This window comes from Fluviicola sp., from assembly GCF_039596355.1.
Taxonomy (GTDB): Bacteria; Bacteroidota; Bacteroidia; order Flavobacteriales_D; family Crocinitomicaceae; genus Fluviicola.
Map to the genome: position 1 here is coordinate 57,672 of NZ_JBCNJW010000010.1, position 57,671 is coordinate 115,342.

The 57,671-nt window shown below is 44.3% G+C and carries 55 protein-coding genes (2 of these 55 cut by a window edge); 18 read left to right on the forward strand and 37 right to left on the reverse strand.

The genetic code is table 11. From position 1 onward, the window contains the following. Positions 1–416, forward strand: the 3' portion of a protein-coding gene (locus ABDV94_RS16180; RefSeq protein ID WP_343748253.1) for an HAD family phosphatase. It extends 214 nt beyond the left edge of the window; only the last 416 of its 630 coding nucleotides appear in the window; the start codon falls outside the window, past its left edge; the stop codon is at positions 414–416. Between the two features lie 27 nt (positions 417–443). Here ABDV94_RS16180 and mce read toward each other — a convergent pair whose 3' ends face one another. Both mce and ABDV94_RS16190 read right to left on the reverse strand, forming a co-directional pair. Beyond that, positions 444–845 carry a methylmalonyl-CoA epimerase gene (gene mce, locus ABDV94_RS16185; RefSeq protein ID WP_343748254.1) on the reverse strand — a complete coding sequence of 134 codons (402 nt, stop codon included), beginning with the start codon at positions 843–845 and terminating at the stop codon, positions 444–446. A gap of 116 nt (positions 846–961) precedes the next feature. Beyond that, positions 962–1,759 carry a hypothetical protein gene (locus ABDV94_RS16190; protein WP_343748255.1) on the reverse strand — a complete coding sequence of 266 codons (798 nt, stop codon included), beginning with the start codon at positions 1,757–1,759 and terminating at the stop codon, positions 962–964. Between the two features lie 264 nt (positions 1,760–2,023). Here ABDV94_RS16190 and ABDV94_RS16195 point away from each other — a divergent pair, with 264 nt between their 5' ends. Together ABDV94_RS16195 and ABDV94_RS16200 are read left to right on the forward strand one after the other, a co-directional pair. Beyond that, positions 2,024–3,742 carry a peptide ABC transporter substrate-binding protein gene (locus tag ABDV94_RS16195; protein ID WP_343748256.1) on the forward strand — a complete coding sequence of 573 codons (1,719 nt, stop codon included), beginning with the start codon at positions 2,024–2,026 and terminating at the stop codon, positions 3,740–3,742. Positions 3,743–3,772: 30 nt separating this feature from the next. Continuing rightward, positions 3,773–6,217: a carboxypeptidase-like regulatory domain-containing protein gene (locus tag ABDV94_RS16200; protein ID WP_343748257.1), complete on the forward strand. Its 2,445-nt coding sequence runs from the start codon at positions 3,773–3,775 to the stop codon at positions 6,215–6,217. Positions 6,218–6,277: 60 nt separating this feature from the next. On the opposite strand, the gene ABDV94_RS16205 is transcribed toward ABDV94_RS16200, so the two are convergent. The 8 genes from ABDV94_RS16205 to ABDV94_RS16240 form a co-directional block, all read right to left on the reverse strand. After that, positions 6,278–7,627 carry a SpoIIE family protein phosphatase gene (locus tag ABDV94_RS16205; RefSeq protein WP_343748258.1) on the reverse strand — a complete coding sequence of 450 codons (1,350 nt, stop codon included), beginning with the start codon at positions 7,625–7,627 and terminating at the stop codon, positions 6,278–6,280. A gap of 136 nt (positions 7,628–7,763) precedes the next feature. Beyond that, positions 7,764–8,303 carry a hypothetical protein gene (locus tag ABDV94_RS16210; RefSeq protein ID WP_343748259.1) on the reverse strand — a complete coding sequence of 180 codons (540 nt, stop codon included), beginning with the start codon at positions 8,301–8,303 and terminating at the stop codon, positions 7,764–7,766. Further along, positions 8,300–8,872, reverse strand: coding sequence for a DUF1990 family protein (locus ABDV94_RS16215; protein ID WP_343748260.1), 573 nt, complete (start codon positions 8,870–8,872; stop codon positions 8,300–8,302). The genes ABDV94_RS16210 and ABDV94_RS16215 overlap by 4 nt, the downstream gene beginning before the upstream one ends. Beyond that, positions 8,869–9,474 carry a CHAP domain-containing protein gene (locus ABDV94_RS16220; protein ID WP_343748261.1) on the reverse strand — a complete coding sequence of 202 codons (606 nt, stop codon included), beginning with the start codon at positions 9,472–9,474 and terminating at the stop codon, positions 8,869–8,871. Before ABDV94_RS16220 ends, ABDV94_RS16215 begins: the two co-directional genes overlap by 4 nt. A gap of 11 nt (positions 9,475–9,485) precedes the next feature. Next, on the reverse strand, positions 9,486–10,571 hold the full coding sequence (locus ABDV94_RS16225; RefSeq protein ID WP_343748262.1) for a YARHG domain-containing protein: 1,086 nt from the start codon (positions 10,569–10,571) through the stop codon (positions 9,486–9,488). 16 nt (positions 10,572–10,587) lie between these two features. Then, positions 10,588–11,370: a fatty acid desaturase gene (locus ABDV94_RS16230; RefSeq protein ID WP_343748263.1), complete on the reverse strand. Its 783-nt coding sequence runs from the start codon at positions 11,368–11,370 to the stop codon at positions 10,588–10,590. Between the two features lie 167 nt (positions 11,371–11,537). Continuing rightward, positions 11,538–12,500, reverse strand: a complete 963-nt coding sequence (locus ABDV94_RS16235) for an SRPBCC domain-containing protein (RefSeq protein WP_343748264.1) — start codon at positions 12,498–12,500, stop codon at positions 11,538–11,540. Continuing rightward, entirely contained in the window at positions 12,497–12,817 is a 321-nt protein-coding gene (locus ABDV94_RS16240) for a metalloregulator ArsR/SmtB family transcription factor (protein ID WP_343748265.1), read from the reverse strand. Before ABDV94_RS16240 ends, ABDV94_RS16235 begins: the two co-directional genes overlap by 4 nt. Before the next feature lie 137 nt (positions 12,818–12,954). On the opposite strand from ABDV94_RS16240, the gene ABDV94_RS16245 reads away from it, so the two are divergent. Beyond that, complete coding sequence (locus tag ABDV94_RS16245) at positions 12,955–13,161, forward strand: YwbE family protein (RefSeq protein ID WP_343748266.1); 207 nt, start codon at positions 12,955–12,957, stop codon at positions 13,159–13,161. Positions 13,162–13,165: 4 nt separating this feature from the next. Here ABDV94_RS16245 and ABDV94_RS16250 read toward each other — a convergent pair whose 3' ends face one another. Both ABDV94_RS16250 and ABDV94_RS16255 read right to left on the reverse strand, forming a co-directional pair. Further along, entirely contained in the window at positions 13,166–14,002 is an 837-nt protein-coding gene (locus ABDV94_RS16250; RefSeq protein ID WP_343748267.1) for a hypothetical protein, read from the reverse strand. A 124-nt stretch (positions 14,003–14,126) separates the two neighbouring features. Continuing rightward, entirely contained in the window at positions 14,127–15,683 is a 1,557-nt protein-coding gene (locus tag ABDV94_RS16255; RefSeq protein ID WP_343748268.1) for an aldehyde dehydrogenase family protein, read from the reverse strand. Between the two features lie 554 nt (positions 15,684–16,237). Here ABDV94_RS16255 and ABDV94_RS16260 point away from each other — a divergent pair. Further along, positions 16,238–16,711 carry a T9SS type A sorting domain-containing protein gene (locus tag ABDV94_RS16260; protein ID WP_343748269.1) on the forward strand — a complete coding sequence of 158 codons (474 nt, stop codon included), beginning with the start codon at positions 16,238–16,240 and terminating at the stop codon, positions 16,709–16,711. Then, the gene (locus tag ABDV94_RS16265) at positions 16,681–18,219 is read left to right on the forward strand and encodes a hypothetical protein (protein WP_343748270.1); all 1,539 of its coding nucleotides are present in this window, start codon (positions 16,681–16,683) and stop codon (positions 18,217–18,219) included. The genes ABDV94_RS16260 and ABDV94_RS16265 overlap by 31 nt, the downstream gene beginning before the upstream one ends. 388 nt (positions 18,220–18,607) lie before the next feature. Here ABDV94_RS16265 and ABDV94_RS16270 read toward each other — a convergent pair whose 3' ends face one another. From ABDV94_RS16270 to ABDV94_RS16290, 5 genes are read right to left on the reverse strand one after another with little or no spacing between them, the layout of a single operon-like run. Then, on the reverse strand, positions 18,608–19,939 hold the full coding sequence (locus ABDV94_RS16270) for a DUF58 domain-containing protein (protein WP_343748271.1): 1,332 nt from the start codon (positions 19,937–19,939) through the stop codon (positions 18,608–18,610). Then, on the reverse strand, positions 19,939–21,057 hold the full coding sequence (locus tag ABDV94_RS16275) for a MoxR family ATPase (protein WP_343748272.1): 1,119 nt from the start codon (positions 21,055–21,057) through the stop codon (positions 19,939–19,941). Before ABDV94_RS16275 ends, ABDV94_RS16270 begins: the two co-directional genes overlap by 1 nt. Then, positions 21,054–22,742 carry a hypothetical protein gene (locus ABDV94_RS16280; RefSeq protein WP_343748273.1) on the reverse strand — a complete coding sequence of 563 codons (1,689 nt, stop codon included), beginning with the start codon at positions 22,740–22,742 and terminating at the stop codon, positions 21,054–21,056. The genes ABDV94_RS16275 and ABDV94_RS16280 overlap by 4 nt, the downstream gene beginning before the upstream one ends. Further along, positions 22,739–23,614, reverse strand: a complete 876-nt coding sequence (locus ABDV94_RS16285; RefSeq protein ID WP_343748274.1) for a hypothetical protein — start codon at positions 23,612–23,614, stop codon at positions 22,739–22,741. The genes ABDV94_RS16280 and ABDV94_RS16285 overlap by 4 nt, the downstream gene beginning before the upstream one ends. Further along, positions 23,607–25,532, reverse strand: coding sequence for a stage II sporulation protein M (locus tag ABDV94_RS16290; RefSeq protein ID WP_343748275.1), 1,926 nt, complete (start codon positions 25,530–25,532; stop codon positions 23,607–23,609). Before ABDV94_RS16290 ends, ABDV94_RS16285 begins: the two co-directional genes overlap by 8 nt. A gap of 326 nt (positions 25,533–25,858) precedes the next feature. Here ABDV94_RS16290 and ABDV94_RS16295 point away from each other — a divergent pair, with 326 nt between their 5' ends. The 5 genes from ABDV94_RS16295 to ABDV94_RS16315 all read left to right on the forward strand — a co-directional run bounded on the left by ABDV94_RS16295 (position 25,859) and on the right by ABDV94_RS16315 (position 31,929). Next, a complete protein-coding gene (locus tag ABDV94_RS16295) occupies positions 25,859–30,031 on the forward strand; it encodes a DUF4157 domain-containing protein (protein WP_343748276.1) in 4,173 nt (1,390 codons plus the stop codon). Further along, positions 30,032–30,409, forward strand: a complete 378-nt coding sequence (locus ABDV94_RS16300) for a hypothetical protein (protein ID WP_343748277.1) — start codon at positions 30,032–30,034, stop codon at positions 30,407–30,409. It abuts the gene before it with no gap. 9 nt (positions 30,410–30,418) lie between these two features. After that, positions 30,419–30,916 carry a hypothetical protein gene (locus tag ABDV94_RS16305; protein WP_343748278.1) on the forward strand — a complete coding sequence of 166 codons (498 nt, stop codon included), beginning with the start codon at positions 30,419–30,421 and terminating at the stop codon, positions 30,914–30,916. Positions 30,917–31,047: 131 nt separating this feature from the next. Continuing rightward, entirely contained in the window at positions 31,048–31,350 is a 303-nt protein-coding gene (locus ABDV94_RS16310; RefSeq protein ID WP_343748279.1) for a hypothetical protein, read from the forward strand. A 117-nt stretch (positions 31,351–31,467) separates the two neighbouring features. Continuing rightward, positions 31,468–31,929, forward strand: a complete 462-nt coding sequence (locus ABDV94_RS16315) for a SitI3 family protein (protein ID WP_343748280.1) — start codon at positions 31,468–31,470, stop codon at positions 31,927–31,929. Between the two features lie 26 nt (positions 31,930–31,955). Here the strand turns inward: ABDV94_RS16315 and ABDV94_RS16320 are convergent, their stop codons facing one another. Both ABDV94_RS16320 and ABDV94_RS16325 read right to left on the reverse strand, forming a co-directional pair. Continuing rightward, positions 31,956–33,026, reverse strand: coding sequence for a hypothetical protein (locus ABDV94_RS16320; RefSeq protein WP_343748281.1), 1,071 nt, complete (start codon positions 33,024–33,026; stop codon positions 31,956–31,958). Next, the gene (locus ABDV94_RS16325; protein WP_343748282.1) at positions 33,023–33,508 is read right to left on the reverse strand and encodes an RNA polymerase sigma factor; all 486 of its coding nucleotides are present in this window, start codon (positions 33,506–33,508) and stop codon (positions 33,023–33,025) included. The genes ABDV94_RS16320 and ABDV94_RS16325 overlap by 4 nt, the downstream gene beginning before the upstream one ends. 138 nt (positions 33,509–33,646) lie before the next feature. On the opposite strand from ABDV94_RS16325, the gene ABDV94_RS16330 reads away from it, so the two are divergent. Next, positions 33,647–34,096, forward strand: coding sequence for a hypothetical protein (locus tag ABDV94_RS16330; RefSeq protein ID WP_343748283.1), 450 nt, complete (start codon positions 33,647–33,649; stop codon positions 34,094–34,096). 79 nt (positions 34,097–34,175) lie between these two features. Here ABDV94_RS16330 and accC read toward each other — a convergent pair whose 3' ends face one another. The 13 genes from accC to ABDV94_RS16395 all read right to left on the reverse strand — a co-directional run bounded on the left by accC (position 34,176) and on the right by ABDV94_RS16395 (position 48,996). Next, positions 34,176–35,510 (reverse strand): acetyl-CoA carboxylase biotin carboxylase subunit, encoded by a 1,335-nt coding sequence (gene accC / locus ABDV94_RS16335; RefSeq protein ID WP_343748284.1) that lies wholly within the window; start codon positions 35,508–35,510, stop codon positions 34,176–34,178. 51 nt (positions 35,511–35,561) lie between these two features. Continuing rightward, the gene (accB, locus tag ABDV94_RS16340; RefSeq protein ID WP_343748285.1) at positions 35,562–36,050 is read right to left on the reverse strand and encodes an acetyl-CoA carboxylase biotin carboxyl carrier protein; all 489 of its coding nucleotides are present in this window, start codon (positions 36,048–36,050) and stop codon (positions 35,562–35,564) included. A 35-nt stretch (positions 36,051–36,085) separates the two neighbouring features. After that, positions 36,086–37,075: a beta-ketoacyl-ACP synthase III gene (locus ABDV94_RS16345; RefSeq protein ID WP_343748286.1), complete on the reverse strand. Its 990-nt coding sequence runs from the start codon at positions 37,073–37,075 to the stop codon at positions 36,086–36,088. Between the two features lies 1 nt (position 37,076). Beyond that, positions 37,077–38,018 carry a phosphate acyltransferase PlsX gene (plsX, locus tag ABDV94_RS16350; protein WP_343748287.1) on the reverse strand — a complete coding sequence of 314 codons (942 nt, stop codon included), beginning with the start codon at positions 38,016–38,018 and terminating at the stop codon, positions 37,077–37,079. Between the two features lie 27 nt (positions 38,019–38,045). Beyond that, on the reverse strand, positions 38,046–38,237 hold the full coding sequence (gene rpmF, locus ABDV94_RS16355; RefSeq protein WP_309281773.1) for a 50S ribosomal protein L32: 192 nt from the start codon (positions 38,235–38,237) through the stop codon (positions 38,046–38,048). Between the two features lie 21 nt (positions 38,238–38,258). Continuing rightward, positions 38,259–38,879 (reverse strand): DUF177 domain-containing protein, encoded by a 621-nt coding sequence (locus ABDV94_RS16360; protein ID WP_343748288.1) that lies wholly within the window; start codon positions 38,877–38,879, stop codon positions 38,259–38,261. A gap of 143 nt (positions 38,880–39,022) precedes the next feature. After that, positions 39,023–40,138 (reverse strand): 4-hydroxythreonine-4-phosphate dehydrogenase PdxA, encoded by a 1,116-nt coding sequence (pdxA, locus tag ABDV94_RS16365; protein ID WP_343748289.1) that lies wholly within the window; start codon positions 40,136–40,138, stop codon positions 39,023–39,025. Position 40,139: 1 nt separating this feature from the next. Then, a complete protein-coding gene (locus ABDV94_RS16370) occupies positions 40,140–41,537 on the reverse strand; it encodes a leucyl aminopeptidase family protein (RefSeq protein WP_343748290.1) in 1,398 nt (465 codons plus the stop codon). Between the two features lie 103 nt (positions 41,538–41,640). Beyond that, on the reverse strand, positions 41,641–42,522 hold the full coding sequence (locus ABDV94_RS16375; protein WP_343748291.1) for a DUF4349 domain-containing protein: 882 nt from the start codon (positions 42,520–42,522) through the stop codon (positions 41,641–41,643). A gap of 86 nt (positions 42,523–42,608) precedes the next feature. Beyond that, complete coding sequence (locus ABDV94_RS16380; RefSeq protein WP_343748292.1) at positions 42,609–43,067, reverse strand: MarR family transcriptional regulator; 459 nt, start codon at positions 43,065–43,067, stop codon at positions 42,609–42,611. Between the two features lie 136 nt (positions 43,068–43,203). After that, positions 43,204–47,073 carry a hypothetical protein gene (locus ABDV94_RS16385; RefSeq protein ID WP_343748293.1) on the reverse strand — a complete coding sequence of 1,290 codons (3,870 nt, stop codon included), beginning with the start codon at positions 47,071–47,073 and terminating at the stop codon, positions 43,204–43,206. Positions 47,074–47,145: 72 nt separating this feature from the next. Next, positions 47,146–48,096: a hypothetical protein gene (locus tag ABDV94_RS16390; protein WP_343748294.1), complete on the reverse strand. Its 951-nt coding sequence runs from the start codon at positions 48,094–48,096 to the stop codon at positions 47,146–47,148. A gap of 147 nt (positions 48,097–48,243) precedes the next feature. After that, positions 48,244–48,996 (reverse strand): glucose 1-dehydrogenase, encoded by a 753-nt coding sequence (locus ABDV94_RS16395; RefSeq protein ID WP_343748295.1) that lies wholly within the window; start codon positions 48,994–48,996, stop codon positions 48,244–48,246. Positions 48,997–49,201: 205 nt separating this feature from the next. Between ABDV94_RS16395 and ABDV94_RS16400 the strand changes: the two genes are divergently transcribed. Beyond that, positions 49,202–51,151, forward strand: coding sequence for a YgiQ family radical SAM protein (locus ABDV94_RS16400; RefSeq protein ID WP_343748296.1), 1,950 nt, complete (start codon positions 49,202–49,204; stop codon positions 51,149–51,151). An 80-nt stretch (positions 51,152–51,231) separates the two neighbouring features. Here ABDV94_RS16400 and ABDV94_RS16405 read toward each other — a convergent pair whose 3' ends face one another. Then, positions 51,232–51,438 carry a DUF3606 domain-containing protein gene (locus tag ABDV94_RS16405; RefSeq protein ID WP_343748297.1) on the reverse strand — a complete coding sequence of 69 codons (207 nt, stop codon included), beginning with the start codon at positions 51,436–51,438 and terminating at the stop codon, positions 51,232–51,234. Between the two features lie 227 nt (positions 51,439–51,665). Between ABDV94_RS16405 and ABDV94_RS16410 the strand changes: the two genes are divergently transcribed. Genes ABDV94_RS16410 through ABDV94_RS16425 form a run of 4 tightly spaced genes read left to right on the forward strand, consistent with a single transcriptional unit; the run spans position 51,666 to position 54,070 of the window. After that, entirely contained in the window at positions 51,666–51,995 is a 330-nt protein-coding gene (locus ABDV94_RS16410) for a hypothetical protein (protein ID WP_343748298.1), read from the forward strand. Between the two features lie 4 nt (positions 51,996–51,999). Next, on the forward strand, positions 52,000–52,647 hold the full coding sequence (locus tag ABDV94_RS16415; RefSeq protein ID WP_343748299.1) for a hypothetical protein: 648 nt from the start codon (positions 52,000–52,002) through the stop codon (positions 52,645–52,647). Next, positions 52,620–53,426, forward strand: coding sequence for an ATP-binding protein (locus ABDV94_RS16420; protein ID WP_343748300.1), 807 nt, complete (start codon positions 52,620–52,622; stop codon positions 53,424–53,426). Before ABDV94_RS16415 ends, ABDV94_RS16420 begins: the two co-directional genes overlap by 28 nt. Next, positions 53,390–54,070 (forward strand): response regulator transcription factor, encoded by a 681-nt coding sequence (locus ABDV94_RS16425; RefSeq protein ID WP_343748301.1) that lies wholly within the window; start codon positions 53,390–53,392, stop codon positions 54,068–54,070. Before ABDV94_RS16420 ends, ABDV94_RS16425 begins: the two co-directional genes overlap by 37 nt. 110 nt (positions 54,071–54,180) lie before the next feature. Here the strand turns inward: ABDV94_RS16425 and ABDV94_RS16430 are convergent, their stop codons facing one another. Genes ABDV94_RS16430 through ABDV94_RS16440 form a run of 3 tightly spaced genes read right to left on the reverse strand, consistent with a single transcriptional unit; the run spans position 54,181 to position 56,068 of the window. Further along, on the reverse strand, positions 54,181–55,035 hold the full coding sequence (locus ABDV94_RS16430; RefSeq protein ID WP_343748302.1) for a class I SAM-dependent methyltransferase: 855 nt from the start codon (positions 55,033–55,035) through the stop codon (positions 54,181–54,183). Positions 55,036–55,041: 6 nt separating this feature from the next. Further along, complete coding sequence (locus ABDV94_RS16435; protein WP_343748303.1) at positions 55,042–55,626, reverse strand: DUF2892 domain-containing protein; 585 nt, start codon at positions 55,624–55,626, stop codon at positions 55,042–55,044. Positions 55,627–55,633: 7 nt separating this feature from the next. Then, positions 55,634–56,068, reverse strand: a complete 435-nt coding sequence (locus tag ABDV94_RS16440) for a Rid family hydrolase (RefSeq protein ID WP_343748304.1) — start codon at positions 56,066–56,068, stop codon at positions 55,634–55,636. Positions 56,069–56,184: 116 nt separating this feature from the next. Between ABDV94_RS16440 and ABDV94_RS16445 the strand changes: the two genes are divergently transcribed. Further along, positions 56,185–57,186, forward strand: coding sequence for an NAD(P)H-dependent glycerol-3-phosphate dehydrogenase (locus ABDV94_RS16445; RefSeq protein ID WP_343748305.1), 1,002 nt, complete (start codon positions 56,185–56,187; stop codon positions 57,184–57,186). A 112-nt stretch (positions 57,187–57,298) separates the two neighbouring features. Here the strand turns inward: ABDV94_RS16445 and ABDV94_RS16450 are convergent, their stop codons facing one another. After that, positions 57,299–57,671: the 3' end of a helix-turn-helix transcriptional regulator gene (locus tag ABDV94_RS16450; protein WP_343748306.1), read on the reverse strand. Its footprint extends 500 nt past the window's final position; 373 of the gene's 873 nt are visible here — the last part of the coding sequence; its start codon lies beyond the right edge, outside the window; the stop codon is at positions 57,299–57,301.

The window sequence follows — 57,671 nt, forward strand, 5'->3', positions numbered from 1 at the left end:
CTGCGGGTTCGAATGGAAACCAGGTGGTTCACGCCTGGGATGCCATGATTCTGGATTTTCCGGCGGAACGTTTGGAAAAACTGGAAAAGTTGTCTTCCAGATACCGCTTATTTCTGCTGAGTAATACCAATGACCTGCACATTGATGCGGTGCGAAGATCGTTGAATAAAACTGTCGGACACCGGGAGCTGGAGCGTTATTTCGAGAAAACATATTTCTCTTCTGCAATCGGGATGCGAAAACCGAATCCGGAAATCTTTGAATTTGTGTGCAGGGAAAATCAACTGGATCCATCCAAAACGTTGTTTATCGACGATAGTCCGCAACACGTGGAAGGTGCTAAAAAAGCCGGTTTGGATGCGCTGCTGCTCGGAAAAAACGAAGAAGTTTTTGATTTACCCTTTTTTCGGACGTAATTCTACCAGGATCCTGCGGGGAGATGGTTATTTTTTCTCCTGACAAAGTTCTACCAGCACACCATTCGAAGATTTCGGGTGCAGGAATGCGACCAGTTTATTGTCTGCGCCGTTTTTAGGCTGCTCGTTCAATAATTGAAATCCTTTGGAAGCAAGTTCCTTCATGGAGGTTTCGATGTTTGTTACATCAAATGCGATGTGGTGGATTCCTTCGCCTTTCTTTTCGATGAATTTGGCAATCGGGCTATTCTCGTTACTGGCTTCAAGTAGTTCGATTTTGGATTCTCCGACCTGGAAGAATGCGGTTTTCACTCCTTCGCTTTCTACCGCTTCTGTTTTATAACATTCGGTTCCCAATAATTCGGTGTATGTCTTGATTGCCTCGTCCAGGTTTTTGACTGCAATTCCAATGTGTTCGATTTTGTTCATGAACCAAAATTACGAATTCCCAATTACGAATGCCGGATTGTTTGAAAAGTAAGCATAAAAAAACCGGCCACTGAGCGAAGTCGAAGTGCCGGTTTTGAATATCTATTTGTCGGATTTTATCCTTTAAAGAACTTCTCTGTTTTGTTGTCGAAATTGATGTAATATGCTCCTTTCAGGAGGTTGGAGCAGGGAACGGAAGAACCGATGCCTTTCTTGACAATGTTTCCGTAGGCATCGTAAATCTCGTACCTGGTTTCAATCGGTTTGCCTGCGGCAGTGAAATTGATTTGATCTTTGACCTTGACCGGATTTTTGGTCACGATCGGAACACTGGAAGTAAATTTCACTTCTTTGGAATTTCTTTTCGCTCCGGAATGGTCGATCTGAACGACGCGCACCGTATTTTCTCCGGAATGTGGAGTTACCAGGAATTCATACGAGTTTGTTCCGGGAGTTCCTTTTCCCTGAACTTCCCCGATTTTCACCCATTTGTTCCAGCGGTATTGTTCGATAATGAACGGAAGTTTTCCTTGTTCGTTATTCGTTTTCCAGGTCAGCATCCCGCTGTTCTGAATTTGAATATCGAGTGTGTTGAAGGTACTGCGTGGAAGCAATACTTCCGGGTTCAGGATTTTTGGTTTACACCCGTCGTTATGTTCGATAACGATAAAAACAGGTTCGCCAATTTCAATGTTAAAAAGGGAAAAATCGATTTCAAATGCGGAGATGGCTGTGCCACCAGGTAAGATATCTCCGTTAACAGTTACTTTCGTTGCGCAAAAGCCGAAACCATCCCCGTCTTCAGGATTCTGAACGTATAAGTTTTTGCCCTGATAGCTTCCTTCAATGGATAGAACTGCTGAACTTGAAAAGCTTAGCAACGTTAAGAAAGAGCAAAGTAGGAATAATTTCAACTGTTTCATTTTTATTTAGTAGCTACACTAAAAATCGTGGCAAGTATACTAGCTATTTTTTACATTACCAACAATTTACAATGCGAAAGTACAACTTTTTTTTCTCTTCAACTATCTAATGAGTTAATTTATCATGAAATTATATGCATTCGTCGATGGAGAGACTCCCTAACTTAACATTTTCAATACATTAATTTTGTTTTTTTAAGTTATTTTAGTAAAAGATTTTTTCTATTCTTGTAGTGATAAACGCATACTTCTACTATGAAATTAGTTACCGCAACTTTCCTGGTTCTTCTTCTCGTTTCGTGCAGCTCAGACAAAAAGCAGTTTGAGTATGCTGGCGGGAGCTTTAGAATGGCAATCGATAATACACCTACCACTTTTATTGCGCGAGAAGTTACAGATGTTTATTCCTTTGAATTGCTTTCCCAGGTCATGGAAGGATTGGTGAGCTTTAACCCGGAAGATTTGTCGTTGCAACCTCAAATTGCTGAAAAATGGAGTGTTAGCGGAGACGGAACGATTTTTACATTCACCATCCGGGATGATATTTTGTTTCATGAAAATGACGTGTTTAAATCCGAAGAAGACCGGAAACTGACGGTGGAAGATGTTTTGTTTACGTTTGAAAAAGCGTGTAAGCCGAACGAAGAAGGAAACCCGACTGCCGCTTATTTGTCATTGCTTGCAGACCAGGTGAAAGGTGCGAAACAATTCTACGAAGGAAAAGCAAAAACGATCAGCGGAATCAAAATCAAGAAGCAGCAGATCGAAATTACCTTGCTCAACCCGGATCAGAATTACATCAATAAACTGGCAAACCTCAGTGCGAGCATCATTTCCAAAAAAGTGGTCGAAGCGAAGAAGGAAACGGATGTGGTGGGAACAGGGCCTTTTTGTTTTACAAAACCAACCGATGAATCGTCATTCATATTGCTGAAGAACCCGGATTATTATATGGTCGACAACAAAGGAAATGCACTTCCGTATCTGGATTCGGTTGTTTTCTACGTGCAGTCGCGCAAACTGGAGCAGCTCGAATTGTTCGAAAAAGGGAAGATTTCCATGATTAACGGTTTGCCGACATCGCGCATTACGGAAATGCTGGAAGGCCGCATCTCTGATTTCAATGCACAACCTCCGCTGATGGTGTTGTACAACAATCCGCTGCTGACAACGCAGTACTACTTCTTCAATATGAACGAACCGCGTTTCCAGGATGTGCGTGTGCGCCAGGCATTCAATTATGCGATCGACCGGAAGCGCCTGGCAGACAATGTGCTTCGAAATCAATATTACGAATACGGAATTTACGGAATCACGCCGCCGATCAGTTCCGTATTCAAAGGCTATGATTTCTTCGGAATCAAAAAATACGGCTACGATTACAATCCCGAACTGGCAAAACAACTGCTTGCTGAGGCGGGTTACCCGGATGGAAAAAGTTTCGGAAGCGTAGATTTGCGTATAGACATTAGTGACTTGAATACTGCCGTAGCGGAAGAAATCTCAGACCAGATTTACCAGACGCTGGGGATCAATGTGAACATTGATGGGTCTAACTTTGAACAACGGAACGAAGACGGAAACATGGCACGCGGGGATATTTTCCGTACAGCCTGGATTGCAGACTACTCAAGCCCGGAAACATTCCTGATGAATTTTTACGGAAAACTGGTTCCGAAAGATCACAAGATGCCCTCTGCCGGAAATCAGTCACGTTATATGAATCCCTTGTTTGACAGCTATTTTGAACAGGCGCGTGCTGCCGGGCAAAAGAGAAGGCTGGAGTTGTTTTCAAAGGCAGAAGTTGAACTGCTCAAAAACCCGCCGATGATTCCGCTCTGGTACGCCAATGACTTTACGTTGAGTTATTCCAGGGTTCGCAATCTGAAGAATAACCCGATGGAATTTTTGGATTTGAGACGTGTATACATTAAGGACTGGACGAAGGAAGAATATTTGAAGTCGATTCAATAAGTGTATATTTACGCCTGATATATTCAAAGAATGAAAGCTATCCTTACCGTATTGTTCTGCGCGTTTGTGTCAATCCTGATCGCGCAACCGACTCAAACCGTGCGTGGTACAATCCTGGACTCCGAGTCCGACTTTCCTGTTTCAGGTGCTCATGTATTCATTACACTTTCAGATAGTTCGAAGTTGAAAACGATGACGAATGTCAATGGTGTTTTCGAGTTTTTAAATGTTCCGGTAGGAAAGCACCGGCTGGATGTGAAATCGAATATTTATGAAAACTATTCGTCTTCGGTTGACGTGAATTCCGGAAGACAAACGGTCGTGGAGATTAAGGTAAAGGAACGCATCAGCGAAGTAGAAGAAGTGGTGGTGGTAGCACAGAAGCCGGGCGAAGTGAAAAACGAGATGGCGATGGTTTCTGCTCAGCAGTTTTCGGTGGAGGAAACAGAGCGCTATGCCGGTTCGAGAGGAGATCCTGCACGTATGGCGAGTAATTTTGCCGGAGTTCAGGGAGCAGATGATTCCCGGAATGATATCGTGGTTCGTGGAAACTCGCCGCTTGGAATCGTTTATAAAGTAGAAGGAATCGATATTCCGAACCCGTCGCACTTCGCTATTTCAGGAAGTTCGGGCGGACCGGTTTCGATCATCAATAACAAAAGCCTTGCAAACTCGGATTTCTTTATGTCTGCTTTCCCTGCAGAATACGGGAACTCGGTTTCCGGGATTTTCGATTTAAAATTGCGAAACGGAAACTACAAGCAGCACGAGTTTACCGGGCAATTCGGTTTCCTGGGTACGGAAGTGCTTGCCGAAGGACCTTTGAGTAAGAAATCAAATGCGAGTTACCTGGTCATGGGACGTTATTCGACCCTGAGCCTTTTCCAGTTTATGGGAATCAGGATCGGGACAGATGCCGTGCCGGTTTATGGAGACGGCGCATTCAAGTTTAATTTCCCTTTGAAAAAAGGCGGGCAGTTGTCTTTGTGGGGAATTGGCGGAAAGAGCAATATCAAAATCCTGATTTCGGAACAGACAGAATATACGACCGATTTATACGGTGAGGGAGATCGCGACCAGTATTTCGGTACGGGAATGGCAGTTGCCGGATTGACGTACAAGAAATCACTTTCCGAAAGAACGTTCCTCACGACCACTTTTTCCGGAAGTATCGAAGACCAGCATTCACACCACGATTACCTGGTTCGTTCACTCGATACAACGTACAACGGGGGACAACAGACGATCAATATCCGTGTCGACAGCATTTACCGCATCATGGGCTATTCCTACAAGATCGCACATTATTCCGGGATGTTCAGCATCAACCACAAGATCGGGAAACAACACGTGATCAAAGCCGGTTTGAATGCAGATTTCCTCACCTTCAACATGATTGACAGTGTGTTGAATACGGCTGGAACGGCATTTATCAACCGCTGGGATTACAAAGGTCAGGGTGGAGTGCTTGTTCAGCCTTTCTTCCAGTGGAAATACCGGATCAAAGAAAACATGGATTTCACGGCTGGTTTGCACGCACAGTATTATTCGTTCAGCAATTCACTGAGTCCGGTGGAACCGCGTTTGGGTTGGAAATGGGCGATGAAAGGAAACCAGAAACTATTTGCAGGCGCCGGTTTACATAGTCAGACACAGCCTTACTACATTTATACCTACCACCAGTTTGATGCAAACGGGAACAAGGTGTATCAGAATAAAGACATGGGGTTCACCAAGTCGATGCACTCCGCGCTGGGGTATGAAAAGAACTTCAAAAAAGGATTCCAGTTCAGAACGGAAATCTACTACCAGTACCTTTACCAGGTTCCGGTAACAGTGACTCCTTCGGCTTTTTCAATCATCAACCAGGGAAGCGGGTTTTCACGTTTCTTCCCGGATTCGCTTCAAAATACTGGAACAGGTGTGAATTACGGCTGGGAATTGACCCTTCAGAAATTCTTCGACAAGAGCTTCTACATTCTCACAACGGTTTCCCTGTATGACAGTAAATACAAAGGAAGCGACGGTATTACGCGAAACACAAGCTACAACGGATTGTATACTGCCAATGTGTTGTTCGGAAAAGAATTTAAACTGGGCAAGAAGCACGTTTTGGGACTCGGAGGGAAAGTAACCGTTGCCGGAGGAAAACGCTACGGGTATATCAACCTGGCGGAAACAAACTTGCAGAAAGAATTGATCTTTAGTGATTCCCTCTTCAACGAGCGCCAATTCAAGGATTATTTCCGCGCCGATTTGAAGATCAGCTGGAAGATGAACGCGCGGAAAGTCACACACGAAATCGGGTTGGATTTGGTCAATATTTTCAATACCCGGAATATTTTAGGTCTGGCCTATGCTCCGGATCTGGCAAACCCGAACAAGGAACCGTTGGTTGAAAAAACACAGTTGGGCTTCCTGCCGATTTTCTATTACCGGATCAGTTTCAAACTGGCAAGTGGAAAGAAAGAGTAAGGAAAGGTTTCAATAGTTCAATAGTGATTTTAAGCGATTCAACTCTTTCAACCTGTTTTATCAGAGTCTGATTCCGAATACAGATACGTCGTCTACCTGCTCCAGGTCTTTTTTCCAGGAGTGGAAAGTGTTTTCCAATGCCCTTTCAAGGTCGCGGTTGCGGTATTCTACCAGGAGTTCCTGGAACGATTTGTAGCGGAACTTTTTGTTTTTAGGCCCGCCGAACTGGTCTGCAAATCCATCGGTGAACAAGATCAGGATATCCCCGTCTTCATAGGAAAAATCCTGCTGGGTAAATGGCTTGGACTGATGCGAGAAGCCTACGGGTTGTTTATCTGCCCTGCGTTCCTGCAAATGCGTTCCGGATAAGTGGTACATGTCGTTGTTTGCCCCGGCAAAGGAATAAGTCTTCACTTTCCGGTTGATGCGGATAACTGCTATGTCCATTCCGTCCTGGTGATCTGCGTTTTTCCCGTCTTTGTCAAAAGCCAGCAGAATACCGTTTCGGAGTTCATTCAGAATAGCATCCGGTTGACTGATCTGTTTATTCTCCACGATCTCGGTCAGTAGGTTGATTCCCAATACACTCATCATACATCCCGGAACACCGTGTCCGGTGCAGTCGCCTACAGCCAGGAATTGGTAATCTTCGTTTTCAAACACCCAATAGAAGTCTCCGCTCACGATGTCTTTGGGCTGGAAAAACAGGAAATAATCGGGGAAAATGTTCCTGATGACTTCCCGGCCCGGAAGCATGGCGTTTTGAATACGTAGTGCGTAGCGGATGCTATCTGTGAGGTCGCGGTTCTTCTCTTCGATGAGGTTTTTCTGTTCTGTAATGCGCTTGTGCGATCCGATCATTTCACCTTTGAAAAACAAGATAAACAGGGAACAGATCAGGAATAACAACAACAGGTTGATGTTTCCCAGCAAAGCCTCCATTGTTTCGGTTTGCTTCGGTATTTTTAAAAGTGGTTCGTGGAAATGAAACCAGATCACCAGGGAGAAAAACGACACGATGGCCAACGTAACAAAAAAACGGATCAGTTGCTGGTTGTTGAAAACCACTACGCTGACCATACAGATCACGAGCATAAAGAAATGCAGGTTGGAAGCCGTTCCGTAAACAAACGTAGTGATCGTGAAATAGAGAAAACCGGAGCACACATGCAGGAAGAAAGCTGCCAGGAAGTGCTTTTGATGAATGAGGAAGAAGGTTAGCAGTCCGGAGAAAAAGAATAACCCGTTGATGGTAATCCCGACCGGTTGTTCGAAATACACGTACATGGGAGTGTAGCAGATCATTACCGCAACGACCAGCAAAGCAATGAGATTACTGATCCGGATTTTCCGATTCAGCGAGTCCGTGTTGTTAACCGAAATCCCGTTATCAAGTATTCGATTTATCATTCAATCAAATATACTATTCTATCGGAAATGGGCAAAACATTTTTACAAGTAAAAAGAGTCCGCGAATCCTGCTGCTGCAACTAAATTTGAAGACTGGCTCATGTGCTGTAAACACTCATTTTGGCGGTTCAACGGTTTAATTCGAGCGGGGTTCCGCTTCAAACAGCAAATCCAGTTCTTTTTTACTTTTCTTCGCTTCCAGTTTAAAAGGCAAAAGCATCAACAAGTAGCCGAAAATGAACATCCCTACCGGGATGAATGCCAGGGGTTCCATGATGTGAATGCGGCCTCTGAATAATAGGTTTGCAGCAATTATGAGGACAACTAGTGAGGCAAGCCCTGCCAATGAAAGCCAGATGATCATAAATACTTTCACAAAAAGTTGAAGCTTCATCGTAATACGGATGTCTGTTTTGTCTGTTTGAGGCTCCATGTTTCCCCGGATGATGGGGATAAAGGAGTTTTGGTATGAAATGTAGCGCGAAAGCTTAAAACCCGTTTTTGAAACGTCTCCGCGATAGGTCGAAATGTTCTTTTGGGATTGGGGAACCCGGATTTTTTTGCCCGAAAGATTGGTAAGCAGGTAAAGGCGCTGAGCGATTTCGTCTGCAGAAAGAGCTGTTGAAATAGTATATTGCTCCAGCGGAATCAAGTCAGAGGATTGGAGTTTTTTCATTTGGATTGTTCCAGTTTTAATTTGACAAAATGCAGTGCTTTCCGGGTACAGTAATTTTGATACGGATTAGAAAAAAGCGGGCCGGCCAGCTTGCTGAGTATGTTTCCAGGTTTGGAAAAGGTATGAATGCTGAAAACGATGTGTCCGGCGCTTTCTTCGATGAGGAAGTAGGAAATGCCCTTTTCAACATGCCCTTTGAGTGTTTCGTAACTGAACCCGATTCGCTTTTCCTCGCGGAATACTTCTTTGATCCGCACCCCGAAAATGATTTTCTGTGAAAAGACCGGGAACGGAGGCAAGGTTGCCTGTTGTACAATCGTATCTCCGGGCTGGATCATTCGTTGTTCGGCAATCCACTGCGGATAGCCGTTCAGGATGTGTTTTGGGAAAATTTCGTACCTGAAAAAGGAGTCCGTATTCAGGGAATCCAATGTGGAAAAACCTTCAATCCCGATGGAACTGCTTTTTTCCGTGAGCTGCTGTTTGTCATAGGGCATGACTTCTGTTTTTTTGAGCGCTTCCAGGTGTTTCTGAAACCGGCTGCTCTGATCCATCAAACGAATCTTCATCGTGCGTTATTTTTTCTCAGCCAACCCAACACCCGGGAGTGGTCAATTTGCCATCTCCCTCTTTGGGAAATGAGCCCGTAAGTGACCCTGCTTTTCGCATGTTTTCCGCCGTTTTGCTGAATGATTTCTATCGTATGGTCACTTACTCCGGAAATAATGGCAACATGTCCGTAACCGTTCAGTGAGGTTGCATCCAGGACGATCAGGTCTCCCACCCGGGGTTTGCTGCTGCCAGGATTCGAATATTGCGTGAGTCCGCGGTCGGGATTCCAATTCCCGTCGGAGAGTGATTTGTTGTAAAAGTCAACCGCATTTCCATACGGATTGGGCATTTTGTGGTTGTAATGCTGGTAATAGTAACGCTTTACAAATTCAACACATTGATACTTCAATCCGATGTTGTAGCCGTCGGGAGCGGTATTGCGTCCTGAAACGTTCCCGGTTCCGGAATTGTAGTAAACGACGACATGATTCAGGCTGTCGATCGGATCGCCGATTTCAACCGAAGTGAACAAAAAAGGATTGTTCCGGTAAACGAAGAAACCGAGTACGGCGATTGCAGCCACTATGACAACTGTAAGAGATACGATCCATTTTTTCATGGGGTTACGAATTAACGTTTTTCGCGGGATTGAATCTCTTCGATGAACGCTTCCACGTTTTCCGGGAGCTTTAAGTCTTTCGATTTCAGGTTCGGATTCGGGATGTACCAGTCAAACTGCCTGAAATAGGTGTTTAAATCTGCATCGGAAAAGACATAGCCAAGTTGCGCAAAAAAGGTGTTCCGGATGAGTTTCAGCTCGGTCTTCGTATAAGGTGTTTCCAGTAAATCCAAATTGAGCGAACAAACTGCGGTCATGACACGGTCGGGCTTCGGGTCACCGAAGGAAAAACCGGTTCCGAAACAGTTGGTATTGATGATGCCGAATTGCAGGTTGTGCTCCGGGTTCCAGTTTTGAACCCGGATTTGCAGGGTTCCGCTGAGCATCCGGATCAGTTTGCAGTCGGTTTCGTAGTTGTTGTAAACGTCGCGGGTTACCTTTCCGATTCCATGAACGATCCAGGAAGCTTCTTTCCCGAAAATGTCGCTGACATAAAAATACGGGGTATTTCCCAGGTCGAGATTCACCGTCAGGTCGTTGATTTTTCCTCCGGCCCATTTTGCGCCGGTTTTCAGGATGTACGAGTAAATCTGGTCGGTCATCACGGCATCTCCGGCACGAAAGCGATAACTGTGATCCAGTTCCGTAATTCCAGGCTTAAATTCGACCTCAAAAAGATACACGAATACGTATTCCCCGGCTTGTGTTGACTGAATGGTCTGCTTGTCGATCAATTCACAGTCCTCGCAGGCTGCTGTTTTGAGCTGGTAGGGAAGGAGCGTTTGATTCTGACTAACCATGAAATCAAAAATCTGCGAATGATTGATCTCGTCATCCGTTACATCTCCCACGGCTTGCGGAGCCTGGAATCCCACAAGAAGTTTCTTGCTTTCTTTTCCCGGATTCAGGAATTCGAAATGGATCGTTACATGACACATCCCGTCAACCACCCGGAAAGAAAGGATTTCCTTGTTCATGGAGATGTTACTCTCTTTGACCGGGTAAATGGTTCCTCCACCCGAAAAATAGGCCCCGTCATTGGCAAATGTCAACAGGGAAAGAACCAGGAAGTAACTAAATAGAATGTGCTTTTTCATGCAATGAACGAAACGGTTAAAAGGTGTTTTTCTTTTCAATCTCCGGAAGAACTTCATCGATTCGTTTGGCCAATTCCGGTAGTTTGATGGTTGGAACGGCAGGAAACAAATGATGCTCCAGGTGATAGAACATACTGAATGTGATCTTGTTTTTCCAGCCCACGCGCTGTGTGCGTGCAAACTCCGGACTTTCATCGGTGTCATGGTGTACCGTCCAAACGGCAAAAAATGCCATCAGCAATTCGCCGAAAAACATCACGCAAAGATGATAAATCAGGAAATCGAGCTGAAAATAGAGGATCACTGAAACAAAAGCTGCAATAGCAGCGAGTTCCAGGAGCAGGTTTTTGCGGTATGTTTTATTTCCCAGCTGCCAGGTTACTTTGTGAATCAGAAAAATGTGAACCGGGCCATACAGAATTGCACCATACCAGCTCATTCGTGCTGCTTTTCCCTCATAATCGTTTTCAGACAAGCAGTATTTGTGATGCCGGATGTGGTTGAATTTCACTGCATGGATGGAAACCATCATCAGGATGCTGTTTGAGAACAAGGTAAACCAGGTCAGAAACCGGTTGGTGCCGAGTGAATTGTGAAAACCGTTGTGCACCTGCCTCAGTGCGGTGAGAAAGAAAAAAGCCGAGAAGGGCAAAGCAATCAGGTAATAGCCGAAATAGGCAAAGGAAATCGAAAGAATGAACCACGGAATGGTCAGGTTGTTTTCAATGAGCATTTCTTTCAGGTTGAGTTTTTTCAGGTCTTTCCATTCGACCTGTCGAACGACTTCTTGATGTGTCATAACGTATTTCTTTTAGATGAAGAACGATGCGTCGTCGTTTAGGCTGGCGCAGGATAAATGTACTCAATAAATGGATTGCTGATGCTTTCAATCACCGTTTTTTGATCAATAAAAAAGGGTGCCCGATTGACCAGACACCCCATTTTGATTGTATGCTTTTCCCGATCTTATTTCGGCTGGTAATTGACCATCCAGTTGATACCGAAACGATCCGTGAAACTTCCGTAGTAAGCTCCCCAGAACATGTCCTGAAGCGGCATGCTGATGTTTCCACCAGCCGACAGCGCGTTAAAAATGCGCGTTGCTTCTTCGCGGGAATCCGGTTCCAGGTTGATGTGCATGTTGTTCCCGGAAGTGAGCGTGAATCCCATTTCTTTTGGAGCATCCGTTCCCATCAATACATGGTTTCCGATCATTGGAAGTTCGACATGGAGAATCATTTTTTGGATGTTCTCTGCTACCGGAGGTGTTTCGGTACTTGCCGGAATATCTCCGAAACGCTGCAAGCCGTTCACAAATTCGGTTTGGAATACTTCCCGATAGAAGAGAAAGGCTTCTTCCGTATTTCCCGGGAAGTTGACGTAAGACGAAACGCGCGGCTGGTTGTCCGGCTTTTTGTCGAGACGCAACTGAAATTGTGCACGGATAAATTCGTCCAGGTTTTCCATTGCGGCGAGGAACCCTTCTTTGAATCCCATTTGGATAATGCCTTCCAGGTCTTCCAGCTTGTCAAAGCTCAGGGTCACGTTTACCATCGTTTGTTCTTCCTGCGCGTTGAAACGGACATCCCAGTTCGTTCTCGGAAACGCTTCGTTGATATTTCCCTCCGGATCACAGAACGCATCCAGTCCGGTATATCCCTTGAGGGTGTCGATTGTTTTGTAATCTGCCCGGCAGAAATGTTCTTCATGCGCCGGCCCGAGCATGGAGTACAACCAGGTTCCTCCCGGTACGAAATTCATGGATTTCGTTTTCGTTTTCCAGGGACGTGGTGCCCACCACAGATCCAGGATTTCGGGTTTGGTCCAGGCATCCCACACCAACTGTACGGGAGCATCGAATTCGCGTTCGACCAAAATTTGGTTGTTCACCTTGTCCGCGGTGAAATTCAATAATAAGCTGCTTTTCATTTTTTCTCGTTTTTTAATCGGGTTAATACTTCGTCCAATTGATTGAAACGGTCTTCCCACAGTTGTTTGAACTGTTCCAGCCACTGATCAACTTCTTTCATTTTGTGTGCATCTAAACGGTAATAGATTTCTCTTCCCTGTTTGCTGGAAATCAGCACGTCACATTCATTCAAAAGCTGGATGTGTTTGGAGACTGCCTGGCGGCTGGTGTCGAAATGCTCGGCCAGGGCATTCGGTGTCATTGCCTGAGTTGCCAGAAGTACCAGGATCGCTCTCCGCGTGGGATCGGCAATTGCCTGAAAAATGTCTCGTTTCATACGTTCTTGAATTTAAATGCAATCGATTGGTTGCAAATATATGCAACTTTTTGGTTGCGAAACAATTTTTTGAATTTTTTTTCGGATGGAAATAGATTGAGTATGCTGAAAGTGCCTGTTTTCAGTACTTTTGATGCATGAAGCCGACAAGAAAAGAGTTGAAACCGGGAATGCTGGTTTTATTTGTACAGAAAAAACACCAGGCAAGCGGAGAACTGACGGAAGGGATTATCAAATCCATCCTCACCAGCGCACCGTCGCATCCGCACGGGATCAAGATCATGACCGTGGATAAACTGGTCGGAAGAGTGGTGGAAATTGTGGACGGAGAAGTAGATGAATAACTGCTTATTTGTCTGAATTGAGTGTTTCTGTGAGTGGGTTGTCCTGCTTCAAAACCAGTTTTTGATTGTTGACTTCAACGACTTCATATACCAGGATGCTTGATCCGTAATACAGGAAAAGCCGTCTTTCGGTGGTGTCATAAAATGCATATGCATTACTCCCGAAAAAAGATTGGAATGATTTAGTGGGTTTCTGAACAGCCCAATTGATGTGATCACGCGTTTGACTGAAATTCAAACAGCCTTGTGCGATACTGCATAGCCCGGTTTGGAGAGAATCACTGTAGAACGTAAAGGTTTCTGCTGATTTCAGTTTCAAAAACTCTTCGTTTTCATCCATGCAGTAGAACCAGTTTTGTCCCAATAAAAGCTCGTTGGTATTTTCGAAGCGCTTGAAAACATACGTTATTTCAAACGAAGGTGTCCCGATTCCGTCATCCAGTTCCACATCCGAGGAAATGATGAGTTCGTCAAAATTGCGGAAGTGAATCCGGAATTTATTGTAACGTGTATACTTCTTGCCTTTCTTTTGATAAATCTCCAGTTGGAACTCACCTGATTTTTGATCCGTTTTGGTGTTGTAGATGTATTCGCCGAGATCTTCTCCCAGGAGTCTTTTCTGCTTAGTGCTCACCTGGAAAAGCGAATCTTCTGTGAATTTTAACCGCCCTGTTCCCTTCGGTTGTTTCACTTTGGAATCGAGAATATGGGTTTCGACCAGGTTCCAGTCGCCCTGGATGAGCAGGTTGATAGGGTAGTGTTTAAACAAGCGCTGATTGGCGGAAGTGTTTTGAGCCAGACAGTTTGCCGAAAACAAGAGCAGGAAAAGACAATATTTCATGGTGTAGATTTGTGATTAGGAAGAAACGGTCAAAGGATCGTTTTATTTTGAATTGTCTGTAAATGAGAAGAGGTACGCGATTTCTCGCATACCTCTTCCGGTTGTTATCTCTTGAAAGATTTTCTTACAAATCAAATTTGATTCCCTGTGCCAATGGCAAAGAATCAGAATAGTTGATCGTGTTTGTCTGACGGCGCATGTATACTTTCCATGCATCAGAACCTGACTCACGTCCACCTCCGGTTTCTTTTTCACCACCGAATGCACCACCGATCTCAGCACCCGAAGTACCGATATTCACGTTTGCGATTCCACAGTCAGATCCTGCATGAGACAAGAATGCTTCTGCTTCGCGCAGGTTGTTGGTCATAATTGCGGAAGACAATCCTTGCGGAACACCGTTTTGAAGCGCGATTGCGTTTTCAACTCCACCTGTATATTTCATCAGGTACAATACCGGTGCAAACGTTTCGTGCTGTACGATTTTGAATGAGTTTTGTGCCTCAGCGATTGCTGGCTTCACGTAGCATCCGGATTCGTATCCTTCACCGGAAAGAACGCCTCCTTCTACCAGGATTTTACCTCCTTCTTCAACTACCTGTACCAACGCGTTCTGGTAAGCTGCAACTGCATCCGTATCGATCAGCGGCCCCACGTGGTTGTTCTGATCCAATGGATTTCCGATACGCAGCTGACCGTATGCTTTCACCAAAGCGTCTTTGACTTTATCGTAGATTGAATCGTGGATGATCAAACGACGTGTGGAAGTACAGCGTTGTCCGGCAGTTCCTACAGCACCGAATACAGCACCCGGAACAACCATTTTCAAATCTGCACTTTCCGTGATGATAATTGCGTTGTTACCACCTAATTCCAACAGGGATTTCCCTAAACGGCGTCCAACTGCTTCACCAACTGCTTTCCCCATGCGGGTAGAACCTGTTGCAGAGATTAATGGAATGCGCGCATCGTTTGACATCAGTTTCCCGATCTCAGCATCCCCGATCAACAAACAGGAAACTCCTTCCGGAACTCCGTTTGCTTCAAATACTTCTTGTGTAATTTTCTGACAAGCAATTGCTGTCAAAGGTGTTTTTTCAGATGGTTTCCAGATACAAACGTCCCCACAAACCCAAGCCAAAGCCGTATTCCAATTCCAAACAGCCACCGGGAAGTTGAACGCAGAAATGATTCCTACGATCCCCAGCGGATGGTATTGTTCGTACATTCTGTGTCCCGGACGCTCAGAGTGCATCGTTAAACCGTATAATTGACGGGAAAGACCTACTGCAAAATCACAGATATCGATCATTTCCTGAACTTCACCCAAACCTTCCTGCAGCGATTTTCCCATTTCGTAGGAAACCAACTCACCCAAAGCTTGCTTCTTTTCGCGGATTTTTTCAGCCAGTTGGCGCACTACCTCACCACGTTTTGGTGCCGGGATCATTTTCCAGTATTTGAATGCTTCCTGAGCTTTCAAAACAACTGCTTCGTATTCAGCTTCCGTTGCGGAAGAAACAGAAGCAATGATCTGTCCGTCTACCGGCGAAACCGAATCAATTTGAAGCCCGCGCGTATTGAACCAATATGCTCCGGTTGAAGCACCGCGGTTGATAGCTTCAATCCCTAATGTTTTTAATGTTTCCTGGATTCCAGGAGCTGTTGCTGTTGCTGACATTCCTTTTCGATTAGTTTGTGCAAAATTACACAATTTTAATCAGTTAATCTGTAACTTATGTTAAGGTTTACAAGAGTACTGATCTTTTGGAAAGTGCTATTACTCGGATTTGGATGGATTAAGCCAAATTGTCCGAATCTGAAGGATGCAGCGATGAGATCAAAAACATGGATGATTACCGGCATTTGCAGCATTTTGTATTCTTTAGTTCGTGTAAGAACTACCAACTCTTCCAACAGGATCAGGCCAAAACAAATGGATGCAATCCGTTGAACATGTTTAACGCACTAAAATGAACCAAATGGTTGATTGACTCACCTGCTTTTCCAAACTAATTTTGTTTAAAAGAAAAGAAAGATACAAGAACACAACCTCCTCTAACAACAAACTGTAACATTATTGAAGGAAATACCAGCATTACGACTGCAACTATATGAACTAACGGAAGTGCGCATGTTGTAACGATCGGATTCACAATTCTGAACCCTTAGTGATTGAATCCGCCAGAAAATGGGAATTGGTCAAAAAAGCAGACAATTAAATTTAAAACGAATATGAAGAAGAGTCTTTTTTTATTTGCGCTTTGTTGTACAGGAATCCTGCAACTTCAGGCACAGGAGGCGGTTTTAAGTTCAGGAAGCGATGCTTTTGGTAACGGAGGCAGTGCTTCATATAGTGTTGGGCAAATTGACTTTCATGTGAATGGCAGTAACAACGAAGTAATAGAGGGTGTACAGCAGCCATATGAGATTTTTTCGCTTTCCGTAGGAAATTTTGACGACTTGGGTAACAACATTTCACTTTACCCTAATCCGGTGGATAATCTACTGTTTGTTGATGTTGATAGTGAATTGCCGAACAACGTGTCATTTGTTTTGTATGATACGCAGGGCAACCAACTAAACACAGGAGTATTTGACCAAAACAATAAGGAATTCAATTTAAGTGCACTACCTGCATCCGTATATTTTCTTGACATTCTTGTAACGAACAAAAGATGCAAATCATTCAAAATCATAAAAAACTAATCAGCATGAAAAAACTATTGTTAACAGCAGGAATTTTACTGGGTATCGTTTCCGCGCAGGCACAAACTCCCAAGCAAATGAGTTATCAATCGGTAATACGTAATTCGTCAGGAGCATTATTACAAAACCAAAATGTAGCACTAAGAATAAGTATTATACAAAGTTCTGCGTTTGGCCCGGTAGTTTATTCCGAACGGCTGACAGGGATCACCAATTCCAATGGTCTGGTGAGCCTGGTAATCGGTACAGGTACCGTTCTTTCCGGGGATTTTACCACGATCAACTGGTCAACGGGTAACTATTACCTGAAAACGGAAACGGATCCTGCAGGTGGAACGAATTACAGCATTACAGGAACGAGTCAGTTGCTGAGTGTTCCCTATGCATTTTATTCAGATTTATCGGGGGAATCAGCAGGTATTTCCGGAACAGCGAATACAATTCCTAAATTTATTACAGTGAATACGCTGGGAGATTCGCAAATAAAAGATGACGGCACTTCGGTAAGCATAGGCATAATAGATTCGACCTTAGGTAAATTAGATGTCAGGGGTTCTGCTTCTAATAATTTTGCCACCATATTTGGGTATTCATCTTCTGCGCAAGCTTGTTTGAAAGGAGGAGTTGCCGGATATTATAATAGTGCAAATTACGGAACGGGTGTACAAGGAATTGGATATAACGGCGTAAGTAATCCCGATGTAAATGCAATTTTTGGTACCGGGAACCAGGATTTGGGAGTTTACGGTTCTGCGAATACTGCCGGTGTAATGGGGGCTTCTGTAGCTGGAATCGGTGTAGTCGGATATAACAAGAACTCTTCTTTTGCCGCAACTACGGGTATTGGTAATACGTATGGTATATATGGGAATTCACAAACAGTTGGAGGAGCCACAGTACCAGGTACACGATATGGTATTTATGGCTTTGCAAGCGGTGCTGCAACCAACTATGCCGGCTATTTTTCGGGGAATGTACAGGTTACAGGGTCGATAGCTAAAGGTAGCGGTACTTTCAAAATAGATCACCCGCTTGATCCCGAAAACAAATACCTCAATCATAGTTTTGTAGAAAGCCCTGATATGATGAATATTTATAACGGAAATATTGTAACAGATACTTCAGGGAATGCTACTGTCATGCTTCCCGATTATTTTGAAGCATTGAATATGGATTTTCGTTACCAGCTTACTGTTATCGGAACTTTTGCACAAGCAATAGTTGCGGAGGAAATCACTAACAATAGTTTTACCATCAAAACGGATCAGCCGAATGTAAAAGTTAGCTGGCAGGTTACAGGAGTTCGCCACGACAAGTACGCGGAAGCGCATCGTGTAGTTCCCGAAGTGGAAAAAGAACCGGAATTTAAAGGAAGGTACCTGCACGCTGCGGAGTGGGGCAAAGACGCTTCCCTGAATATAGACGAACTTACCCGCCCGAAAACAGAAATTTCAAAAGAGACAAAAACGTTAATTTTATTGGAATCGCCGGGCAAAACCGGGAAGTAGCTAAAAAGGTCTTGTACCAGAATTTAGAGAAGTAGTTCATCAGGTCATTGACGAATGTTACAACTCTTCCCCGATCCATGCAGTGTAATATTCCAACTACTTTGGCGATCGGTATTGTTTGATTTCACCGGCAATAATAATGGCTATTTCCCCGATGGTTAATGTGCGTTTATTTCTTTTGGAATACACTTTTGTGTCGGTAGAGTCTCCGAAATGTCCCCTTAGATAAGGAAGAATTTCAATGCCGCTATTGATGAGTTTTTTGCCGGATTTACATGATTTGATCTCATCAGATGTGCTTATTTCATTATTAATTGCTGAAAGGGATTCTGTTATTTTGAGAAAAGCATTTTTGATGTTTGACGAGATCAAATTGGAAACTCCCTGCTTAAATCACCCCTTTCGCCTTTAGCTCCAGGTATTTATTAATCGAATTGATCGATAGGTCTTCCGGCTTGGAAAGAATGGTTTGGATTCCGTTCTGACGCAATTCGCGGGCAATGTTCCACTTCACGTTCGACATCTTGTCCGCAACGGTGGCTTCAATGAGTTCTTTGTGGGTATGAACAGGCTGTTGAGCCAATTCCTGCAATTCGTTGTTCTGAAAGAAGATTACCACCAGTACGTGTCGTTTGTTGAGACGCTGCAGCATCGGCAGGGCACGACGCATGGCGAATTCACTTTCGAAATTGGTGTAAAGCAGTAAGAGGGAACGTGTTTTGACCTGTTTGCGGATTGTTTGGTACAGCAATTCGAAATTTGCTTCCTTGAAGAGTGTTTTCTGGTTGAAGAGGCTTTCCAGGATGCGTTTCAGCTGTCCCTGGTTTCGTTCGGCAGGAATGATCGATCCCATTTTGTCGGAAAAGGTAATCAATCCCGCGCGGTCGCCTTTTCGCAAGGCAATGTTGGTAAACACAAGTGTCGAGTTGACGGCATAATCCAGCATCGTCATTTTGTTGAATGCGAGCTGCATCGGGCGGCTTTTGTCAATGACGCAGTAAACGGGTTGTGAGCGTTCTTCCTGGTATTGGTTCACCATCAGTTCGTTCTTACGGCTGGTTGCTTTCCAGTTCACGGTGCGTACATCGTCTCCCTGAACGTAGTTGCGGATTTGTTCAAACTCGCTGGTGTTACCGATCCGGCGCACCTTTTTGATTCCCTGGGAAACTGTTTGCTGGTTAAACACCTTCAGCTCGTATTGCTTCATCTGCAACACGGAAGGATAGACTTCTATCTTCTCAACCAACGGAATCACAATTCTTCGCTGAGCAAGGAACAGGGTAGAGCGCACGAAAATCACCACGTCCCGGAATTCGTATTCGCCGCGTTCCGTCGGAGTGAATGAATAGGTAAAATCACGTACTTTCTTCGGAAGCAGCACCGTGTTCCAGACGCGGGAACGCTTTTGCATGAAGATCGGGTAACCTTCATAAATTCCCACCTGAAGCGGCTGAGCTGTTTGGTTCAGAACCGAAACAACCACTTTATTCTCGTCTCCGAGGTTCATGCGCTGCATGTATTTACGCTGCACACGAATCGGTTCTTTATACAGGTTCACAAGCAATACATCCAGGATAACGGCAAAAAGCAATACAAACAGGATTGTTTTCCCGATAATTCCCAGGAAAGGGAGAAAAAACGCCCCTCCGATCAACGCAATTCCGATTCCTGCAACGAGGAAAAAGAAACGGGTGAGATGTAAACTTGCAAATAGTTTCATTAACGTGGTACTTCGATGGTTTGAAGAATTTCACGAATCACCTCTTCGATATGAGTTCCTTCCATTTCCGCTTCCGGAGTCAGGATCAAACGGTGGTTCAATACATGGATTGTCACGAACTGGATGTCATCCGGAGTCACAAAATCACGTCCGCGGATAGCCGCAAATGCCTTGGAAGCTTTCAGGATCGACAACGAAGCACGCGGTGAACCTCCCAGGTATAATTTGGAGTGGTTTCGCGTTTTGTTCACGATTTGAGCAATGTATTGAATCAAACGATCTTCGATGATGATCTTTTCGACAACCGTCTGTACCTTGCGAAGTTCGTCGGCTGTGAAAACCGCTTTGATCAGGTCCAGATCCGGAGCTGTGATCTGCTCTTTGTAACGCGTCAGGATCAGGGTTTCCTCATCCAAAGTGGGGTAGTCGAGTTTAATCTTGAAAAGGAAACGGTCCAGCTGTGCTTCCGGAAGGTTGTAAGTTCCTTCCTGCTCAACCGGGTTCTGCGTTGCGATCACCAGGAACGGGAACGACATTTCGTAACGCGTTCCGTCGTATGTAATCTGTCTTTCTTCCATGACCTCGAACAATGCGGCCTGTGTTTTTGCCGGAGCACGGTTGATCTCGTCAATCAATACGATATTGGAGAAAACCGGTCCTTTTTTGAAGTTGAAGGAACTGTCTTTCATACTGAATACCGAAGTTCCGATCACGTCGGAAGGCATCAGATCCGGCGTAAACTGAATCCGCGAAAAATCGATGTGAAGCACTTTCGAAAGCGCTTTGGAAGACAAGGTTTTTGCTACTCCCGGCACACCTTCCAGGAGAATGTGTCCGTTGGAGAAAATTCCTGCCAGCAAGAGTTCAATCATCTCGGATTGCCCGATGACATATTTGCGCATTTCTTCGCGAACGCGGTTCACCTTATCGGCAACCCACAGCAGTTCGGTCTGGTCGCGCTGTACAAAAGAAGCGGTTTCTTCTGTCCGCAATGCCGATTCTTCATGCGACAAAGGACTTACCTGTTCCTCCTGCGGAGCGGCGTTTGATGAAGATTCGTTTGAATGATCTTCGTTGGGCATGTAAGCCGATAAATCGTCATTTCCTTCCTGGTTCATGATTTATGAAGTTTAATGAATTCTACAAATTGGTTCAAGGCAGATTTGGCTCTTTTGGAGAGCACAGTCCGACGGATACTAAAGATATTTCCATCTTCACATTCGAAGACGACATGTGTTTTTTCAACTCTGCAGCGGATCGTCTGATCCAGTGAGTAAGTACGTTTCCCGATCAGCAGACCATACACCACGATTTCGTGTGCACGGATTGTTGCCGCCGGAATACGAATATAACGCGAAGCGAAGTAAATCAGAATGATTCCCGGCATCACGAGTGCCATCCCGACACCTCCTCCAAGTGTTAAGAGATAAAGTCCGCGGATCAAAATCAGGATGGAATTCAATAAGATCAGCGAGCCTGCAATCAGGGATTTGTTGAGTGAAATTTCTTTGTCAGAAGCCACAAACTTTTCCGTTGGATGAACGATTCCTGTTGCCAGGTAGAACTCCCGGATTTTATTGTAAACCAATCCCAGGTGTTTGTTGTTGACATCATTCTTTCTCGGGTCGAGGCTTTGTACAATGTCTACAATCTTTTCCGAATCATACGGAACTTTCGCGATGAGTTTCTCCAGGTTTTGTTCCAGACTTCCTTTCTTCGACAGGTCAATGTAGAAATGCTTGTTGATCGTTGCATAGAAGTTTTTCCGCATGACCTGCAACACTCCGATCGGTGAGTTCCGTGAAATGTAGATCGAACTCAGTGTTTCCACAAAGGCAAGCGACATGTTTCGTTTCTCGGTATACCCCGGAAGGATTTCTTCTTTCCGCTTGGCTCTGAAAAAGACGTAGAGCAGCAAGAGCAGGATCAGTAGCAAAAACGACAGGCGCAGTGCCGGGTTCTTCAGGATAAACTGGATGAGGGAAGTGTCTTCCTTTTCCGCTCCGTCGGAGTCTGCATCTTCGTCGGAAATAATCTGCGCCTGGCTGGAATTGTTGATCCCGCAGGTGAGGAAAATGACCGGTTTGTCTTTCGGAATTTTATTCAGGATGATGCGTGTGTGGGCGTAACCATTCGGTTGAATGACCTGGTAATTTTCAAAGAGATCCGGAACGGAATGGAAGTGAACCCTTCCCTTGTTGTGTTGCTCATAAAACGCGATCGGGTGTTTCATGGCAAACATGTAGGAACGGTAGTTGGTATCCAGGATTTCCGTTTCGGAGAAGGAATACCAGTCTTCGTTGATCGTGTCGTTTTCGTATACGTGGTAAAAAGACAACGTCGTATCCCCGATCCAGGCAAAAAGCACTTTGCTGTAATCCCAGTAGAACGCATTTTCATCAAAATGTTTCCGGTACAAATTCGACGTGAGGTGATTGAAACTGATGAAAACAGTAGCTCCGCTGTCGGCATAGTGCATGATTGAATCGTAGGAATTATCGCCCAATCCGAATTCATCCCCGATAAAGAGGTACGTCGCTTCCTGGTGGTTCGGAATCTTCTCCAGATCCGACCAGTGCTTTAAGTTGTAAATGGAATCTTTGACGTGAACATCCAGTAAGTCCATGAAGAAAGAGATATTCCGCGGATTCCGGTCCTTCAGGTCATAAGTCTTTTTCCAGTCCGAACTGTATTGTTTCGGCCGGTGTTTGGAAGCCATCGTTTCGCTGCCGTCCATGATCCAGACCAGCAGTCCGATCAAGAGCGCAAAAGCTAAAAATGATATGATGACTTTTCTGTTCATCGGGCGTTTTCAATGTGTTGGAAAGCTTCTTTCAGTTGGGGTTCGATCTCCTGGTAGCTTTGTGCGTCGATGGTATAATCTCCGTACCAAACCAGGTCATAAATGGAAACGATCTGCTCAAAATCCCAGCATGCCGGACGACCCTGCATCTCGATGATGTAATGCATATTGGTTTTTTCCTTTTTCCAGAAAATCCATCTGCGCTGGATCAGTTCCTTCATAGCAAACAGGAAATAGATGCGCACACATTCTTTGTAATTGCCCTGAACAGTTGCTTCTTCCAGGCGCAGTTCCAGTTCTGTTTTTGGAATTTCCGCCGGGTTCAAATCTTCTGTCAGTGCTTCAAACGGAATGGTTTTGATCTGAGGAGTGCGGTTCTTGATGAGGTAATAAATCAGGATGGCCAATGCTGCAATAAGCAGGATGATTCCCAGGATTTTCCAGAAATTCGTGGAGATATCCGGAGTGTCCATATTCGGGCCTTTCGGAGCATCAAAATCCGGAACGTCGACCGGTTCGGAAGGCTCAATATTCGGGTCTTCCTCAATCGATCCTGTTCCGCCGTCACCGTCGTTTTTACTTTTCCCGTCTTTTAAATCCTGCGGAGAATAAGGTGTTCCCTGGTAAGGTTTTGTTGTTCCGTTCGAACTTCCGTAACCGGTCGACGAAGAAGATTCGTTGATCGAAGACGGATCTTGGTAATAATCGGATTCCGGGCCTTTGTATCGTTCGGATTGTTTGTACCCGTTTTCTTCCCGGAGTTGAATCCATTTTTCACGCGTACCGGGTTCCTTGTCCTCTTTTGCCCCATTTTGAGCAGACAGAACAAGCGGTGCAAAGCACAGAATGATATGAAACAGCCACTTATTCAAAATCAAGGGCGGTTTCCTGGTAGCGTTTCCGCTTTCCGAAGTTGGAGAATTGTTTTTTCAATCCGGTCGACTGGCTTTGTTCCTGTGATGTGTAGAACAGGAATCCCATCATAATGACGAAGAAAGGAAGCGTAAACAAGATAAAGACTACGTAAACGATCTGGCGTGCAATGTTTGCAGGAACCATGAAATCGGTCGTGTAGTAGCGCGAAACGTTTTTAACGAAATCGGCCAGTTTGTCGAGGAAATCTTCCATCAGCGGCTGACGCATGAAGTTGACTTCCTGGTAGCTGAATACCGCCGCAATCGGCTGGGCAAAAATGAACAATACCAAGCTCATCAGGGAAATCCCCAGCAACACATTCCCGTAGTTTCTTCCGCCATACCGGAACCCGTTTCCGAACCGTTTCCCAAAAGAACCTTCTTCTCCCAACACCACGGAAGGTGCCTGAAGCCAGAATAACGGAGCCGCGAATAAAACGAGGAACATCCAGTACCACGGAAGGTACAAGAGGATCACAAACAAGAAGCTCAATGCCAGCCAGGTTCCCGGTAGTTTTTGAAGCATGAATTTTACAAATGCTTTCAGGTTGGCCTTTTCTTCCTGGTATTTGAAATGATACAGAATCGACAGGGTGAAAATGCTCAGAACGATTGTCCAGACGAAAGAGACCACAAAATCACTGATCGACTGCACGTCGAAGCCCATGATGATGCTCAACTGGGAAGACCAGTCGTATTCGTACTGGTGAGTAAGATCCGGGTATCGGGTCAAATCCTGGAAAATAACCAGCGCAATGATAATCGGGATGGTGAGCACCAGGTTGTAGCGCATGATTTTCCTGATATGCACCCGGTAGAATGAGAAGGTATCGGAGAAAATTTGTCCGAAAGTGCGGATTTTATTCAGGTCGAATACGTTGATATACGTTTTGATCGGCGGATCGCTTTCATGTACCAGTTCCGGGTATTTCCGTGCCACAACGAGTGGATAAACCACGTAGTAAAAAATGATAATTGAAAAAGAAATCGCAATGATTGCCCATTTGGACCAATCGGCCAATTCCTGGTAATTATGCGTTACGAAGCTTTCGAGGAATCCCGCTGCAATGAGAAACGGAATCAGCGACATCATGATTTTCAATCCGCGCTTGGCAGAAAGCTGTAAACTCTGCAAACGGGTGTATGAACCGGGAAAGAGCAAACCGTTCCCCAGCGTAATTCCAGCTCCACCGGCAATGGCAATCGAACTGATCTCAAATGCTCCGTGAATCCAGATTCCCAAAAACGACACCACCAGCAATCCCTTCAAATGGAAGAAATACTGGAAAGCCCCGAGCATGATCGAGTTGTTGAAAATCAGGATGTGTGTACCGATTGTGAAGAGAATTCCGGAAATAAAGGTGTAAAATGCAACCGTAATATTATTGAGCGTGATGTCAAAAAACATTTTGACCTGTGTGCTGCTGTGATAAACTCCGAGGGGATCGCCTTTTTCGATGTTTTTCAGGGTCATGTCCACATACCCGTCGCCCATAATCATCCGTGGAAAATCCGGGTTGAAATGAGTCGAAATGACTCCTACAAGCGTCCAGAAGAGGAACACAAAAAGGGCAAACAACAGGTTTTTTCGCGAACGGTAGATTTCCAGCGGAATCGAAACGCGCCACACGCTGAATAATTTCCGGAAAGAATCTTTTCGCTGCTTGTGCACCAGGTTATGAATTCCTTGTGCGATCTGATTCAGATAAACGCGAACCGTCCGCTTGCTGTAGAATGTTTGTGCATAACTCAAATCATCTGTAATATCGGAATACAGGTCTGCAATTTCTTCCGGATCACTGGTTTGATTTGATGCCAAAGACTGGAATTTCTTCCATTTTTCTTTGTTTTGTTCTATGAAGGAGGTTTCTTTCATCTGGAAGGTATAAAAATAGTTTTTTTATTGAATCCGTGTCTTATTCGCTGATGAAATTTATTTTTTTGAATGTAATAGTTCAATAGTTCAATAGTTCAATAGTTCAATAGTTCAATAGTTCAATAGTTCAATATTGAATTTAAACGTTTCAACCTTTTGAACGTTTTTCATTAGGACGGAATAAAATAAATCACTATATTTAGCTGAATCAAATTTTTACCTGTTCAGCGGGTTGATCCGGATTCTTTTCAGAATCGGGTGATCAGAAATTCGTTTGACCACTTTTAGTTTCGACCACCGCAGTCATTTAACCACTTAATCTAACCATGAAAGAATCCATTCATCAATCCGGAGAATCCAATGGCGCTTCCAATAACTCTTTTCGCAGCCGCGGAAGTAGTCCACTCGGCGTACAGGCAAAAAAATTCGTGAACCAACCCGGCGACAAACATGAGGTGGAAGCGGATCAGGCCGCCGATCGTGTTGTGAAAAATGCTTCACCTGTCGCACCTGAAAAAGGAAATGCTTCTACCGTACAATTAAAACCGATTGCACAAAGCATCACGCCTGCTGTTCAACGCAAGGAAAGCGCAGACCAAATGGGGCAGATGGACATTGAGAGCACCGAAGACAAAATGGGTGCAATCAACTATAAAGGTCCGGAAATCCAGCGGAAAGAAGAAGATAACCCGGCAACCGATCCCTTAGCTTCTTCATCAACGATCACACCGGCAGAAAATACGGCAACACTCAATGATCAACTTACCGCGTCGAAAGGACAGGGAACTCCGCTTCCGATGGATGTGAAGTCGGAGATGGAAGGTCATTTCGGGGCCGATTTCAGCGAGGTGAAAACCCACACCGGAACATCCGCGCAGGAAATGAGCAGTAAGCTCAGTGCACAGGCATTCACACATCAGAATGACATTTATTTCAACACCACTAAATTCAGTCCGACGACTACTCCGGGAAAATTCCTCCTGGCGCATGAATTAACGCATACCATTCAGCAGGGAGCGGCAACGGTGAAACAAACCGGTACAAAAGAAGAAGAACCGAATTCTGTGAAAGAAGCAACTAAGGGAACTTTCGTAACAACAAAAAACCTTATAAAGACTCCGGAGCCGGAAGTTGTTACGCTTACTGATCGGGAGAAACCGAAAAAAGCCGCTAAAAAGAAGGCACACACCAAGAAAGAACAAGTTCCGGCTGTGAAACAGGATGCAGTCGTTCCTGTTTCGGAAGAGGAAGAAGTGTTTCGTGTTGTACCGGATCAGCCGTTGATCAATGAGCTTGAAGCGGAAGAATTGATTGCAGATCAACCACCGACTACCGAAACACGCGATGCCAGTGTCACGCAGCTGATCTCGGATTCGTTTGCCGATTTAACGGCTGAGTTGCCACCGGTTGTGAGTGAGCCGAAAGCAGAAGAAACAACTGTTGTCAGTCAAAATGTTGATCCGAAAGATGCATCAATGCGCGCCGGTGTGAGCTATAGCCGTGAATTAACGGATGAGCAAAAAGCCTACTTCCAATGGGATTTGGTGCTTGCGACATTCCGGGCGCTGCCGGCTCATGCAAAAGTGGCGGATTTGTATTTAAAGCAGTGGGCGCGCAAGCAGTTAAACCTCGGGTGGTCAATCGGGCAACCCGTTCCGGATCTTCAAAGTTTCCGTGCTTTCTATGGAGAACCTCAGATTTACCAGGTTACCGGGAAACAGGTTCCGACCTTGTACGTGTATGAATATGCCGGTAATAAATCTGCTGTTCGAAATGAATTATTGAACGGAATGAATTACAATGGTTTTTGGGTTCACGTCAATGCGATCACCGGGAAAAAATCGGTGCTCCAACAGCGCGATTCCTTTGCCAAATACTACGATACGCATCCGGTTGGGCCTTCAGATATTCAACTGGTCTTCCAATTCCTGGAAATCAAAGGCGAGAAGCGATCAGCCGATTCTAAAACGGCAACGAAAGAAAGTGCGACGCTCCGGAGAGCGGTCGAACGCGCACAGGATCTGCTGTTCAAAGGGCCTGTGACAGGTTATGGATTGTTGACACCCGAAACCTTGAAGGCTATCAAATCGGCGCTGAAATCCGCCCAGGTTTCGAAAGAGCAAAAATTCGGGGAAAAAGATGTCAAATTCAGAGACGTTGGGAACATCACCGGGTTGGCGCAGGATCCGCCGGGAATCAGTTCCAGATCGGGAGAATGGCAAAACGGAGGAGTGAATCTCCGCACCATGCCGTTTACACCTGAAGATCCTTCCGTGAAGGACAACCCGGTATTCCTCAGCGAAGTGAAAAAAAGTATCATCGAACACCTGGCATTCGGCACACGCATGACCATTTTGAGAGAAACGGTGAAAGGTGCTAACGGAAAGGATCCGGGCTGGTATTGGGTCATGACCGAAACCGGTCACGAAGGATACGTTGCCAAACACCTGGTGCAAACCAAACTGCCTGCTCCTGATGTCCATTATCACCTGGTGAAAGAAGACGATACTTTGCTGGGAATTGCGCGGAAATACTATTCTCCGGACAGCGAAGACCGGGTAGGAATCGTGGAATCGGGTGGAGAGTTCCGCAATTACGTGCTGGAACTGGCGCGCTACAATGAAAAATGGCGCGGTGATCAGGCAGGAGCTGTTTTTGAAGCCGGTTTTAATTCGAATGACCCGAATTCCTGGAAACACACCATTGTGCGCAAAGGATTGCGGATGTGGATTCCAAGTTCAGCAGAAATGTATTACCTCATTCACAAACGACCGGAATCTCAAAAATTCGATAACACGAATTGGGTAGAAGATGGCGGACAGTGGATTATCGACAATTCGCCTCCGACCATCCTGATCAATTCGTACCTGGATTGGTGGGCGAAAGTTCCGCAGGAAGAGCGTGAACGCAATGTGCTGAAATACTACAAACAGCAATTGGCGTTGTATGAAAAACTACAGATGGACTGGAGCTGGCTGGACAAATACATTGCGCCGCTTGCCCCGATTTTTTCAGGTGCGGGAGCAGCAATCAGTGTTTCCATGATCTACGATTTGTACATTTCCTTCAATATCGGTTATTTCGAGTTCCTCAGCAAGAGCGATCCGAAACTGCTGGTGCTCAATTCCGAACGAACGTTGCGCAACCTGACCCAAATAGCACACTACGAAGGTCTGGCAAAAGGATTCGTGGAAGGGCTGATCGATTGGGGGAAAGACCTGGTAGACAGTTTTGCAGCTATCGGTGATGCCCTTGTGACGGTAACAGAAGTCTTGACGAATCCGGAAACCTACAAGAAAATCGGCGAGTTTGTCGGCGATGCGTTCGAATATGTCATGTCGAATATCGGTGAAATCAGTAAATCGCTGCAAGACCTGAGTTTCATGGAAGTCATTACGGGGTTGATTACCGGAATGCGCACGATCGTTGTTGCCAAAGGAAAAGAAATGGGACGCGGTGCGGCTCAGGCATTGACCAAATTTGCGGGTGGTTCGCCGTATGAGCAAGGATTCTCGATCGGAAGAATCATTGGGTTCCTGGTTCCTGAAATCGTACTGGCTGTGGCGAGTGAAGGTATTTGGGTAGCAGTGAAAGGTGCTTTGAAGAGCATGCAGATCGTCACTAAAATCCTCAAACCGATCCTGAAAGGAATCAAGATCGGACTGGAACTCCTGAAAAAGGCAGCCACTGCAGCTAAGAGCGTGGTACGATTCTTCAAAGAGTTTATTACGAGCATCCTCAGTAAAGCCAAAAAAGGCGTTTCCAAATTCTGGGAAAAACTCCAGGAACTGTTTGAAGGTTTCCACCGCTTCCTCAAAAACAAATACGACGATGCGTTCAATGCCAAGAAAGCCGGAAAAGTGGATGTGGATGAGTATGCGGATACGCATAAAAAGCGTTTCAAAGAGGATTTAGAAAATGACCCTGACTTCAAAAAAGGAGACCCTGACTATAACGAGAAATTAGGTGCAGCTATAAAGGCCAAAGCTATTGTTGAACTAAACGATGCATTAGATCCATCTCCGCCGGTATTTGAAGTGGTTGCATTTCTTAATGCAACCATTGACTTGCCAGGAGGGAAGAAGTTTAAATATGAGAAAAATGCCTTGGGACCAAATCATTATAGAATTTACTTTAATCCGACGATTGAAAACAATTATAGTGAAGGGGAAACGAATTATGAAAGATCTGTAACTGTTAACGTAAATGGTCAAGAAGTTCCCGTTTACAGAGGTGGAACTGATTTTACACTTAAACCTGATGAATTTAGAGTAACTCCGAACGGTAAATATCCCGCTAGGGGGTTGTCTTTAGATGCCGATCCAACAAAAGTTGAATCTTTCGGAGGTGCAAAAAAAATTGTAAGTTTACCCGAAGGGCTTGAAATTATTCATACACCAAGCACGAAGAAACCTCTACACTGTGATATTATACCAAAGGATTTGACAATTAGCGAAAAACAGTTCCAAGATTTATTAAACCAAATAAAAATTGAATAAATGAAAACATTGACAATCTTTTATCTAAACGGTAATGATTCCTCTATTGAAGCTCATTACATAGAAAAGGAATATCGAAACGATATAATTATTGAAAAGGATAATCTTTTTTACGAATTACATTTCTTTACGCATGATTCATTAGAGTATGAAATGACAAAGGATGGTTTCTTTTCTTTACCAGGCTTAATCATATTGGACGAGATTTCAAATGAAAAAATAAAAACTTCTATCAGAACTCTTGCTAAAAAAGGGTTTTTCGAAAGCTTTAAAGGCCGCAAACAGATGTTTTTTGAAGAGCGCTTTTCTTCTTTTTGGTACGTGAAGAAAGCAGAAATAAGCTATAGTAGTTTAGTTGAAGAAAGAATAGAACTTTGAAGCGATAAAATGATAAAAATTGGTGTCGAAAATGAAATACTGTTCTTAATTCAAAAAGAAGAACAGGGTAGTTTTGGGTCGATGAGTTTAATCATTAATGATTTTAAACTGATTGATCAACAGCAGGGAAATTTAAATGATCTTTTGAGAGATATAGAAATTTTCAATCACAATTTTCAAAATTCCTTTGAGGATGAATTCTTTTGGAAAGAGAAGAATTATCCAATAATAGATAATTGGAATAGGTTTTATGGAGCTAAGACCCTTGAAGACCTTGAAGATCCAATAGTCATTGATTTCAACGCGCTTTTTTATAGAGTTAACCTTTCTTTTGATAGTGAATTTTTCGATGAGTTTGTTTTGATCGGATGTAAGAAAGGTGATTCTTTCTATATGAAAGTTTGGAAGAAAGATTTTGCAGAAAGTATTTATGATTTCAAAGTAAACAGCAATGACTTATTGTTGACCTTCAAAGAACTAGAAGAAAACTTACATATGAGCATGTAATGATAGAATTGGAGAAAATAATTTTAGAAGGAAAAAGCCTGTAAATCAACGAGTGGTTAAGTGTTGAATCTGTTTTAGACTTTTTAGGAGAGCCGGAAATTCATACTCCGGCGTATAAATCGTACCCAGCAATGCTTGTCTATGGTGATTTGGAATTTCGGTTTCGTAATAATCATTTGGAAGTTGTGACGCTCACTTTTGAGCAAAGTGGCGCGCAGGTACCTGCGCAAATCGATAGTGAGCAATTTCGACCAGTTGCAAACAGAAGTTTCCATGTTATTGAAAATCTTTTAAAAGAAAACGATGTAGCCTGGAAAAAGGACGAAATAATGTCCGATTTGGATCAAGAGGTTGATGTCTATATAACGGAACATCATGTTCATTTAGCATTCTATAAAGATGTTTTGACGAAGATTGGGGTTGTTTACAAATGACCAATTAACATGATAAAAGAATTCGGAAGGCAATCAGCAGTTTTGCTTTCTATAGTCAGTAAGGAGTAATACCCAGCCAATAGGAAAAATATCATCCACTACTTAAATTATAACCACATGTCTTTAAAATATGACTTCTTTTTAAACGAAAAAGTAACAGATTTAGAACCGATAGAGCGGCTTCTGAAAGAAAAGAATATCCCGTATTCGAAAAAAGTAGCCGATCGGAGAATCTATTTTGATGCCTATGAGGACCTTGGTTTCGAAATCTGCATTTTCAGAGAAAACACCAGTTATTTTGAATACCAAATCCACGACACCTGTCATGCGTATGAATGGAATGATTGTACGTGTGTCTCTTTCGAGGTAAATAAGTTTTTCGATAATCAGAAAGTCAAATCCAATATGTTGGAAATGATCATTGCTCTTTTTAAATCAAACGCATTCGACGCACTGCTGCTCTTTAATGGAGATGTCTTAATTCTGGATCGGAAAAACGGCAAGATCAATCCTAATTTGGAAAGCGGTTTTTGGAAATCAACCGATCTTCTTACACGATTAGAGAATCAAATCCATTGAAAACCATCGATTCTCATCACAACCCCTTATCGCTTCTTCGACGCTTTATGTGAAACCTCAAACTTTCCGATTTTCAGGAAGAAGCCACCTTTTTCAGTTTCAGTGGCTTTTCCTGTTTTGAAATCTACCGGGGTGTTTGTTTTTTCGGAGATGGTATGCGTAATAACCGGAATCGGGTTCTTCATATTGGATGTACTTCCGGTATTGGAAGCCAAATCTTTATTCGGAGCTTTATCCAACTCGTTGTTCAGGGTTGGAGAAACCGGTTGTTTGTTGTCTTTTACCTGAGGCAGGATCGTTGGATGGTGCGGCTGCGGAGTGTTATTGTCAACCAGCTGATTCTGGTTGTTTGGCGCTTCCTGATCCGGCGAAATAAATTTTTCCTTCTGATCGCGGATTTCTTTTTTGTCCGGGGTTTGAGTCCGAACATCCTTAGCCGCTACCGTACGGTTTTGATCTTCTACAAACGGAGTGTTTTCAATAACCGGAGCTGGTGCTTGTTCTTCACTTCCTTCGGATGTTTTTTCCTTCAGAGGCTGTTCTTTCACCGGTTTCTGCGGACGGTTGTTTGCAACGGCATTCGGCTGTTCTTCTTTGCTTCCGCTGCCTGTGAGCTGGAAGAACAAAACAAGTATCGCTGCGGCGCTGGTTACAGCTGCGAGCAATCTCCAGGAAACAAACGCAATTTCTTTATGTTTCAGCTCTTCCTTGTTCTCGTATACTACCACATGCGGTGCAAGACGGGTTTCCTGGTAGGCTTCAACTGTTTTTCCAGCTTCCGGATGTTGTGAGATATAGGCATCCAACTGCGCATTTTCCGTTTGGGAAAGCACCTTTTCTACACGCCCGATGGCAAAGTAATCCAGGCTCTCTGCAGAAACGATGCGGTCTTCTTCCTTTTTGAGTAATTCTTTCTCAAGCGGGGAAAGCAATTCCGGAGCATCATCGAGGAAAACGAGTTCCTCATCCTCCAGTTGCAATTCCGGGTGGGCAGTCAAAAACTCCTCAAACGCAACACGCTCAGAGTCGGAAAGAGTTCCCTCCAGGTAATCCAGGTAATAGGATTCGTAATTGTCGATATGAATGAGTTTTTTCATGCTACTAATTCTGTTGATTTAAGGTAGTTTTTCAAGGTCTGACGCGCTCTGAAGATATACACTTTTACCTGTGATTCGTTCAGCGAAGTAATTTCCGCAATCTCATGGTAATTGTACCCTTCATAGTCGCGGAGCAAAATCACCGTTTTTTGAATTTCCGGCAACTTATTGACCGCTTCCTGGAGCGTTTTCTGAACATCGAACAAATGACTCAAAGGATCATCCTGCTTCACATCCTGACCGTCGTAACTACCCGATCTCTTTTCTTTTTTCAGCGTATCAACCATCTGGTGATAAGCCGTTGTGAACAAATAAGACTTGACTTTCGAAGCCTCAATGCTCTCGTGTTTTTCCCATACCTTGGAGAATGTGTCCTGGACAACGTCTTCAGACAGCATCCTGTTTTGGGTATGCTTGACTACAAACCGAAATAAATTATCAGCATACAATTCAACCGCCTCGTTATATTCTTTTCTAGTCATGTAGTCGTTTAACAATCCTAAGACCGTTTGGTTCCGATAAAGTTACAGCTCTTTTGAAGATTTTTTTTATTTTTTTTAAAACCGTTGTTTTTTAACGTGTTATAAATGTAAATTAGTAAAGATTTAAACATTATTTGGATGAAAGCAATTGCTGTTTTGTTAGTGACTATTTGTAGTTTTTCTGTCTCGAGAGCCCAGTGTGATGTGGAAGTGCGGGAAGCATTCGGAGGAGTTTCTTCCATCACGGTTTACAACACCTATATTACGATCGGAGCCATTGCGGATGCATATGTGAATGAGGTCTACAATGCCAACCGCGTAAAAGAACTGATGGGTGAGCAGGCAAGCATGCTCCAGTCGGTGATTGATATGCTTTCCAAATGCCAGGTTGCAAAAAGCAACGGACTCAGCGAAGACGATGTGCAGTACATCAAGGAATTGATTGCCTGTTTGCAGTCGCTAAAAGGAGAAGCACAGGGTTTGAGTGATTTTGCAGTCTCGGGAAGCGAAGATGCCCAGAACCGCTACAATCAGAACCGGGATAAAGCCTGGACGCAGATTTCTGCTTTGCTGGGATTGGGTGAATGATGAAAATTTGATTGGCAGCCATAAAAAAGAAAGGGACGTGATATATCACGTCCCTTTCCGTTAATGTATTTTCGAATCCTTAAAAATGGAAGGTTTCCATGAACTTCGTCGTGAAGTTTCCTTCGTTGAATTGAGGATCTTCCATCAGCTTTTGGTGGAATGGAATCGTTGTTTTGATTCCTTCGATGATGTATTCGTCCAAAGCACGTTTCATTTTCAAAATTGCTTCTTCGCGTGTTTGAGCAACTACAATCAGCTTTCCGATCATCGAGTCGTAGTTCGGTGGAATCGTGTAACCTGCGTATGCGTGCGTATCGATTCGAACACCGTGACCTCCCGGTGAATGGTAGCTGGTGATTTTTCCCGGAGACGGACGGAAATCAGCATACGGATCTTCTGCGTTGATACGGCATTGGATCGCGTGCATTTGCGGATAATAGTTCTTTCCGGAGATTTTCTCACCTGCAGCGATTTTGATCTGTTCTTTGATCAAATCGTAATTGATTACTTCTTCTGTAATGGTGTGCTCTACCTGGATACGGGTGTTCATTTCCATGAAGTAGAAATCGCGGTTTTTGTCAACCAAAAACTCTACGGTTCCAACACCTTCGTAGTTTACAGCTTTCGCAGCCTTGATAGCAGCCTGACCCATTTTCTCACGCAGTTCGTCCGTCATGAACGGAGAAGGAGTTTCTTCTACCAATTTCTGGTGACGGCGCTGAATGGAACAATCGCGCTCAGATAAGTGACATGCGTTTCCGTATTGATCTCCTGCAATCTGGATTTCGATATGGCGTGGTTCCTCGATGTATTTCTCCATGTAAATTCCATCGTTCCCGAATGCTGCACCTGCTTCCTGGCGAGCCGAATCCCAGTTTGCTTCCAGGTCTTCTTCTTTCCAGACGATACGCATTCCTTTTCCACCACCTCCGGCAGTAGCCTTCAAAATGATCGGGTATACTACCTTTTTTGCTGTTTCACGTGCATCTTCCAGGTCTTTCAACAACCCTTCGGATCCCGGAATACAAGGAACTCCTGCAGCAATCATGGTTGCTTTTGCAGTTGCTTTATCTCCCATTCCTGCAATTTGCTCCGGAAGGGCTCCGATAAACTTGATTCCGTGCTCCTGGCAAACGCGTGAGAATTTTTCGTTCTCAGACAAGAACCCGTAACCCGGGTGAATCGCATCTGCGTTGGTGATTTCAGCTGCTGCAATGATGTTCGCAATAGACAGGTAAGACTTGCTGCTTACTGCCGGTCCGATACAAACTGCTTCGTCAGCGAAACGCACTGGTAAACTTTCTTTGTCAGCAGTAGAGTATACCGCTACCGTTTTGATTCCCATTTCTTTACATGTGCGAATGACACGCAAAGCAATCTCGCCACGGTTGGCAATTAATATTTTTTTAAACATAAAATCGTGTTTAATGAGTAACCGGTTGTTTTACGGGAAAACAACAATCAATTAAGCAGGATCTACCAAAAATAATGGTTGATCGTATTCAACTGGTGTAGAGTCGTCAACCAACACCTTCACGATTTTTCCGGAAATTTCCGCTTCGATTTCATTGAACAATTTCATTGCTTCGATGATACAAACCGTTTCTCCTTTGTTGATAGATTGTCCTACGCTTACGAAAGGCTCTTTGTCCGGACCGGAAGAACGGTAGAACGTTCCGATCATCGGTGATTTCACGGTGATATACTTTGAATCATCACTTGCAGGTGCAGCTGCCGGAGTTGCCGCAGGAGCAGTTGCTGTCTGAGCAGGAGCCGCGATAACCGGAGCCGCTACTTGAGGGATCGCCGGAGCGGTTGCTTGCACGATGATTGGAGAATCAGACTTTTTTTCTGATTTAATCGTGATTTTAAAGTCTTTTTGCTCAATTTCAACTTCTGTAACACCTGATTTTGCTACAAACTTGATTAAGTCTTGGATTTCGTTCAGATTCATACCAGTATAATTTAATAAAGTTGTTTTTTCGATTTTTAAGAATTATAAGCCCATTTCAAATAGATGGCTCCCCAGGTAAATCCACCACCGAAGGCAGATAAAATGAGGTTGTCACCTTTTTTCAACTGCTTTTCCCAATCCCACAAACACAGTGGAAGAGTTCCGGCAGTTGTATTTCCATATCGTTGAATGTTTACCATTACTTTTTCTTTCGGAACGCCCATGCGGTCTGCAGTAGCATCAATGATGCGCAGGTTTGCCTGGTGTGGAACCAACCAATCCACGTCTTCTGCGGTCAGGTTGTTGCGTTCCATGATCTCAGCAGAAACTTCAGCCATGTTTGTCACAGCGAATTTAAACACTTGTTTTCCTTCCTGTTTTACAAAATGCATGCGCTTGTCCACTGTTTCATGTGTCGGCGGGTTCATGGAACCTCCGGCAGGCTGATACAAGTATTGTCTTCCGGCTCCGTCTGAACGCAGGATAGCATCCTGGATTCCGAGGCCTTCTGTATTTGGCTCGAGCAAAACTGCACCACCACCGTCACCGAAAATCACACACGTTGTGCGGTCTTCGTAGTCGAGAATAGCACTCATTTTGTCTACACCGATTACGATCACTTTTTTGTGTTTTCCGGATTCAATGAAACCGGCACCTGTTTGCAAACCGTAAATGAAACCGGAACACGCTGCGATCAAATCGTAACCCCATGCGTTTTTCAATCCCAGCTTATCACAAACCACATTGGCTGTAGAAGGGAAGGGATAATCCGGAGTTACGGTTGCTAAAATCACCAGTTCGACATCCAGCGGATCGGTATTTGTTTTCTCCAAAAGACCTTTTACTGCTGCTGCAGCGATATCGGAGCAAGCGCCATCACGAAGAATGCGACGCTCCTTAATCCCGGTCCTCGAAGTAATCCATTCATCAGAAGTGTCGACAATTTTAGCTAAGTCGTCATTTGTAACTACTTCCTCCGGAAGGTAGCCGCAAATACCTGTTATTGCTGCTGTGATTTTACTCATTTTATTGATTAAAAGCGTCGTTAATGTTTTTTGTAAGATCCGATTTTGCCACTTCCCAGGAGTGGAGCAGCATACTCTTCACGGCTTTGTCATTCGAGATTCCGTGACCGATAATGACGTTACCCTTCACTCCCAGAATAGGGGTTCCGCCGTAACTTTCATAATTGAAACGGTCAAAGTATTCGTCGCGGATGCCTCTTTTGCGCATCAGGGTGTAAATGCCTTCGGCTTGCTTCAGAGCAATGTTCCCGGTGAATCCGTCACAGACCACTACATCGGCCAGACCTGTAAAGAGATCACGACCTTCGATGTTTCCGATGAAATTGATTTCGTCCGATTCTGCCATCAGCTTGTGAGCGGCAATCGTCAGTAAATTTCCTTTCGTTTCTTCTTCACCGATGTTCAATAACCCGATTCGTGGATTCTCCACACCGTATACGCATTTGGCGTACAGGCTTCCCAGTACGGCAAATTGGTACAATACATCGGGTTTGCAATCAGCATTGGCTCCAACATCCAGTAAAATGGAGTTGTTACCGTCAACTGTCGGCAATACGGATGTAATACACGGACGGATGATTCCGGCAATGGTATTGATTTTGTAGATTGCGCCAACAAGCATTGCCCCGGTATTCCCGGTGCTTGCGAAAACATCAATTTCCTTTTTTGCCAACAAGTCAAAACCAACCGCAATACTGCTATTCGGTTTATTTGGAATTGCTCTTGTGGGATGGTCATGCATCGTGATGATATCCGGGGCATGCACAATGTCATACGCTTCCGGAGTTTCATTCAGCGCGTTAAGGCCACTCAGGATTTGATCCTGGTCGCCAATCAACACGAGACGCACGTCCTGAGGAAGTTCTTTTCTGGCAAGTACAGCACCGGCTATGTTAGCATCGGGAGCAAAATCACCGCCCAAAATATCTATTCCTATCTTCATCAGGAGGAATGTTTAATAAACAGCGAATTAAATCGCTACTTCTTTCTCAGCTACTACTCTTCCTTTGTAGTACAATTTGCCTTCATGCCAGTGAGCATGGTGGAACAAATGTGGCTGCCCTGTTGTAGGACAAGTTGCAATGTTCTTCGCGATTGCTTTGTCGTGAGTTCTTCTTTTGTCACGACGTGTGCTCGACTGTCTGCGTTTTGGATGTGCCATTTTACTTATTTATTTCAATCGTTAATTCAAATTTTTCAATGCGGACCATCTTGGATCTATCGGCCGGTCGTCATCCGGTTCATCGTCATCCTCATCGGAATCATCTTCTCCTTCGTCGTCCCAGTCCTCATCATCTTCGTCCTCATCCCAATCTTCGTAATCGTCTTCGTCGTCATCCGGTTCATTTGCATTCACAATATACTTGTTATACAAATCCATTACCTCTTCGTTGCATGCTCCTTCCGGATGAATTCTGCGGGCCGGTAATGAAATAACCAACAACTCGTAAATCGGTGCTGCGACATCCAGTTCGAACGCTTCCGGATGGAGGATGATCAGATTTTCATCTTCCGAAACTTCTGTTCCGAACTTGTAAACGATGCGGTAGTCTCCCCGGATCTGCACTTCCATCGGATCATTGCAGCGATCACATGGAGTGGTGACAGTTCCTGAAAGCGAAAATTCCGCAATCATCATGGTTTCCTTCTTGTCCAATGCCAGTTCTACATGAACGTTAGCATCGTCAATCAGCGTGTCTTCAACACCTTCAAAGAACGATTTGTCTATGTCGAACTCATAGCGATGTGTCCCTATTTTTAATCCGACAAAATGGATTATGAACTCATTCGTAGATTTCTTCACTACACAAAAATTGGAGGGCAAAGGTAGAAAAAATAAACGAATAGATGTTGATAATCTATTAAAATTTAATTTTCACCGGATTATTCCGTGTCTGCACTCTTGTTAGTTATCCGTTTTGAGCAAGCTGAAAATGCTTTTTTTGCCTACTCGATTTCGTGTTGTCTGTCTCCGCGCTTGCGCTGCTGTGATTCCTGGATCTGTAACGGATTTGCCCCGGCTTCTTTCAGGAATTTCCGTGTTTTGAAAATATCCATTGCCAGGTAAATGGCGCTGCGCATGGATTGAGGGTTTGCTTCGTTTTTTCCTGCGATATCGAAAGCTGTTCCGTGATCCGGAGACGTTCTCACGATCGGAAGTCCGGCGGTGTAATTCACCCCGTCTTCAAAAGCAAGCGCTTTGAATGCGGCCAATCCCTGGTCGTGATACATCGCTAAAACGGCGTCGTACTGACTGCGGATCGGGCTTCCGAAGAATCCGTCTGCCGGGAACGGCCCGAACGCCAGAAGGTCTTCGCTTTTCGCCATATTGATAGCCGGAGTAATGATTTCCGCTTCTTCGGTTCCCATTTTTCCATTTTCACTGGCATGCGGATTCACGCCGAAAACAGCGATTCGTGGACGTTGAATGCCGAAATCTTTTCGGAGACTGCTATCCAACTCCTTGATTTTAGAAACGATTTTTTCACGGGTCAGAGCCGCAGAAACGTCTTTCAGCGGAAGGTGGGTTGTGACCAATGCTACCCGCAGTGAGCCACTTACCATCATCATGAGTGCTTCTTCTTTTCCGGCCAAATGAGCCAGGTATTCGGTATGTCCCGGGAATTGGAATCCTGCTTTCCCGATAGCTTCTTTCGAAATAGGAGCAGTCACCAGGACATCAATTTTCCCGGACGCCAGGTCTTCTGTTGCACGTTCCAGGGAAAGGAATGCATATTTCCCGCTGGATTCGGTTCCTTTTCCCAGGTCGAACTGAACTTCTTCGTTCCAAACGTTCACAATGTTGATCTTGCGGTTCACAGCTTCATTGGCTGTTTTGCACGTTTGGTAATTGAATTCCGGCTCGTTGAGTGTTTTCTTATGAAATGAAATCGTTTTGGAGGATGCATAAATGATCGGTGTGCAATCCAGCAGCAGGCGATTGTCTGCCAGGGATTTGATCACTACTTCCGGTCCGATTCCATTGATGTCTCCAATGGAAATTCCTACGCGGATTGGATTTGCACGGCCTTCTTCTTTGATTTTTTCTTTCTCTTTTTCCATCTTATGAAAGTCGTTTTAAGAAGTTGATCAATAAACGGATTCCTGTTCCTGTTCCTCCGAATCCTCTGTAATCCTGAGGTCTGTCAAGGAATGCAGGTCCGGCAATGTCCATGTGGATATACGGTGCTTTCACGAAATGCTCCAGGAATTTTCCTGCTGTGATCATTCCGGCATAACCGCTTCCGAGGTTATTCAGATCGGCGATTTTGGATTTCATTTCGTCGAAATAATCGTCCCAGAACGGGAATTCAACCACGCGTTCGTAGGTTTCCATTCCGGCTTCGTTGAGCAGGTTGAAGTATTTTTTGTCGGCATTTCCCATGATAATGGATGCGCGTGACCCGATGGCGCGTACGGCAGCTCCGGTCAGTGTTGCGGCATCGATGACCAGTTCCGGTTTGTATTTATCGGAATAGGCCAGTGCATCTGCCAGGATCATGCGTCCTTCTGCATCGGTATTCAAAACTTCAACAGTTGTTCCGTCATACATCGTAATGATGTCTCCCGGAGCATAGGCATTCAATCCCGGACGGTTATCCGTTGCAGGAATCAACCCGATCAGGTGGATCGGCAATTCCATCATTGCTGCGGCGTAAATCGTTCCTGCCATACATGCTGCTCCAGCCATATCGGATTTCATGGAATCCATGGATCCGGCGGTCGGCTTCAAACTCAAGCCTCCGGTATCGTAAACAACCCCTTTTCCGATTAAAACAATCGGTTTTTTGTTGCTTGGTTTTTTCGGCTTGTATTCGATGATCGTGAATGTAGGCGGATCTACCGAACCTTTGTTCACAGCCAGCAATCCGCCCATTTTCAGGGCTTCGATCTTGGATTTTTCCAATACTGTCACAGAGAAACTTGCTTCTTTTCCTTTTGCTTCGATAGCTTCAGCCAGCTGTGTTGCATTTAATCCGGAAACCGGTTCGTTTACCAGGTCGCGTGCCCAGAAAACAGCTTTCAGTGTTGCGCTGAGTTCGGAAATAGCAGCGGCAGTGATTTTGGCGCTGAAATCAATGGTTTCCAGTGCGAATTTTTCTTTCGCCGCTTCCTTGCGGTACTTTAGGTACTGGTAGCAGGAAAGCGCAAAACCTTCTGCTACAAGCAAACTGTTTGATTTCCCCCCGTCGATGAAGATGCTTTTCACCTCTTTCGGAAGTGCGGCGCGGAGTTTATTTCCCATGATGCGCTGCTTTTCGTCCGTTGCCTGATCTTTGATGAAAACGTAGTGTTTTCCTTTGATCGGCAGGTGAAGAAATGGTGCGTTTTCATCTTTTTGAAAAGTCTCCAGTTCTTCGGAAATCACTTTCGGAAGTTTTGTTTGTGTTTCGGTCTTTTTCCCGACAAGGACAACGAGGCCTTCTTGCTGGTCGAACACGGCGGATGTATTCAAATTCATATCGATCCAAATTATGTGAATCGTAAAGATACTATTAATTCAAAAGTGAGAATTGAAAAGTTGCCGTTTGATTCGGCTTACTTCGTTTGAATTTGGGAGTTGTTTATTGCGGTTTCCTGTTTAGAAAGCGTCTCAGTTTTCGACTGCCGAAAATGCCTGCCGGAACCAGGATGATCAGAAGCGGCCAGATAGAAAGCAGCCAAAGTACAAAGCCCGTCACGGCATGCCAGCCTGTTGAAAACGAGTCTGCTGCATGTGTTCCAAAACCTTCTTCATCTGTCTGTTCCACCATTTTGTGCGGCAGGGTTTTAAATAACCGGATATTGATCGTGCCGTATTCGGAACGGTTGTCGAGGAATCGCATGCGGCCTTCCTGGCTTTCGATTTCTTCAATGAGCAGGCGTACCTGACCTTCGATCTGGAGCAATTCGTCTACGTTTTTGGCCCTGCTCATGATTTCCTGGTAACGTTTCAGGTAAGCTCTTTTGCTTTTCAGGCGTGTTTCGATGTCGTTGTATTCTTCGCTGACATCTTCGGCGCGGATATTTTTTGAAATGATTTCGTCCGATCCGCGGTTGACAGCCAGGAGCAACTGGTTGAATTTTTCTTCCGGAACCCGGAGTCGTAAGGTGTAGCGCAGTTCCCCGTCTGTTTTGGTGAATGATTCCTTGTCGTAATACCCGTTTACGGATTGTAGTGCCTGGTCTAGATACGCTTTACTTTGTTCGATCCGCCGGCTTTTCAAGGTGATGTTTCCCGTTTTGACGAGCTTTTTTTGCTGCACCGAGTTCGCTTGGGCATAGTACGTCGGTTTGTTGTTGGAATAATCCGCGACGGATTCGCTGTTGATTTGAATTCCGGCTTGGAAATCGTCTTTTTGGAGCGCGGATCTGCGTTCTTTGCTTTCGTTGTTTGAGGAACAAGCCAAAAGAAAACCGGAGAGCAGCACAATGCCTGTCGATTTAGTGATGATTAGAAGTGTCATTATTGAATGTTTAGTTTCCTATGCTACAAGCTGTAGAAATAAACGTTCAAAATGGGATAGCAGGCTTCGACTCCGCTCAGCCTGTTTTAACTGGATCTGGAAACCTGCTGTCCGAGGTTTTTGAGCATGGCAATGGTCTTGTCCACGTTGTTCAGATCGATATCCTGCAGGAATTTGACATAGAATTCTTCAAACATGGCGTTGTAGACTTTACACATGCTTTTTCCTGCTTCTGTCAGAACAATCAGTTTGTTCCGGCGATCCGTTTCATCTTCCTGGCGCATCACCAAATCTTTGGCTGACAGCTTATCGATAATGGGAGTGAGGTTTGCCTTGTTCTTGCGCACGGTATCCGCAATCTGCTGCTGATTGATCGGATTTCTCCGGGAAAGAACTACCAATACTTCAAACATCTCAACGGTGATTCCGAGATCATTGTTTTTGAGTTTCTTTTTGAAGTAGGACTGAATAACAAAACGGATTTCTTTGATAGAGTCAATCAGCTCTATCAGTTTGATCATATTGCTGTTTTCGATTTCAATCATGCTATAAAGTTAAAAACAAAACAGTTATGTATTGTAACCAAGGACTGAAAGAAATAGTGAAATGGGTTGATTATTGAGTAATCAGAACAACGGGCCATTTCGTTGCCCGTTGTTTAAGTCCTTGAAATGCCAGGGATTAATATCCTTCCGGAACCATTTCTTCTCCATAGTAACCTTCCGGTGCGCTTTCATTATTCATATTGATCCCGTAGTATTTTCGCTTCAATTCTTTCCCCATCCGGTAAGTAATGACGCTCACATCAAGCAATTTTTCCTGGTAGCTTAAAATGGCGTCCAGGTTTTCCAGGTTCGGATTCAGACAGATATCGCTCATATTTTTAACACTGCCCAAATCGCCTTTCAACCAGCGCCCGTTGCGTTTTCCCTGAACGTATTCGCCTACCTGGTTCAGGTTTCCGTTTACATCGTAGATTTTCCAGATTCCGGTAGGTAATCCGTCTTTTACCCAGCCCTCGTTTTGAATGGATCCGTTGTCGTAATAATTTTTGACGTACCCGTTTCTGCGGTGCTGTGTGCTGTCTTTTTCCCAGAAACAGTAGAGCATGCGTTCCTCGTTGTGATCGGTATGCGCGCAGTCGTATTTCTCGAATTTTTCAATGATCCAGCTTTTGCTCAGCGGATTGTCGTGCTCGTCCAGGTAATACAAAATTCCTTTCGATTTGAAGCGGATGCTGTCGTTTACCTGGATAATGGTATCGAAATATTCCACTTCCATGAGTTTCTTCCCATAGTAGTTGAAGTATTTCCAGCAGCCCGTTTTCACTCCTTTTGAAATGGTTCCGATGCGTGCAATGGTGTCATTCGGGTAGTATTTCGTGATGTTGTAATCGATCCCGGATTTGTTTACGAGGCTTGGTCTTCCGTAATAGGGTTCGTACAATCCGTAATCGGAGAAACCTGCCTGGTAGATCAGTTGTTCGATGCTGGTGCTTCCGGTAATGTCTCCGAAATTGAACGGAATGGAATCGCGCCAGTCGAATTCGTAGCGCACGCTCAATTCGTTTTCTTCCCAGATTTTCTCTTCAACCGGCTGGTTGTATTGGAATTTGACATACTGATAGCGGAATCCGAGCGTGTCGTATGCTTCGTAATCGTCAATCGGTTCGCCGTTGAGGAAGAATCCTTTTTTCGCCAGCTTGCCGTTTGCATGGTATGCCACGGATTGTCCCTGGAGCATGCCGTTCTTAAATGCCAGATCGAAGATCAGGATGGAATCCCGACCCGGATAGGTGAAGTAAGTTTTTACCGTTCCGTCCAGGAATCCATTTTGATAATAGGATTGCGCGTAGAACAATTTGTTCCGCTTGAACTCAACTCCTTCTTTCGCACCGTCTTTGTAAACTGCGTAACTCAGGGTGTCGCCCTTCCAGTTTAGCTCAACCATCGGGCCTTCCAGTTCGCCGTTTTTGAAGGCGCATTTTGTGTCCAGGTAATAGGTCTTTTTGGATGGATATTCTTCAAACAGGCTTAGCGGATCCGCATATTCATAGCTGTATTCATCTGTTTTTTTCGGTTTGGCTTTCGGATAGATGACCGAATAATCGAAGCTCTCGCCATGTGCTTCTCCATTTTTGTACCCGATGGTTGAACGAACCTTTCCGAATTGATCTTTATACGTCCAGATGCCTTCGGGTTTTCCGTTCAGGTATTTTCCTTCGGTGGAGGAGATGTACGAATCAGGTTTGGCTTCGGCTCTGAAATCGGGAGGATAGTTTTCGGATTCGCCATTCGAATCCAGTCCGTAGGATTGCCAGTCGTACATCGGAAGGAAAATTCCGTACAAGTGGTTGAACAATCCCGAAACGGCATGAGACAACCTGCTCGATCCGTTAAACTCCGGCAGATACCCCAGGAGAATATCCGCACGCTTACCGGATTTCAGGTATGCCTTTACAGCTGATTGGTATAGTTTCACGTCGGCGGCATCCTTGGGAAGGGTAATCACAATGGACTGATCGCTGGCTTTGACGCTGAAACTTCCTTTCTGATCATTCAGTTTGAAGGTTCCCGTAAAAGGTTTGCCGTTTACCCGGATTTCGTGATCGCCGTCATAGCTGTATTTGTATTCCCAGAAAAAAGCCAGTTTCTCAATAGTGAATGTGTCCGAAATGTAGTTTTTCCAGTATTCATCCAAAACCCCATTCTCAATGGTGCGCAGTTCGATGTTTTTGAAACGGGTTGTTCTTACGGCGTTCATATTCAGGTAGTCTTCCGAAAAAACAACTTCCTCCCTGACTGCCGTGTCTCCCATCAGATTTCGCTGGAAAGCTTCAAGTGTTCTGGTTTTCGGGTAGAAAACAATTTGCTTCGCAACAGACAAATTGACTTTGAACAGTTCCTGTACCAGCAGGATGCGCTCCGGCATTTCACCGGTTTTCAACTCCTCGTCACTCGAATAAATGTAGGTAGGCTGGCCCAGGTTTCGCTCATATTTTTTGTTGTCGATATCAATGAATGAACCACGATCCTGGTCTGATTTGGAAAGGATGTTTCCTTTGGAATCATACCAGCTTTCGTAGTATTTGACTCCGTTGTAGTCGTAATAACGCTGCACATATTGATTCGAATCCGCAACAAACACTACTTCGTTTGCAATGGTTCCGTTGTCCCAGTAAACAGGTTCTTCTTTGACCAGTGCTCCATCTTTTACCTCGAAGCGGTATTGAAGCTGGCCGTTGTTGTAATAATGTTCTACGACTCCTTCGTATTTGTACAAATACCCCATGGAATCAATGAGATCGTTCAATGTGTATCGTTTGCCGTTGGTTATTTCATAATATTCCTCCGGGTTGTAGTGCTCCATGTAGCGTTCTTCCATGGCATAGTCGTAATCGCCGTATTCAGAGTAGGATTCCTCTCCTTCGTAGCTGGTAAAGCTTTCTTCCGGAAGTTCCAGGTCGTTGGTGTCTTGTTCCAGGACTTCAAAGAACGTTCCGAAATCAGGAAAATCGCCCGTTGCCCCATAACCAATCGATTCGTCTCCGCCACTGTTATGAAGCACCAGGGAGTCGGCGGGCGAACCTTCATAGTTGTACATGGAGTACTCGTAAGGGATGACTGCATGCCGGATGATCGGCGTTTTCCCCCGTTTTTTATCCGACCGGATCGTGTAGCGGTCGATCAGTACTTTGTCTTTGCTTTTGGTAATAATGAGTTGCTTCTTCTTGTCGAAAGAAACAGTGGTTTTGAATTCGTATAGCTCCCACGTACCGGATTCTTCATCGTTGGTATAATGACCTGAAGTGATCAGTTCTTTGTTTTCGTAAACGGTATACGGTCCGTTCTTCAACCCGTTTGAGAAATGGAACGTGGTGGTGTTGGTATCATACGGAATGTTTTTAAACCGGTTTTCCAGGCTTTCGTTCGGGTCGTATTTGTATTCTGTGTCTGGCTTCAGCGTGTAATCAAATGTTTTCCACATGCCATTTTTCTCGCTGTCTTCGTAATTCCCGGATTTGACCACTTTTCCATCAGCGCTGAACCAGGTGCTCGGCCCGGAGATTGCATTGTTCCGGATGGAAAAATATGCGGCTACAATATCATTTTTGTAGCGGAGCACGCGTTTTGAAATGTACGGAATATCGCGGTAGAACATCACATAGTCACCATCCGGCAAGTTGACTAATGCCGGTGTCGGGTCGATGGAAATGCTGTTGTCTGTAGTGACCAGGAAGTAGGGGTAGAGCTCCAGGATCTGCTCAAAGTCTTTCAGGTATTTTTTAGACGATTTCGGGAATTTGATCGCTCCTTTTTTCTCCAGATCCGTAATGGGTTCTTCCGTCACAGAAACAATCTTTTCATTGCGGTCGTCGCGTTTGATGACTTCTTTTCGGTCTGCAAAATTCAGGTAGTATTCCTGCATGCTCTGAACCTGCTGCTGATGTGGATAGACCAGGTAGGTTTTTCCTTCGATGGTCACCTGGTCTACTTGTGCGGAAACAAAGCAGGAAATGAATAACACAAACAGAGCCGGAAGAAGTTTCATGCTTAAAGAGTTGTTGATCATGGAAATACGACGATTTAATTGCGTGTTGCGAAAGTAATGGAAATCAGTTGTTTATTCATAAAATGAATAGGTGAAAATTTCCTGGGTCTGATAGTGATTCACACTTTCTACGTGTTCTTTTTTGTGAATCATTTTTTCAGGCAGTTTTTTACTGTTGTAATAAATGAATGATTTGACAGAGGTTACAAATGTTTTGTCAATAAAGGTCGAATCGAGGTAACCGGAAAAATGCCCTTTTTCGTAGCTGAAATAACGCTTTTTGAAGAACGGATAGTCTTCATTGGCAATCATTTTGGGGTAATTGGAAGAATAGTAGCTGTAATTGGAAATGAACTTCTCCTTCACTTTGTTCCGTACTTTGTAGCGTTTTTCAGGTCTGTCCGGTTTCCCGAGAATAATCCAGTCATTCGGAAGCGGATTGGCGATGGAATCTACGGAAAGCGGCCCGAAGTATTTTTTGTTGAGGATAAAGTGAACCAAATCCAGGTCATTTGAAGCGGTAAATGCTGCATAATCCGGTGTGATTCGGTTCGTTTTATACGTAAACGTGTTGTTTTCGACTCCGTAAAGGTTGTCTTTCTGAACCACTTCGCAATACCCCAGAGCTCCTGGTTTTCCAACCTGAAACGATTGGTTTGAAATCACGATTCCTTCGGAAAAATCTGTAATCTGCATCTGCACCAGCCTGCCTGATTGATTGAAGGTGTAGATAATTGCCCGCTTGGGAAATGTTTCGTCGTCCGAATCATTGTATGTGCCGGTATCGGAAATAACTCCTTTGAAAGATGTGACGGTGAGCTGCTTGATTTTATTTCCGACCACGATGCTGTCATTGAACCAGAAGGGAAAATTAATGAGCGAGGAAACCTCTTCCTGAAAATAAAGCGGATGAATCAGGTCAGCCGTTATTTCGGTATGCGAAACCGGAACTTTCTTTTTTTCAGTACAGTTAGCGAGTGTGAATCCTAACAAAAGTAAGAGGCAAACAGTCAATCGTTTCATTCATTTAAAAGTAATGAATAATTGCGAATGCCTGATGCCGAATTGTGAATTGAAAAAATAATTTTGTTGTGGCTGGTTTTCAATATCAGAGAGACACCGCGCGTTTTCACGGACGACATCTCCCTGATGAGCTGTTTCACTGCAAAATCAGATAGAAGTATAACCTCCGTCTGCAATAACGTAACTTCCGGTAGTGAACGAAGATTTGTCTGAGCTTAAGAATGTCACCAAATCAGCTACTTCCTGCGGTGTTCCCAAACGGTTCATTGTTGCTTTGGAAGCAATGTATTCCATCGCAGCTTTGTCGAGATGTGCGGTAAGCAATGGTGTTTCAATGTAGCCCGGGCCTACTGCATTACAACGGATGTTTTTCTGACCGTATTCTGCCGCGATATTTTTGGTTAATCCTACTACGCCGTGTTTGGATGCGGTATATGCCGGACTGTTCGGAGCAGCAACCGTACCGTGGATGGATGCAATATTCACGATGCTTCCGCCTCCGTTCTTTTCCATTTGTTCCAATTGGTAACGACAGGCGTAGAACACACCACTCAGGTTCAGGGCAATGACTTTGTCCCATCCGTCGATCGGGTATTCTCCAGTCGGTAAGGCAGGGCCTCCGATACCGGCATTGTTACAAGCTACGTCCAATCGTCCGTATTTTGCAACGGTTTCTTCTACGAAGCGCTTATTGTCTTCTGCTTTACTTGAATCTCCTTTCACGAAGAATGCTTCGCCACCTGCATCCGTTATTGCTTTAACAGTTTCTGCGCCATGCGTTTCGTCGATATCAGCGATAACAACTTTTGCACCTTCTTTTGCGTAGGTTTCAGCTACAGCGCGACCAATTCCCGATCCGCCACCGGATACGAACGCTACTTTTCCTTTTAATAAAGCCATGATTAAACGGTTTAAAATTTATTCCTTAAAGCTACCAATAGCCGGGCTGTAAAACAATAATTTTGCACGATCTTTACGGAAATTTAACATTTAGTTACCCGGGTAAATCTTTTTTGGGTATTTGTTTCTGCTGAGGGAATTGTTAATACAACACAAAAGCGCCGGGGGTTAGGCTTAAACGGCTCTTTTTCCGTAACTTTGCCAAATGGAATTTGAAAGACCGATAACAGACTGGCTCCCACTTACTAAGAAAGAAGTTGAAAAGAGGGGCTGGGATGAACTGGATGTAATCCTGATTTCCGGTGATGCCTACGTGGATCACCCGGCTTTTGGTACGGCAGTTATCGGTCGGATCATTGAGAGCGAGGGGTTTAAGATCGGGATTATTGCACAGCCAAACTGGCGGGATGATTTACGTGATTTTAAAAAACTCGGGAAGCCGAAATATTTCTTCGGTGTAACCGCTGGTTGTATGGATTCAATGGTAAACCATTACACGGCTGGAAAACGACTGCGCTCAACAGATGCCTACACACCGGGCGGTGTTTCCGGGTTCCGTCCCGATTATGCCACAACGGTTTATACGCAGATCCTGAAAGAACTCTACCCGGATGTTCCGGTCTTGATCGGCGGTATTGAAGCTTCCCTGCGAAGAGTAACACATTACGATTACTGGAAAGACCAACTGCTTCCTTCTATCCTGGTTGATTCGCAGGCAGACCTGCTGGTATACGGAATGGGTGAACAACCCCTGAGAGATTTGCTGCGCTTGTTGAAAAAAGGAGTTCCGTTCAGTTCATTGACAACAGTGAACCAGGTGGCGTTTCTGCAGGATGGTTCAAAGGAATTACCGAAGAACAAGCAATGGGAAACTGTTGAGCTGGCAAGTCATGAAGAATGCCAGAAGAATAAACTCGCTTATGCCGCCAACTTCAAGATCGTAGAGGTCGAATCGAATAAACTCAAAGCAAACCGCATTGTGCAGCAGGTAGGTGGTCAGACACTCGTGATCAACCCGCCATACCGCACCATGACCGAAAAGGAAATGGATCAGTCGTTCGATATGCCGTATACGCGTTTGCCACATCCGAAATACAAAAAGCGCGGCACGATCCCGGCTTATGAAATGATCAAGTTCTCGATCAACATGCACCGCGGTTGTTTCGGAGGATGTAGTTTCTGTACGATTTCCGCACACCAGGGAAAATTCATTTCGTCCCGTTCGGAAAAAAGCATTCTTAACGAGATCGATGAGGTAGTGAAACACCCGGAATTTAAAGGCTATTTGTCAGATATCGGTGGTCCTTCAGCGAATATGTACCGCATGAAAGGAAAAGTCGAATCGATTTGTGAGCGTTGTTCCAGCCCGAGTTGTATTCACCCGGTTATTTGTAACAACCTCGATACATCGCACAAAGCCATGACGGATTTGTACCGGAAAATTGATGCACATCCGAAGATCAAAAAGGCGTTTGTGGGTTCCGGAGTGCGTTATGACCTCCTGGTAGACGATTTCAATAAGAACAACGAAGACGGAAATCACGATGAATACATCGAGCAATTGATCACGCGGCATGTGAGCGGACGTTTGAAAGTGGCCCCGGAACATACTTCCGATGCTACTTTGCGTGTGATGCGCAAGCCGTCTTTCAAGTACTTCCATAAATTCAAAGAGAAATATGACCGCATTTCGGAGAAGAATAACCTGAATCAGCCTTTGATTCCATACTTCATTTCTTCTCACCCGGGATGTGAAGAAGCAGATATGGCTAACCTGGCTGCGGAGACCAAAGACATGGGGTTTCAGTTGGAACAGGTACAGGATTTTACTCCGACTCCGATGACGGTTTCGGAAGTGATCTATTACACCGGTGTTCATCCGTACACCCTGAAACCGATTTATACTGCGAAAGGAGCCGATGAGAAGAAAAATCAGAACCGTTTTTTCTTCTGGTACAAGCGCGAAAACAGGGATTGGATCAAAGATCGTTTAACGAAGGCTAAAAGACCAGAGCTGATCTCCCAGTTATTGGGGGATCAGCATCCGAATCATATGGTGAATAGTAGAACTGGTAACAAAAACCACGGAAAAACTCCGGATAAAGGTGGAACCAATGTTCCAGGCTGGTTGAGCGAACGAAGGAAGAAAAAGTAAGCAACAGACCGCGAAAACTCAGTGAAAGTGGAAGTGGTAATTTCTTTACGGCCTGTTGCTATCTAATGCCTTGCCTTTGTTCAAAACGCGATATCCCGCGACGACCAAACCTGTAGAAGTGATTTGTTCATGTGCAGGTAGCTTTCAATCGCACTGACGGAAGAACCCACCTTAGAAATGCAGTAAAGCAATTCTTCTTCTGAACATTTCAACTCACCACTCCAATAGCTGATATTCGTCTTGTTGTGAATATCCACTCTTGGTTTGTTTACTAGGTTGTGTAACATTTGAACAATGAATTAATTTCTTTTCTTGAGACAAATGTATGCGGGTACTTTGACTTAAACAACCGTATTTTTACTGAAAATGCATTGCGGAAAACCACATTTTTTTCAATTGTTGATAAGATTAATTGTGTTAAAATCAAGGCTCTATTTGGATTTCCATTTTTAGGGGTTTGGAAGTTCAATTTATTCCCTCTAATATTAGACTGTATAACTTAAACTATATTATTATGTCATTTAATGGAAATGAAGGTTCAAAGATTTCTTTGGCTGAGGGAGCAGCGCTAACATTAAGATACCGTATAGGTAATCAGGACGGTGTACTTGGAGCGTTTTATGGTAGAAATCACATTGAAGAAATTTTAGCTCAGAGTGACTGTCAGGGAATCCGGATATATCTGGGTAAGGATGTAGACGGAAAGTCATCATTAGTACTTGTTGGAGCAGACTCTGCTGAAAATGATTTGTTGGATGTTATTCTTGATGTCGGCCAAAGATGTCCTCCTAATTGTAGCGGTACAAACCCACTAAACGCTGATTTGAAAGGCGGGTTAAAATAATGATATGGAAGGCTGGGAGTATGTAGTTTTTTCATCTTACATTTTTCCAATAGGCATGGGATTGGCGCTTTTGATTCAGAAGCGCCTTCCTTTTATCGGAAAGATATTGTGGGTCTATATGCTATTCAGACTTTGTGTTGAAATAGTAAGTTTCATTCTCGCAAGAAATGGGATTAATAACCTATGGCTTTACCGTGTTTACCTGTATGCCGAATTGGTTTTTCCAAGTATTTTCTTTTTTAACCAATTTTCCAGAAAGGGAAACAGACTGCTGCTCCTGATTGCATTTGTTTTAGCAATTACATTAACTACTTTAACGAATCTGTTTGATAACTGGCTGGCGCATGCTTCGGTACAGACGGGAATCGCTTTTGTTTATGTGGCTTTTATTATCATCAGCTATTTTGTTGAAATGTTTCGGATGGAAAAAGTCTTTAACCCGTTTAAAGATGTTTATTTTATTCTCGGAGCTGTTATATTTTTGGGACACTCGGGTAGTTTGATATACGACGTGCTTTACAATTATCTCATTTCGGGTTATTTCGGATCAGGTATTCTCTCGATTTTGAATAAAGTTAATTTAAGCCTGATTATATTTTATAATGTGTTATATTCATATGCTTTATGGATCAGCAGGCACCATCCAACTTAGGACTCTTGTTAATCATCGGTACATTGGCCATGTTTATCATGTCATTGAGTATCATCATGTTTGCTGTTTTGTACCAGCAGAAAATGCGTCGCAAGCGTCAGGAAATGATTCAGTTGGAACTGAATTATAAGAATGAGTTGGTTCATGCCGTTCTGGATGCAAAAGAACTGGAGCAGCGAAGAATTGCGATTGAACTGCACGATGATATCGGGTCTTCCCTTACTGCACTGAAATTGTCGTTTGCATCACTGCCGATTAATGACGATGAGCGCAGGCTGTTAAACGAAGGAGTCCAAATCACTATTGGGAAAGTGCGAAGCTTGTCTAACCGCTTATTGCCAAGTATCCTGGAAGAATTAGGGTTGATTCCGGCGGTGAAAAGTCTGGTAAACACGCTTTCGCAGCAGGTTCAATCCGTTAAGTTTTCTGTAATAGCAGCAAACGACCCGAAACACGAATCGCAGACCCGTGAGGTAAGTCTGGGAATTTACCGGATCATACAAGAGTTGATCAATAATATCCTGAAATATGCTGAAGCAACGGAAATAAACCTGGTACTCGAACAGAATGAAGAAGGAGTCGTTATTGTACTTACAGATAATGGAAAAGGGTTTATTCCAACGAAAGAAGATAAATTAAAATCCCAAAGTCTGGGATTAAAGAATATTGAAAGCCGGAGTCAGCAGATTCAGGCAGAAATTGACTACGAATTACTGAATCCGGGAACTAAAGTGACACTAACATGGCAAGCGATAGAAACAAAATTAGAATCGGCATAGCCGAAGACCAATCTATTTTCAGAAACGGATTGGTCAAGCTGTTGAACGACATTGATGGATTCGAGGTGGTGCTGTCCGTTGAAAACGGACAATTACTCATTGATGCTTTGTCAACTACTCCGGTAGATTTGATTCTGATTGATTTCAGAATGCCGGTGAAGAATGGGATTGAAGCAACCAAAGAAATCCGAGCCATGTTCCCGGGGATTAAAGTATTGTTACTGTCCATGTATGACGATACGGAATTTGTGGAATTGGCAATCGAAAACGGAGCAAATGGTTATTTGTCGAAAGACGATGACGCTGAGGAAATTCAACTTGCAATTCGTTCGGCAGTTGAAACGGGATATTATCTGAACGATCGGACTTCTAAAATGTTTATTGCGAAAATGGTTCATGCAGGAAAGATTCAGCCGGCTTTTGAAGAAATTTCGACTGCGGTATTTAACCCGAATGAAATGGTCATCCTGGAGATGATTTGTAATGAAATGACGACCCAGGAAATTGCAGATAAATTGTTCAAAAGCAGAAGAACGATTGAAAGTGCACGAACATTGATGATGAACAAAGTGGGAGCGAGAAACGTGGTTGGATTGGTGATGTACGCAATTCAGAATGGAATCGTCAGCCAGAAGCCGAAATAACAACGTAAAACCCGATTCTTTTCACAGCTTCAAAATGCAATATCGCAATATTGCGAACCCCTTGTTATTACTGAGCTGTAGAGCCTATTTTTTACTTTTGGCCTGATAACTTACTTGTAAATCCGCGTCAGGATTCCGTAATAAAGTTCCTTACCGCTGGAAGCTTTAAGCCACAACTCCGAATTCTCGGTTTTTGAAGCCCGGATTCCCGTTTCCCGTATCAATTGATTGATGGTTGCGATATCGACCTTTGGTGAGTAGGTATTGATGATCAAAACGCCGGATTTATTCAAAAGCTGAAAAGCTTCGAAAATAAGTGTTCCGAGTAAGTCTTCCAGTTTCCACTTTTCCCCTTTCGCTCCAAGTCCCCATGCCGGAGGATCCAGCTGAACCAGGTCGTAGGTGTTTCCGCGTTTGACTTCCCTGCGGATAAACTTCAAGGCATCTTCATGCACCCATTTGATTCCGTCTAATCCGGAGTTGAGTTGATTTTGTCTTCCCCAGTCGAGCATCGGTTTCACACTGTCGCAGTGAATCACCTCCGCACCGCTTTTACGTCCGAAAACAGAAGCCGCTCCGGTATAAGCAAAGGCATTCAGGAAGCGTTTGGAAGCATCCAGGGATTCCGAAATGAATTCCCAGTTGATGTGTTGTTCCGGGAACAGCCCGACGTGTTTGTTGTTGGTAATGCGCAGTGTAAATGCCGCATCGGAATGCGTCGTGAAAATCCATTCATCCGGTGCGTCCGGCTTGAGTTTTTTCCAGGTTCCCTGTAAAGACCCTTCTGATTTGGGAAGAAATTCCCAATGTGCAAGATCCTGCCATTCTTTTTTAGAACGGACTGCGGCAAAATAAGCCTGGTGTTCCGGACGGATGGTAATAATCGTTCCCCAGCGCTCTAATTTTCTGCCACCTCCGGCATCAATCAGCTCGTAATTCTCGGGAAACGCACCAAACGATTTCATCAAAGATTAGCGCATTTTAGGCATTTTCTTACGACCTCCCATCATTTGCGCCATACGCATCTGATTTTTGGAAGGAGCATTCTGAAGTTGCCCCTGCATCATTTTGATCTGATCTTTCAACATTCCGCTGTCGTCCATTTTCTTCGCTTCAGCCAATAAGGTAACAGCTTCTTGTCTGCGTCCGGTTTGAACACAAATTCCTGCCAGGTGCATGCGCGCCATCGCTTTGTCATGTCCTCTTTTCAATCCCATTTGGATAGCCTGACGCAACAATGTTTCCACTTTTGCATGCGGGAAAGACTGTGCATTCAGCAAAGCCTGCATGTAAATCACATAAGCTCTCTGGCGTTTAGACAAAATGAATTGAGGAGCCGTGATGCGGTTAATGGCACGTTGTGCTTTCTCCTGGTTTCCGGTACGCATGTGGTTGATCATGAACGCCACGTTTTCATTGTAGATGAACGTCAGGATTACGAGCGCCAACGGGAAAATCAGGAAAATTCCCCAACCCCAGTAACCGGTATAAAAAGAGAAAACAGTTAAGAATAATAGTCCTGCAGCGAGGATGCTGCGAATAACAAATCCGATCATAATTTATTTAGTCAATTGTTGCGATACACTTTAATTCAATAGCGATTGGGGTAGGAAGTGAATTGATTTCCACAGTCGTTCTGCACGGAAGGTTGTCCTTGAAATATTCCGCATACACCCGGTTGTATACGTGGAAATCACGTTTCATATTTACCAGGAATACCGTCACGTCAACTAACTGATCCCAACTGGATCCGGATTCCTCCAGGATGATGCGTACGTTGTCAAAAACGCTTCTGCATTGCGCTTCGAAATCAAATTCGATGAAGTTTCCGTTCTTATCCAGTTTCAATCCCGGAACTGCAGAGTCGATATCATCGGAACCCGCTACTCTCGGACCAACTCCTGATAAAAAAAGGAGGTTGCCTACTTTGCGCGCATGCGGATACAAACCAACCGGTTTCGGAGCCTTGTTTGTGGAAATACGTGAAGCTTCTGACATAAAATTTTTTAGCAAAGATAGTGCTTTCTCCCAGATTCCATAACGAATTATTTTCCATGCTCTAAACGGCGTCATTGAATACAACGAACGGAATTATATGTACATTTGCCAAGACTATGAATAAGCGAATGAGAACCGTAGGAGTCATTGGAGGAGGTAGTTGGGCTACCGCTCTGGTGAAGATATTGTGTAATAATTTTGCACAGGTAAACTGGTTTGTTCGGCGGGAAGATCAGGTAGCTCATATTTTGAGATACAAGCACAACCCAACTTATTTGCAGTCGGTTGAATTCGATTTGAACCAGATTCACGTTTCCAACAAGCTGGAAGAGATCATTCACCGCAGCGATGTGTTGATCGTTGCAACACCTTCCGCTTTCCTGGTTGAATTGTTTAAAGACACTACGCCGGAATTGTTTAAAGGAAAGGTGGTATTCTCGGCAGTAAAAGGGATCGTTCCCGAATACAATGCCATTCCGGCGCGTTTTTTCCATAAAACATTCGGAACTCCCTATAAAGACATCGGGATCATCTGCGGCCCTTGTCATGCAGAAGAAGTCGCACTGGAGCGTTTGTCTTACCTGACTGTTGCTTGTCAGCACGAAGGAATTGCAGAAGAAATGGCCAGAATGCTGGCTTGTCGTTATATTAAAACCACCACGTCGGATGATTTGTTCGGAACGGAACTTTCGGCGGTATTGAAAAACGTCTACGCCCTGGCTTCCGGCATCTGTGCCGGTTTGGGTTATGGAGACAACTTCCAGTCGGTTTTGATTGCGAATGCGATCCAGGAAATCGAAAACTTCATCGATGAAGTAAGCCCGATCCACCGGGATGTGAAATCATCCGCCTACCTCGGCGATTTGCTGGTAACTGCCTATTCGAAATTCTCCCGGAACAGAACATTCGGATTCATGATCGGAAAAGGATATTCCGTAAAAACCGCACAATTGGAAATGGACATGATTGCCGAAGGGTATTACGCCACTAAATGTGTCAAGGAAATCAATAAAAAGTTCCAGGTAGACATGCCGATCCTCGAAGCGGTTTACAACATCCTGTACGAAAAGATCTCTCCGGTGATTGAGATGAAAATCCTGACGGATAAGCTTGCTTAATCAATTACGAATTCCTAATTCCGAATTACGAATTGGCAAGCCCTTTCTTTTGAAAAGAATTCTTTGTCCTGACTCCTAGAGTCTTGTCTCTGATTTTCTTAAAACGGATCATTTAACTCCGCTCTCGAAACTGCTTCGGCGTCTCCCCGCAATGCTTTTTAAAAAACAAATGAAAATACGGGTAGTTCTCAAATCCCAGTTCATCGGCAATTTCAGCAATACTCTTCGACTCGCTGACCAGTTTGCGCTTCGCTTCCAGGATTAACCGCTCAGCAATCAGCTGGCTGGTACTTTTTCCGCTGCATGCCAGGCAAATCCGGTGCAGGTGTTTGGTTGTCATCGCTAGTTTCGAAGCATAGTCCGACGGATTTTTATGCTGTGTATAAAATTGATTCAGCAAAAGTGTGAACCGGTGAAAATGATCCTGGTACCGGCTGTTCTTCCCGGAATCCGTCTGCTGCTCCTTTGCAATATAAACCCGGGAA

Coding starts and splice junctions, on each gene's coding strand:
- mce (WP_343748254.1), bottom strand. CDS start 845: ATGAACAAAATCGAACACATTGGAATTGCAGTCAAAAACCTGGACGAG.
- ABDV94_RS16195 (WP_343748256.1), top strand. CDS start 2,024: ATGAAATTAGTTACCGCAACTTTCCTGGTTCTTCTTCTCGTTTCGTGC.
- ABDV94_RS16200 (WP_343748257.1), top strand. CDS start 3,773: ATGAAAGCTATCCTTACCGTATTGTTCTGCGCGTTTGTGTCAATCCTG.
- ABDV94_RS16205 (WP_343748258.1), bottom strand. CDS start 7,627: ATGATAAATCGAATACTTGATAACGGGATTTCGGTTAACAACACGGAC.
- ABDV94_RS16210 (WP_343748259.1), bottom strand. CDS start 8,303: ATGAAAAAACTCCAATCCTCTGACTTGATTCCGCTGGAGCAATATACT.
- ABDV94_RS16215 (WP_343748260.1), bottom strand. CDS start 8,872: ATGAAGATTCGTTTGATGGATCAGAGCAGCCGGTTTCAGAAACACCTG.
- ABDV94_RS16220 (WP_343748261.1), bottom strand. CDS start 9,474: ATGAAAAAATGGATCGTATCTCTTACAGTTGTCATAGTGGCTGCAATC.
- ABDV94_RS16225 (WP_343748262.1), bottom strand. CDS start 10,571: ATGAAAAAGCACATTCTATTTAGTTACTTCCTGGTTCTTTCCCTGTTG.
- ABDV94_RS16230 (WP_343748263.1), bottom strand. CDS start 11,370: ATGACACATCAAGAAGTCGTTCGACAGGTCGAATGGAAAGACCTGAAA.
- ABDV94_RS16235 (WP_343748264.1), bottom strand. CDS start 12,500: ATGAAAAGCAGCTTATTATTGAATTTCACCGCGGACAAGGTGAACAAC.
- ABDV94_RS16240 (WP_343748265.1), bottom strand. CDS start 12,817: ATGAAACGAGACATTTTTCAGGCAATTGCCGATCCCACGCGGAGAGCG.
- ABDV94_RS16245 (WP_343748266.1), top strand. CDS start 12,955: ATGAAGCCGACAAGAAAAGAGTTGAAACCGGGAATGCTGGTTTTATTT.
- ABDV94_RS16250 (WP_343748267.1), bottom strand. CDS start 14,002: ATGAAATATTGTCTTTTCCTGCTCTTGTTTTCGGCAAACTGTCTGGCT.
- ABDV94_RS16255 (WP_343748268.1), bottom strand. CDS start 15,683: ATGTCAGCAACAGCAACAGCTCCTGGAATCCAGGAAACATTAAAAACA.
- ABDV94_RS16260 (WP_343748269.1), top strand. CDS start 16,238: ATGAAGAAGAGTCTTTTTTTATTTGCGCTTTGTTGTACAGGAATCCTG.
- ABDV94_RS16265 (WP_343748270.1), top strand. CDS start 16,681: ATGCAAATCATTCAAAATCATAAAAAACTAATCAGCATGAAAAAACTA.
- ABDV94_RS16270 (WP_343748271.1), bottom strand. CDS start 19,939: ATGAAACTATTTGCAAGTTTACATCTCACCCGTTTCTTTTTCCTCGTT.
- ABDV94_RS16275 (WP_343748272.1), bottom strand. CDS start 21,057: ATGAACCAGGAAGGAAATGACGATTTATCGGCTTACATGCCCAACGAA.
- ABDV94_RS16280 (WP_343748273.1), bottom strand. CDS start 22,742: ATGAACAGAAAAGTCATCATATCATTTTTAGCTTTTGCGCTCTTGATC.
- ABDV94_RS16290 (WP_343748275.1), bottom strand. CDS start 25,532: ATGAAAGAAACCTCCTTCATAGAACAAAACAAAGAAAAATGGAAGAAA.
- ABDV94_RS16295 (WP_343748276.1), top strand. CDS start 25,859: ATGAAAGAATCCATTCATCAATCCGGAGAATCCAATGGCGCTTCCAAT.
- ABDV94_RS16300 (WP_343748277.1), top strand. CDS start 30,032: ATGAAAACATTGACAATCTTTTATCTAAACGGTAATGATTCCTCTATT.
- ABDV94_RS16305 (WP_343748278.1), top strand. CDS start 30,419: ATGATAAAAATTGGTGTCGAAAATGAAATACTGTTCTTAATTCAAAAA.
- ABDV94_RS16310 (WP_343748279.1), top strand. CDS start 31,048: ATGCTTGTCTATGGTGATTTGGAATTTCGGTTTCGTAATAATCATTTG.
- ABDV94_RS16315 (WP_343748280.1), top strand. CDS start 31,468: ATGTCTTTAAAATATGACTTCTTTTTAAACGAAAAAGTAACAGATTTA.
- ABDV94_RS16320 (WP_343748281.1), bottom strand. CDS start 33,026: ATGAAAAAACTCATTCATATCGACAATTACGAATCCTATTACCTGGAT.
- ABDV94_RS16325 (WP_343748282.1), bottom strand. CDS start 33,508: ATGACTAGAAAAGAATATAACGAGGCGGTTGAATTGTATGCTGATAAT.
- ABDV94_RS16330 (WP_343748283.1), top strand. CDS start 33,647: ATGAAAGCAATTGCTGTTTTGTTAGTGACTATTTGTAGTTTTTCTGTC.
- accC (WP_343748284.1), bottom strand. CDS start 35,510: ATGTTTAAAAAAATATTAATTGCCAACCGTGGCGAGATTGCTTTGCGT.
- accB (WP_343748285.1), bottom strand. CDS start 36,050: ATGAATCTGAACGAAATCCAAGACTTAATCAAGTTTGTAGCAAAATCA.
- ABDV94_RS16345 (WP_343748286.1), bottom strand. CDS start 37,075: ATGAGTAAAATCACAGCAGCAATAACAGGTATTTGCGGCTACCTTCCG.
- plsX (WP_343748287.1), bottom strand. CDS start 38,018: ATGAAGATAGGAATAGATATTTTGGGCGGTGATTTTGCTCCCGATGCT.
- rpmF (WP_309281773.1), bottom strand. CDS start 38,237: ATGGCACATCCAAAACGCAGACAGTCGAGCACACGTCGTGACAAAAGA.
- pdxA (WP_343748289.1), bottom strand. CDS start 40,138: ATGGAAAAAGAGAAAGAAAAAATCAAAGAAGAAGGCCGTGCAAATCCA.
- ABDV94_RS16370 (WP_343748290.1), bottom strand. CDS start 41,537: ATGAATTTGAATACATCCGCCGTGTTCGACCAGCAAGAAGGCCTCGTT.
- ABDV94_RS16375 (WP_343748291.1), bottom strand. CDS start 42,522: ATGACACTTCTAATCATCACTAAATCGACAGGCATTGTGCTGCTCTCC.
- ABDV94_RS16380 (WP_343748292.1), bottom strand. CDS start 43,067: ATGATTGAAATCGAAAACAGCAATATGATCAAACTGATAGAGCTGATT.
- ABDV94_RS16385 (WP_343748293.1), bottom strand. CDS start 47,073: ATGAAACTTCTTCCGGCTCTGTTTGTGTTATTCATTTCCTGCTTTGTT.
- ABDV94_RS16390 (WP_343748294.1), bottom strand. CDS start 48,096: ATGAAACGATTGACTGTTTGCCTCTTACTTTTGTTAGGATTCACACTC.
- ABDV94_RS16395 (WP_343748295.1), bottom strand. CDS start 48,996: ATGGCTTTATTAAAAGGAAAAGTAGCGTTCGTATCCGGTGGCGGATCG.
- ABDV94_RS16400 (WP_343748296.1), top strand. CDS start 49,202: ATGGAATTTGAAAGACCGATAACAGACTGGCTCCCACTTACTAAGAAA.
- ABDV94_RS16405 (WP_343748297.1), bottom strand. CDS start 51,438: ATGTTACACAACCTAGTAAACAAACCAAGAGTGGATATTCACAACAAG.
- ABDV94_RS16410 (WP_343748298.1), top strand. CDS start 51,666: ATGTCATTTAATGGAAATGAAGGTTCAAAGATTTCTTTGGCTGAGGGA.
- ABDV94_RS16415 (WP_343748299.1), top strand. CDS start 52,000: ATGGAAGGCTGGGAGTATGTAGTTTTTTCATCTTACATTTTTCCAATA.
- ABDV94_RS16420 (WP_343748300.1), top strand. CDS start 52,620: ATGGATCAGCAGGCACCATCCAACTTAGGACTCTTGTTAATCATCGGT.
- ABDV94_RS16425 (WP_343748301.1), top strand. CDS start 53,390: ATGGCAAGCGATAGAAACAAAATTAGAATCGGCATAGCCGAAGACCAA.
- ABDV94_RS16430 (WP_343748302.1), bottom strand. CDS start 55,035: ATGAAATCGTTTGGTGCGTTTCCCGAGAATTACGAGCTGATTGATGCC.
- ABDV94_RS16435 (WP_343748303.1), bottom strand. CDS start 55,626: ATGATCGGATTTGTTATTCGCAGCATCCTCGCTGCAGGACTATTATTC.
- ABDV94_RS16440 (WP_343748304.1), bottom strand. CDS start 56,068: ATGTCAGAAGCTTCACGTATTTCCACAAACAAGGCTCCGAAACCGGTT.
- ABDV94_RS16445 (WP_343748305.1), top strand. CDS start 56,185: ATGAATAAGCGAATGAGAACCGTAGGAGTCATTGGAGGAGGTAGTTGG.